Source organism: Micromonospora sp. CB01531 (assembly GCF_001905095.1).
Lineage (GTDB): Bacteria > Actinomycetota > Actinomycetes > Mycobacteriales > Micromonosporaceae > Micromonospora.
The window spans coordinates 1-57,671 of record NZ_LWLS01000086.1 but is presented as its reverse complement, the minus strand read 5'-3'; the positions used below and the strand labels follow the sequence as shown (position 1 = coordinate 57,671).

The 57,671-nt window shown below is 73.0% G+C and carries 46 protein-coding genes and 2 pseudogenes (1 of these 48 running past the window's edge); 34 read left to right on the top strand and 14 right to left on the bottom strand.

Going from position 1 to position 57,671, the window contains the following annotated elements; genetic code table 11:
- A protein-coding gene (locus A6A27_RS26070; RefSeq protein ID WP_073837290.1) for a sensor histidine kinase crosses the window boundary here: on the top strand, window positions 1-19 show its final stretch. Its footprint begins 1,274 nt before the window's first position; 19 of the gene's 1,293 nt are visible here — the last part of the coding sequence; its start codon lies off the left edge, out of view; it ends in the stop codon at window positions 17-19.
- The gene (locus A6A27_RS26065) at window positions 16-684 is read left to right on the top strand and encodes a response regulator transcription factor (RefSeq protein ID WP_443190002.1); all 669 of its coding nucleotides are present in this window, start codon (window positions 16-18) and stop codon (window positions 682-684) included. The genes A6A27_RS26070 and A6A27_RS26065 overlap by 4 nt, the downstream gene beginning before the upstream one ends.
- Window positions 685-759: 75 nt before the next feature.
- Here A6A27_RS26065 and A6A27_RS26060 read toward each other — a convergent pair whose 3' ends face one another.
- A complete protein-coding gene (locus tag A6A27_RS26060; protein ID WP_073837302.1) occupies window positions 760-1,140 on the bottom strand; it encodes a DoxX family protein in 381 nt (126 codons plus the stop codon).
- 118 nt (window positions 1,141-1,258) lie between these two features.
- Between A6A27_RS26060 and A6A27_RS26055 the strand changes: the two genes are divergently transcribed.
- On the top strand, window positions 1,259-1,741 hold the full coding sequence (locus A6A27_RS26055) for a MarR family winged helix-turn-helix transcriptional regulator (RefSeq protein WP_073837288.1): 483 nt from the start codon (window positions 1,259-1,261) through the stop codon (window positions 1,739-1,741).
- Between the two features lie 31 nt (window positions 1,742-1,772).
- Window positions 1,773-2,657 carry a dioxygenase family protein gene (locus tag A6A27_RS26050; RefSeq protein WP_073837287.1) on the top strand — a complete coding sequence of 295 codons (885 nt, stop codon included), beginning with the start codon at window positions 1,773-1,775 and terminating at the stop codon, window positions 2,655-2,657.
- 61 nt (window positions 2,658-2,718) lie between these two features.
- Here the strand turns inward: A6A27_RS26050 and A6A27_RS26045 are convergent, their stop codons facing one another.
- Window positions 2,719-3,669: an MBL fold metallo-hydrolase gene (locus A6A27_RS26045; RefSeq protein ID WP_241825466.1), complete on the bottom strand. Its 951-nt coding sequence runs from the start codon at window positions 3,667-3,669 to the stop codon at window positions 2,719-2,721.
- Between the two features lie 226 nt (window positions 3,670-3,895).
- Here A6A27_RS26045 and A6A27_RS26040 point away from each other — a divergent pair, with 226 nt between their 5' ends.
- Window positions 3,896-4,879, top strand: coding sequence for a helix-turn-helix domain-containing protein (locus A6A27_RS26040; protein ID WP_073837286.1), 984 nt, complete (start codon window positions 3,896-3,898; stop codon window positions 4,877-4,879).
- A gap of 83 nt (window positions 4,880-4,962) precedes the next feature.
- Here A6A27_RS26040 and A6A27_RS26035 read toward each other — a convergent pair whose 3' ends face one another.
- Window positions 4,963-5,610, bottom strand: a complete 648-nt coding sequence (locus A6A27_RS26035; RefSeq protein WP_073837285.1) for a response regulator — start codon at window positions 5,608-5,610, stop codon at window positions 4,963-4,965.
- Window positions 5,607-6,803: a sensor histidine kinase gene (locus A6A27_RS26030; protein WP_073837284.1), complete on the bottom strand. Its 1,197-nt coding sequence runs from the start codon at window positions 6,801-6,803 to the stop codon at window positions 5,607-5,609. The genes A6A27_RS26035 and A6A27_RS26030 overlap by 4 nt, the downstream gene beginning before the upstream one ends.
- Window positions 6,804-6,937: 134 nt before the next feature.
- On the opposite strand from A6A27_RS26030, the gene A6A27_RS26025 reads away from it, so the two are divergent.
- Window positions 6,938-7,990 carry an FtsX-like permease family protein gene (locus A6A27_RS26025; protein ID WP_073837283.1) on the top strand — a complete coding sequence of 351 codons (1,053 nt, stop codon included), beginning with the start codon at window positions 6,938-6,940 and terminating at the stop codon, window positions 7,988-7,990.
- A complete protein-coding gene (locus A6A27_RS26020; RefSeq protein ID WP_073837282.1) occupies window positions 7,987-8,700 on the top strand; it encodes an ABC transporter ATP-binding protein in 714 nt (237 codons plus the stop codon). Before A6A27_RS26025 ends, A6A27_RS26020 begins: the two co-directional genes overlap by 4 nt.
- Before the next feature lie 29 nt (window positions 8,701-8,729).
- On the opposite strand, the gene A6A27_RS26015 is transcribed toward A6A27_RS26020, so the two are convergent.
- Both A6A27_RS26015 and A6A27_RS26010 read right to left on the bottom strand, forming a co-directional pair.
- The gene (locus A6A27_RS26015; protein ID WP_083672864.1) at window positions 8,730-9,821 is read right to left on the bottom strand and encodes a prenyltransferase; all 1,092 of its coding nucleotides are present in this window, start codon (window positions 9,819-9,821) and stop codon (window positions 8,730-8,732) included.
- Window positions 9,822-10,084: 263 nt separating this feature from the next.
- Entirely contained in the window at window positions 10,085-11,269 is a 1,185-nt protein-coding gene (locus tag A6A27_RS26010; RefSeq protein ID WP_073837281.1) for a peptidoglycan DD-metalloendopeptidase family protein, read from the bottom strand.
- A 280-nt stretch (window positions 11,270-11,549) separates the two neighbouring features.
- On the opposite strand from A6A27_RS26010, the gene A6A27_RS26005 reads away from it, so the two are divergent.
- The 4 genes from A6A27_RS26005 (at window position 11,550) to A6A27_RS25990 (ending at window position 16,221) form a co-directional block, all read left to right on the top strand.
- Window positions 11,550-14,132: an SDR family oxidoreductase gene (locus A6A27_RS26005; RefSeq protein WP_073837280.1), complete on the top strand. Its 2,583-nt coding sequence runs from the start codon at window positions 11,550-11,552 to the stop codon at window positions 14,130-14,132.
- A gap of 123 nt (window positions 14,133-14,255) precedes the next feature.
- Window positions 14,256-14,666, top strand: coding sequence for a hypothetical protein (locus A6A27_RS26000; protein ID WP_073837279.1), 411 nt, complete (start codon window positions 14,256-14,258; stop codon window positions 14,664-14,666).
- Between the two features lie 16 nt (window positions 14,667-14,682).
- Window positions 14,683-15,279 (top strand): cell wall protein, encoded by a 597-nt coding sequence (locus tag A6A27_RS25995; RefSeq protein ID WP_073837278.1) that lies wholly within the window; start codon window positions 14,683-14,685, stop codon window positions 15,277-15,279.
- Between the two features lie 75 nt (window positions 15,280-15,354).
- Window positions 15,355-16,221, top strand: coding sequence for a MauE/DoxX family redox-associated membrane protein (locus tag A6A27_RS25990; RefSeq protein WP_073837277.1), 867 nt, complete (start codon window positions 15,355-15,357; stop codon window positions 16,219-16,221).
- An 81-nt stretch (window positions 16,222-16,302) separates the two neighbouring features.
- Here the strand turns inward: A6A27_RS25990 and A6A27_RS25985 are convergent, their stop codons facing one another.
- Window positions 16,303-17,322, bottom strand: coding sequence for an ornithine cyclodeaminase family protein (locus tag A6A27_RS25985; RefSeq protein ID WP_198940452.1), 1,020 nt, complete (start codon window positions 17,320-17,322; stop codon window positions 16,303-16,305).
- A 102-nt stretch (window positions 17,323-17,424) separates the two neighbouring features.
- Between A6A27_RS25985 and A6A27_RS25980 the strand changes: the two genes are divergently transcribed.
- Window positions 17,425-17,988: a histidine phosphatase family protein gene (locus A6A27_RS25980; protein ID WP_073837276.1), complete on the top strand. Its 564-nt coding sequence runs from the start codon at window positions 17,425-17,427 to the stop codon at window positions 17,986-17,988.
- An 8-nt stretch (window positions 17,989-17,996) separates the two neighbouring features.
- Here A6A27_RS25980 and A6A27_RS46240 read toward each other — a convergent pair whose 3' ends face one another.
- The gene (locus A6A27_RS46240; protein WP_241825465.1) at window positions 17,997-18,245 is read right to left on the bottom strand and encodes a barstar family protein; all 249 of its coding nucleotides are present in this window, start codon (window positions 18,243-18,245) and stop codon (window positions 17,997-17,999) included.
- A gap of 1,331 nt (window positions 18,246-19,576) precedes the next feature.
- Between A6A27_RS46240 and A6A27_RS25970 the strand changes: the two genes are divergently transcribed.
- Complete coding sequence (locus A6A27_RS25970; protein ID WP_241825464.1) at window positions 19,577-23,917, top strand: ExeM/NucH family extracellular endonuclease; 4,341 nt, start codon at window positions 19,577-19,579, stop codon at window positions 23,915-23,917.
- Window positions 23,918-24,077: 160 nt separating this feature from the next.
- Here A6A27_RS25970 and A6A27_RS25965 read toward each other — a convergent pair whose 3' ends face one another.
- On the bottom strand, window positions 24,078-24,344 hold the full coding sequence (locus A6A27_RS25965; protein ID WP_073837275.1) for a GlsB/YeaQ/YmgE family stress response membrane protein: 267 nt from the start codon (window positions 24,342-24,344) through the stop codon (window positions 24,078-24,080).
- Between the two features lie 132 nt (window positions 24,345-24,476).
- Window positions 24,477-25,550, bottom strand: a complete 1,074-nt coding sequence (locus A6A27_RS25960; RefSeq protein WP_073837274.1) for a sporulation protein — start codon at window positions 25,548-25,550, stop codon at window positions 24,477-24,479.
- An 811-nt stretch (window positions 25,551-26,361) separates the two neighbouring features.
- Here A6A27_RS25960 and A6A27_RS25955 point away from each other — a divergent pair.
- The 12 genes and pseudogenes from A6A27_RS25955 (at window position 26,362) to hpnH (ending at window position 42,138) form a co-directional block, all read left to right on the top strand.
- Window positions 26,362-28,803, top strand: coding sequence for a hypothetical protein (locus tag A6A27_RS25955; RefSeq protein WP_083672863.1), 2,442 nt, complete (start codon window positions 26,362-26,364; stop codon window positions 28,801-28,803).
- 158 nt (window positions 28,804-28,961) lie between these two features.
- Entirely contained in the window at window positions 28,962-29,708 is a 747-nt protein-coding gene (locus A6A27_RS25950; RefSeq protein ID WP_073837273.1) for a hypothetical protein, read from the top strand.
- A 182-nt stretch (window positions 29,709-29,890) separates the two neighbouring features.
- Window positions 29,891-31,354: an MFS transporter gene (locus A6A27_RS25945; RefSeq protein WP_083672862.1), complete on the top strand. Its 1,464-nt coding sequence runs from the start codon at window positions 29,891-29,893 to the stop codon at window positions 31,352-31,354.
- Window positions 31,355-31,628: 274 nt separating this feature from the next.
- The gene (locus A6A27_RS25940; RefSeq protein WP_083672866.1) at window positions 31,629-33,482 is read left to right on the top strand and encodes a 1-deoxy-D-xylulose-5-phosphate synthase; all 1,854 of its coding nucleotides are present in this window, start codon (window positions 31,629-31,631) and stop codon (window positions 33,480-33,482) included.
- A 40-nt stretch (window positions 33,483-33,522) separates the two neighbouring features.
- Window positions 33,523-34,380: a squalene synthase HpnC gene (gene hpnC / locus A6A27_RS25935; protein ID WP_073837272.1), complete on the top strand. Its 858-nt coding sequence runs from the start codon at window positions 33,523-33,525 to the stop codon at window positions 34,378-34,380.
- The gene (hpnD, locus tag A6A27_RS25930) at window positions 34,377-35,249 is read left to right on the top strand and encodes a presqualene diphosphate synthase HpnD (protein ID WP_073837271.1); all 873 of its coding nucleotides are present in this window, start codon (window positions 34,377-34,379) and stop codon (window positions 35,247-35,249) included. Before hpnC ends, hpnD begins: the two co-directional genes overlap by 4 nt.
- Complete coding sequence (gene hpnE, locus A6A27_RS25925; protein ID WP_073837270.1) at window positions 35,246-36,625, top strand: hydroxysqualene dehydroxylase HpnE; 1,380 nt, start codon at window positions 35,246-35,248, stop codon at window positions 36,623-36,625. Before hpnD ends, hpnE begins: the two co-directional genes overlap by 4 nt.
- Window positions 36,622-37,629 carry a polyprenyl synthetase family protein gene (locus A6A27_RS25920; RefSeq protein ID WP_143194155.1) on the top strand — a complete coding sequence of 336 codons (1,008 nt, stop codon included), beginning with the start codon at window positions 36,622-36,624 and terminating at the stop codon, window positions 37,627-37,629. The genes hpnE and A6A27_RS25920 overlap by 4 nt, the downstream gene beginning before the upstream one ends.
- The gene (gene shc, locus A6A27_RS25915; RefSeq protein WP_073837269.1) at window positions 37,629-39,578 is read left to right on the top strand and encodes a squalene--hopene cyclase; all 1,950 of its coding nucleotides are present in this window, start codon (window positions 37,629-37,631) and stop codon (window positions 39,576-39,578) included. The genes A6A27_RS25920 and shc overlap by 1 nt, the downstream gene beginning before the upstream one ends.
- Before the next feature lie 47 nt (window positions 39,579-39,625).
- Window positions 39,626-40,132 (top strand): annotated as a pseudogene (locus A6A27_RS46235) (phosphorylase family protein); the annotation flags it as partial.
- Between the two features lie 45 nt (window positions 40,133-40,177).
- Entirely contained in the window at window positions 40,178-41,137 is a 960-nt protein-coding gene (locus A6A27_RS46230; RefSeq protein WP_241825471.1) for a 4-hydroxy-3-methylbut-2-enyl diphosphate reductase, read from the top strand.
- A 2-nt stretch (window positions 41,138-41,139) separates the two neighbouring features.
- Window positions 41,140-42,138, top strand: a complete 999-nt coding sequence (gene hpnH, locus A6A27_RS25905) for an adenosyl-hopene transferase HpnH (RefSeq protein WP_241825470.1) — start codon at window positions 41,140-41,142, stop codon at window positions 42,136-42,138.
- 19 nt (window positions 42,139-42,157) lie between these two features.
- Here the strand turns inward: hpnH and A6A27_RS25900 are convergent, their stop codons facing one another.
- Complete coding sequence (locus tag A6A27_RS25900; protein WP_073837295.1) at window positions 42,158-42,907, bottom strand: SDR family NAD(P)-dependent oxidoreductase; 750 nt, start codon at window positions 42,905-42,907, stop codon at window positions 42,158-42,160.
- A complete protein-coding gene (locus tag A6A27_RS25895; RefSeq protein ID WP_073837266.1) occupies window positions 42,898-45,528 on the bottom strand; it encodes a wax ester/triacylglycerol synthase domain-containing protein in 2,631 nt (876 codons plus the stop codon). The genes A6A27_RS25900 and A6A27_RS25895 overlap by 10 nt, the downstream gene beginning before the upstream one ends.
- Before the next feature lie 110 nt (window positions 45,529-45,638).
- Here A6A27_RS25895 and A6A27_RS25890 point away from each other — a divergent pair, with 110 nt between their 5' ends.
- The 5 genes from A6A27_RS25890 (at window position 45,639) to A6A27_RS25870 (ending at window position 50,532) form a co-directional block, all read left to right on the top strand.
- Window positions 45,639-46,514, top strand: a complete 876-nt coding sequence (locus tag A6A27_RS25890) for a hypothetical protein (RefSeq protein WP_073837265.1) — start codon at window positions 45,639-45,641, stop codon at window positions 46,512-46,514.
- A gap of 156 nt (window positions 46,515-46,670) precedes the next feature.
- Window positions 46,671-47,486: a phosphatase PAP2 family protein gene (locus A6A27_RS25885; protein ID WP_073837264.1), complete on the top strand. Its 816-nt coding sequence runs from the start codon at window positions 46,671-46,673 to the stop codon at window positions 47,484-47,486.
- Window positions 47,480-48,355, top strand: coding sequence for a DMT family transporter (locus A6A27_RS25880; protein ID WP_073837263.1), 876 nt, complete (start codon window positions 47,480-47,482; stop codon window positions 48,353-48,355). The genes A6A27_RS25885 and A6A27_RS25880 overlap by 7 nt, the downstream gene beginning before the upstream one ends.
- Before the next feature lie 77 nt (window positions 48,356-48,432).
- Window positions 48,433-49,176, top strand: a complete 744-nt coding sequence (locus A6A27_RS25875) for an N-acetyltransferase (RefSeq protein WP_073837262.1) — start codon at window positions 48,433-48,435, stop codon at window positions 49,174-49,176.
- A 99-nt stretch (window positions 49,177-49,275) separates the two neighbouring features.
- The gene (locus A6A27_RS25870; protein WP_338013310.1) at window positions 49,276-50,532 is read left to right on the top strand and encodes a TIGR04013 family B12-binding domain/radical SAM domain-containing protein; all 1,257 of its coding nucleotides are present in this window, start codon (window positions 49,276-49,278) and stop codon (window positions 50,530-50,532) included.
- Window positions 50,533-50,542: 10 nt separating this feature from the next.
- On the opposite strand, the gene A6A27_RS25865 is transcribed toward A6A27_RS25870, so the two are convergent.
- Together A6A27_RS25865 and A6A27_RS25860 are read right to left on the bottom strand one after the other, a co-directional pair.
- Entirely contained in the window at window positions 50,543-50,875 is a 333-nt protein-coding gene (locus A6A27_RS25865; protein ID WP_073837261.1) for a nuclear transport factor 2 family protein, read from the bottom strand.
- Between the two features lie 39 nt (window positions 50,876-50,914).
- Complete coding sequence (locus A6A27_RS25860) at window positions 50,915-53,383, bottom strand: glycoside hydrolase family 65 protein (protein ID WP_198940451.1); 2,469 nt, start codon at window positions 53,381-53,383, stop codon at window positions 50,915-50,917.
- A 111-nt stretch (window positions 53,384-53,494) separates the two neighbouring features.
- On the opposite strand from A6A27_RS25860, the gene A6A27_RS25855 reads away from it, so the two are divergent.
- From A6A27_RS25855 to A6A27_RS25840, 4 genes and pseudogenes are all read left to right on the top strand, one after another.
- The gene (locus tag A6A27_RS25855; protein WP_073837260.1) at window positions 53,495-54,163 is read left to right on the top strand and encodes a hypothetical protein; all 669 of its coding nucleotides are present in this window, start codon (window positions 53,495-53,497) and stop codon (window positions 54,161-54,163) included.
- 124 nt (window positions 54,164-54,287) lie between these two features.
- A complete protein-coding gene (locus tag A6A27_RS25850) occupies window positions 54,288-54,794 on the top strand; it encodes a hypothetical protein (RefSeq protein WP_073837259.1) in 507 nt (168 codons plus the stop codon).
- On the top strand, window positions 54,794-56,200 hold the full coding sequence (locus A6A27_RS25845) for a hypothetical protein (protein WP_073837258.1): 1,407 nt from the start codon (window positions 54,794-54,796) through the stop codon (window positions 56,198-56,200). The genes A6A27_RS25850 and A6A27_RS25845 overlap by 1 nt, the downstream gene beginning before the upstream one ends.
- Window positions 56,197-57,552, top strand: a pseudogene (locus tag A6A27_RS25840) (VWA domain-containing protein). Before A6A27_RS25845 ends, A6A27_RS25840 begins: the two are co-directional and overlap by 4 nt.
- Window positions 57,553-57,671 lie beyond the last annotated feature (119 nt).

The following is a 57,671-nucleotide window of genomic DNA, read 5'->3' as shown; positions in this document are numbered from 1 at the left end:
GCTGCCGTGCCGCCGATGACCCGGGTCGTGCTCGCCGAGGACGAGGTCCTCCTGCGCGAGGGCCTCGTCGGCCTGCTGACCCGGTTCGACTTCGAGGTGGTCGCCGCCGTCGGGTCGGCGCCGGACCTGCTGGACGCGGTCCGCGCGCACGAGCCGGACCTGCTCGTGACCGACATCCGCATGCCGCCGCACCATCGCGACGACGGCCTGCGGGCGGCCGTCGCCCTCCGTGCGAAGCGGCCGCACCTGGCCGTCGTGGTGCTGAGCCAGTACGTGCAGACCGAGTACGCCTCCGCGCTGCTCGACAGCGGCGACGGCCGGCACGTCGGCTACCTGCTCAAGGACCGGGTGGCCGACGTCGCCGAGTTCGCCGACACCCTGCGCCGAGTCGTCGACGGCGGCACAGCCATCGACCCGGACGTCGTCCGGCAGCTGCTGCACCGCCCCCGCGATCCGCTCGCCGCCCTGTCCGCCCGCGAACGCGAGGTGCTCGCGCGGCTCGCCGAGGGCCATTCCAACGCGGCGATCGCGGCAAAACTCCACGTCACCGAGGCGGCGATCGGCAAGCACGTGGGAAACATCCTGACCAAGCTCGACCTGCCGCCCAGCGACGACACCAACCGGCGGGTGCTGGCGGTCCTCACCTACCTGCGTACCGATCCGTCCCTGCGCGACCGGCGGTGATCGCAGCCCGCTCCGGCGCCCTCGACGGGCGGTGCCGGCTCAGCACCTAACGGCGGGCTGAGCCGGCCGGCGCGGTCAGGAGGTGAACGACCAGGGTCCGAACCGGCTCCAGGCCACCACGGCGGCCAGCACCAGCAGCACCACGTTGACCACGATGCTCTGGGACTCCTTGCGGCGGGCGTGCACGACGATCGCGCCGAGCATGACGAGGACGAGCCCTAGCGCGGCCAGCGGCACCAGCACGGGGGCGATGTCGAGCGCGGCGGGCAGGATCAGCCCGACCGCGGCGAGCACCTCCAGCGCGCCGATGAGTTTGATCGTGCTGGCGCTGGCGTTCTCCGTCCAGCCCATGCCGGAGGCGGCCAGCTTCTCCTTCGACTGGACCAGCTTCATCGCCCCGGCGGCGAGGAACGCGATGGCCAGCAGACTGGCGATGATCCACAGAACGATGTTCACCACGGCCCTCCCGGACCTCTCATGACTTCAAGCGTTGAGCGAACCGTAGAGCGGATCACTTCAAGCTACAAGTGATAGGTGGCCTGGATCACTTCAGGCGTGAAGTTATGCTGGAGGTATGGAGACGCCGCAGGAGCCGCGCTGGCTGGACGCCGAGGAGAGGCAGACCTGGCTCGCCCTGGTCAGCGTGCTGATCAGGCTGCCGTCGTCGCTGGACGCCCAGTTGCAGCGAGATGCCGGGATCAGCCACTTCGAATACCAGGTGCTGGCCGGGCTGTCCGAAGCGCCCGACCGCACACTGCGCATGAGCGAGCTGGCCGTGCTGGCCGAAGGGTCCCTCTCACGCCTGTCACAGGTGGTCGGCCGGCTCGAGAAGCGCGGCTGGGTACGGCGTATCCCGGATCCCACCGACGGCCGCTACACCCTGGCGATCCTCACCGAGCAGGGCTGGGCCAAGGTCGTCGAGACCGCGCCCGGTCATGTCGACGCGGTACGCACCCTCGTCTTCGACCCGCTCACCAAAGCGCAGCAGCGACAGCTGCGCGACATCGGCCGCCGCATCATGCGTGTCGTCGACCCGGACGGCAACTGCCCCGGCTGACCACCCCCACACCCGCACGAGAGGCGCCGACATGACCTCCATCCTCAACCCGGCCGTGCCCGCCGGTGCGTACGACCAGTTCCTCACCGACGCCCTCCCCCGCGCCCGGGCCCAACGGGAGTGGACCCCCGCGGACGGGCCGCTGCCCGCCCTCTACCTCAGCCACGGCGCGCCGCCGCTGTTCGACGACGGACCCTGGATCCGGCAGCTGTTCGACTGGGCCCAGTCGCTGCCGAAGCCCCGCAGCATCCTGATCATCTCGGCGCACTGGGAGAGCGCCCCGCTGAGCCTGTCCGCGTCAGCCGCGCACACCCCGCTGGTCTACGACTTTGGCGGCTTCCACCCGCGCTACTACACGCTGCGCTACGACACACCCGACGCCGGCTCCCTCGCCAAGCGGGTGGCCGGGGCCATGCCGGCCGGCGAACCACTCCACCAGCACCCCAGCCGCGGCCTCGACCACGGGGCCTGGGTGCCGCTGATGGCCATGTACCCGCTGGCCGACGTCCCGGTGCTCCAGCTCAGCATGCCGACCCAGAACCCGGCCCGCCTGCTCCAGTTGGGTGCCCGCCTACGCCCGCTGCGCGAGGAAGGTGTCCTCGTCATCGGCTCCGGCTTCATGACACACGGCCTGCCGTTCGTCACCCGGGAGATGTTCACCCGGGGCGCCGTCCCCGCCTGGTCGTCCGACTTCGACGCCTGGGCCGCCGACGCCCTCGCCCGCGGCGACCTCGACGAACTCGCCGCCTACCAGACCCGCACCCCCGGCATGCCCTACGCGCATCCCACCGCCGACCACTACATCCCGCTGTTCATCACCCTCGGGGCTGCCGACCAACCCGACCGACCGGTCCTCACCGCCATCGACGGCTACATGATGGGCTTCTCCAAGCGCTCCTTCCAGACCGTCGGGTAGCACCCCAGCCCGTTGACGCCCGGGTCAGCACGGCGACCGTGACTCCTCAGCACTGGGTAACTCACGCCAGTTCGGTCCAGGGGTGGTTCAGGTGTGCGGTGGCCAGCACGGCGCGGCTGGCGCGCGCCTCGTCGAGGAGCCGCTGACGGGTCCGACGAGCGACGTCGAGGTCCGCCTCGTACCGGTAGGCCACCGCGGGGTCGACGATTTGGACGGCGTGGACCAGCACATCGCCGGTCACGATCACCTGCTTGCCGCCGGCGTCGACGACGACCGACTGGTGACCCGGAGTGTGTCCCGGGGTGGGTACGACGCGGATCGACCCGCCAGCCCGGCCAGGGGCAGACGCGAGTCGGGTGGCACCGCCCACCTCGTCCAGTTGGCCGGTCGTGCGCAGCGGATCGACGACGTATGACCGGGCGGCATCGCCGTCCGGCAGGGCAGCCACCTCACGCTGTTGCACGACGTACCGGGCGTTGGGGAACATCGGCGTCCCGTCCAGCCCGACGGACCAGCCGAAGTGGTCCTCGTGCAGGTGGGTCAGCACCACCGTGTCGACCTCCGCCGGGTCGATGCCGGCGCGCTCGAGCTCCGACGGAAGCCGGCCCGGTGTCGGCGCCCAGGCCGCTGCGGGACTGCCGTCGGGTCCCACTCCGGTGTCGACCAGCATCAGCCGGCCTCGCGGCCCGCGGATCGCGAAGCAGCGGAAGTCGAGCTGCCAGGATTCCCCGGGGCCGAACGCGGCCGGGTCGACGGCCCGGGCGAGGTCCCAGTCGTGGGGCGTCGCGTCGGGAAACGCGACCTGCCGGTCGAGGAAGAAGGGCCCGGCCGCGTCCAGCAGCGGGATCACCTCGAACGCACCGACCGACCGGGACGCCCCGGTCCCTCGCCCCGTCCTGCTGGCCGGGGCCGCGCTCGCCAGCTCGGCCACGCCCGTGGAGCCGGCGACCGTCACGGCCGTGGCGGCGAGCAGGAAGGTCCTTCGCCCGAACTGGGGGGAAGTCTCACTCACAGCAGTTGCCTCTCGTGTGGGCCGGGGCCCTCGACCCGCCCGGCGTCAGGGACGAACGCTAGGACCGGGATCGACCTGCCCGTAACAGCCTGGCCGGCGGCTGACCTGATCCTGTCGATACCTGACCGGACATCGCCGCCGCACCCACCCGCCGGGTTTCTAGGATGTGCCTCGATCCGCCTACAGCCGGTCGGGCGGAGGTGGTGTGAGTGGTGGGAGGCCGCCGATGCCGCTCGACGGACCCGGGGTGGCCCTGTTGGCCTACACCGGCGCGGGCAGCTTCGACTACGTGACTGTCAACGAGATCTTCGGCGTGGACTACTCCGGCCGGTTCGGATCGTGGTATCGGACCAGGACGTGCGGCGTGGCACCGGGCCCGGTCGAGCTCGACGGCGGGGTCACCGTCCAGGCCCCGTACGGACTCGACGAGGCGGAACGGGCCGACCTGCTGATCGTTCCCGGCTGGACGAAAGAACACGAGGTCCCACCGCAGGCGTTGCTGACGACCCTGCACCGCGCGTACCGGCGGGGCGCGCGCATCATGTCGATCTGCACCGGCGCGTTCGTGCTCGGCTACGCCGGTCTCCTCGATCAGCGGCGGGCCACCACGCACTGGGCGATGGCCCCGCTGCTCGCCTCGCTCTTCCCGTCCGCCACCGTGGACCCGCGCGCCCTGTTCGTCGACGATCGCCGGATCCTCACCGCCGCGCGCATGTCGGCGGGAATGGACCTCGCGCTGCACGTCGTACGCGGAGATTTCGGCGCGGATGCCGCCGCCACCCTGGCTCAGCGGCTAGTGCTGGCCGGTTACCGCAGCGGCGGCCAGTCCCAGTTCGTCGACTCGCCGCTGAGCCCCGACCCTGGCGATCCGCTGCCGGACCTGCTCGACTGGATGCGCCGGCATCTGGACCAGCGGTGGTCGCTGCGCGGCCTGGGCGCGCAGGTGCACATGAGCCCGCGCACGCTGACCCGGCGCTTTCAACGGCTCACGGGAATGAGCCCGCACCAGTGGCTCATGCGGGAGCGGATCCTCGCCGCGCAGCGGATGCTCGAGGCCAGCGACGAGTCGGTCGAGCAGATCGCCGCACGCACCGGCATCGGCTCGGCGGGCAACCTGCGGTACAGCTTCCGCCGGGAACTCGGGGTGCCGCCCCAGGTGTACCGCACGACGTTTCGCTCCCGCCGCACCGCCGGCCGACCGGACGATTAACCACGCCGGACCGAGGCCAATGCCCGGCCGGAGGTGCCTGACGGTTCACCACAGAAGCGGAACTGGAGCCGGCCACATGCCGACTAGGGAATGAGCCCGCGGCGGCGGCCTTCGGCGACCGCGGCGGTGCGGTTGTCGACATTGAGCTTGCTGAACACTTGGACGAGGTGGGACTTGACGGTGGCCTCGGTGATGAACGTGGCCCGGGCGATGGCGTGGTTGCTGTAGCCCTCGGCGACCATCTGCAGGATCTCGAGCTCGCGTGCGGTCAGCGCCCGCCCGGGAGCGCGTACCCGGGTGATCAGGCGGGTGGCGATGGCGGGGGCGAGCACGGTCTCGCCCGCGGCGGCGGAGCGGATGGCGGTCAGCAGGTCGTCAGGTTCGGTGTCCTTGAGCAGGTATCCGGTGGCGCCGGCGGTGATGGCGGGCAGGATGTCGGCGTCACTGTCGTAGGTGGTCAGGACCAGCACCCGTGGTGGTCGGGGGTGGGCCAGGATCCGCCGGGTGACTTCCGCGCCGTTGATGCCTGGCCCCAGGTGCAGGTCCATGAGGACTACGTCAGGAGCGCTGGCTTCGACCTGTGCGATCGCGTCGACGCCGGTGGCGGCCTCCCCGACGACCGTGATGCCCGGATCGGCATCCAGCGCCGCCCGCAGCCCGCGTCGGACGATGGGGTGATCGTCGACGATGAAGACGCGGATCGGTTCGGCAGGACGGGGCGCGCGGGTCACGAGTGGTCCCCTTCGGTAGGGATGGCAGCGCTGATCGCGGTGCCCTGTCCGGGAGCGGATTCGACGACGAGCGTGCCACCGACGGAGGCGAGTCGGCGGCGCATGGTGGCCAGGCCCAGACCGGTGCCGGTCGTGGGGCTGAACGGCTGGTCGGGGTCGAACCCCCGCCCGTTGTCGACGACGTCGAGGCTGACCGCCCCGGGCAGGAAGGTCAGGGTGAGGTCCACCCGGGAGGCCGCGGCGTGCGCGCGGACGTTGGCGGTGGCCTCCTGTCCGACCCGGAGCAGGGCGACCTCCACCAGGGTGGGCAGTGCGTAGGGAAGGCCGTCGACGGTGATCCGGGCGTCGAGGCCGAGGCGGCGGCTGTCGTCGACCAGGTGGCCGAGCGCCTCGGTGAGCGGGCGGCCGGCCAGCGGGGCGGGGGTGAGGGCGCGGAGGAGGCGCCGCGTGTCCTCCAACGCCGACTGCGCGGCCTCGACGGCGGCGTCCAGTTGGCGGTGGGCGGCCGCCGGAGCGTCCAGCCAGCGACCGGCGGCCGACTTCACCAGCAGGACGATCGTGGACAGGCTCTGGGCGACGGTGTCGTGGATCTCGCCGGCGAGCCGTTCGCGCTCGGCGAGCATGCCGGCGTGGCGCTGTGCGGCGGCGAGCTGGCCCTGCGCGGCGGTGAGGTCGGCCAGCAGCCGCGCGGTCAGCTCGTTCTGCTGTCGGAGATCCCGGTAGACGGTCATGATCACGACGGCCACACCAGCGCCGATGACCGGGCCGAGCACCGCCGGAAGACTCAGCCTGCCCTGATGTGCCGAGAACGCGGCGACCGCCACCGCCGCCAACCCCGCGACGACCAACGGCCCGAGCACCCGCGGGAGTAGCTGCATGGCCAGCAGGAACAGGGCGAACGCCAGCCACACGAAGTCCACCGACAACGCGGCCAGCCCGATCCAGCCGGCGGCGAGCCCGGCGAACCACAGCCCGGCTACCACCGGGCGGCGAGCGCGCCGGGCGAGTACGACGCCCAGCAGGTACCACAGGGCCACCAGCGCCACCGCGGTGATCAGCACGCCGACCGGTGGACGGCCGGACCCTGCGGCGCGCACGGCGCCAACCAGCAGCAGTGCGACGAACAGGACGTGCTCGGCCCGACGGAGCAGGGTCAGCGTGACCGCCGCGACACGCGGCTGCTGGTGATCCATGGCCCTGTCGACGGTAACGGCCGGCGCCCGGCCCGACCCCCAACTTTTGATGGGTTCACCCATGCCTCTTTCGTCGCCGCACGTCCAAGCCCCGGTCCGATGGCATCGTCGGTGCTGGCGGGAAGGCTCGTGGCATGTTCATCGCAGTACGTGACCTTCGATTCGCCCGGGGCCGGTTCGCCCTGTTGGGCACCGTCATCGCGTTGATGACGTTGATGGTGGTTCTGCTGACCGGGCTCACCGCGGGACTGGGGGCGGCCAGCGTGTCGGCGGTGGCGGCACTCCCCGTCGACCACGTCTCGTTCCAGCAGCCGACCGACAGCCAACAGGTGTCCTTCGCCACCAGCACCCTACCGGCGGACTCGGCAGCCACCGTGGCGGCGCAGCCAGGGGTCACCGCCGCATGGCCACTCGGTGTGTCGACCACCCGCCTCCAAGCCGACGGCGGGGCCACGACGGTGACCCTGATCGGCGGCGCTCCCGAGTTGTACCCGGCAGTGCGGCAGGGCCGGGCACCGAGCGGCGCCGAGGTGGCCCTCACCGCCGATCTGGCCGAGGCGCAGTCGTTGTCGGTCGGCGACCTCGTCGCCGTCGGCGGGCAGCGGGTCATGGTGGCCGCGGTCGTGGCCACCACCTCGTTCAACCATCTGCCCGTCGTGTACGCCCCGATCAGCACCTGGCAGGACCTGGCCCGGACGGACAGCATCACCGCCGTCGCCTCGACCGGCGGCGATGCGGCTGGCGCCGCCGGCGTCACGACCGTCAGCCGCGACGAGGCGTTCACCGCGGTCGGCGGCTATGCCTCCGAGCAGGGCTCGCTCAACCTGATGCGGGGCCTGCTGCTGGCGGTCTCCGCCCTGGTTGTCGGCGCCTTCTTCACCGTCTGGACCATGCAACGCGGCCCCGACCTGGCGGTGGTCCGCGCGCTCGGCGGTAGCCGCGGCTACCTGCTGCGCGACGCCCTCGCCCAGGCCGGGATCGTCCTGCTGGTGGGTGCCGCCGTCGGTGCCGGCGCCGCCACCGGCCTGGGTGTGGTGGCCGCCCGGGTGGTGCCGTTCGTCCTGGACGCCACCACGATCGCCGTCCCGCTCGCGGCGATGGTCGCCGTGGGCGCGCTCGGCGCCGCCTTCTCCGTCCGCCGGGTCAGCACCGTCGACCCGCTCACCGCCCTGGGGGCAGCCCGATGACTCTCACCCTGACCGATGTCCGCCTCACCTACCCCGACGGGGACCGCCGCCTGATCGCACTCGACGCGGTCGACCTGCGGATCGCCGCGGGTGAACTGGTGGCGGTGACCGGACCGTCCGGATCCGGCAAGTCCAGCCTGCTGGCGGTCGCCGGCGCGCTGACCAACCCGGAATCCGGCACGGTACGGATCGAGGACATCGACGTCACCTCGCTCGATCAGCAGGGCCGCGACCGGCTCCGGCGCGAACGCATCGGCTTCGTCTTCCAGCAGGCCAACCTGCTGGCCTCGCTCACCGCCCTCGACCAGCTCCTGCTCGTCGCGCACCTGTCCGGCGGATCCCGACGCTCGGCCGAGGCCCGCGCCCGTGCGTTGCTCGACCGGGTAGGTCTCGGCGGCAAGGCGCACAAGCGCCCACACCAGCTGTCCGGCGGGGAACGTCAGCGCGTCGGGTTCGCCCGCGCGTTGATGGGCAGCCCCGCCCTGCTGCTGGTCGACGAACCCACCTCCGCGCTCGATCACGACCGCGGCGCGGTCGTGGTGCGGCTGCTGCGCGACATCACCCACGAGCAGCAGGTGGCCACCGTCCTGGTCACCCACGACCTGCAGTACCTGCACCTGGCCGACCGGACCGTGGCGATGCGGGACGGTCGGGTGTGCTCGCCGGCTGAAGTCAGTCCGCACTCGCCCGCCGCCGTCCCGGGCCGCTGAAGTCAGCCGTAACCGGATCCTTTTCCAGCTCAGGCCGACGCGCGGCGCGCCAACCACAGGCGGTGGGCGAACAGGGCGACGTAGCCGGCGAGGACCGCGCCGAGCACGGCCAGTGCGCCGGTGTCGGCGGACCGCCGCGCCGCGTCCAGGATCACGCCGAGCATCGCCGCCGCAACGATCAGGGACACGTGGTTGGAGGCCCAGAAGACCACCGGCGTCATCCGCCTGGCGTCGAGGTCGCGCATCGCGCCACGGCGCAACTGCCGGACGAGCCAGACCGACAGTGGCGCGGTGGCGGCCATGACGGCCCAGACCAGCCACGGCACCCAACCGAGTAGCGCGAAGGCGGTGAGCATCGCGTACGCGATGGGCTGCGCGGCGACGATCAGGCGCACCGCCGGCTGGTAGCCGACGATGACCGGCAGGGTGCGCTTGCCGACCGCGGCGTCCGATCGGCGGTCACCCAGGTTCATCACCATCATTCGCGCCACCTGCAGCATCGCCGTGGGTGCCAGCACGGCCACCAGCAGCATCGGTACGGTGCCGGTCTGGAGCACCACGGCGACCGCGGGCCAGAGTCCGTTGAGGATCGCGGCGACCGTCAGCTCGCCGGCGCCTCGATAGTTCAGCCGCACCGGCGGTGCGGTGTAGAACCAGGCCAGCACCACGGCGGCGGTGGCGAGCAAGCGTGCCGGCCAGGACGGCATGACCGCCACCATCAGGGTGGCCACGCTGAACAGTACGAACGCGGCGCCGAGCGACACCACGGGCGCGACCGACCCGTCCACCAATGCCCGGCTGCCGCCGGTCCACGGGGTGAAGTAGACGTTCGCGCGGTCGGCCTCGAGGTCGAAGTACTCGTTGCAGTAGTGGGTCATCACGTGGACGGTCCACGCGAACAGTTGGGCGACCGCGTACCAGGTCACGTCGAGCGGGTGGCCCTGGTGCACCGAGACCGCCACGGCGAGGCCCACCGGCAGGAGGTTGTAGAGCAGGAAGCGGAGCCGGGCGAGTCGGAGGAAGCCCTTCCAGCTGGTCCGGTCCGGCCGGCGGTCAGGGCCGGTGACAGCGTGGTGATTGTCCGGCAGCAGGCTCGGCTCCAGCATCGCACCCATCGACATGCGCCTCCCCGTAGTCAGTCCGCTACTGAACCGTACGGGGCGGGTGTCGGGAAGGGACAGGGTGTGTCAGGAAGGTAACTGCCTCCTACGTGCACGGGCTGCGCGCCCACTCCCCCACAGCCAGGCCAGGGCGCCTTGCCCCGGCGACCCGACGGTGCGGGCGGGTGCCCCGCACCGTCGGGTCGGCTAGCGCCTGCGCCGGTCCGGCCTCTCGCGGAGCCGGCACGGTCGCCCAGGCGACGGCCGCGGCTGCGGAGCGACGGTCAGCAGTATCCGTTGACGGCGCCGCTGCTGCCGGTCCAGAGGTAGGCGTCGGTCACCCAGGTGCCGTCGGTGAGCTTGTTCCACAGCGAGGTGGTGCCCCAGCGGCCGGTGTGCGTGGTGCCGTTCGCCGAGCAGGCGATGCTCACCGTCGCGCCGTCGCCGACCGATCCGGCGATCGCGTAGCCGGTGCCAGGTCCGGTGCGCTTGTTGACCGAACCGCCTCCGTTGGCGTCCACCACACCCTGGGTGAAGCCGAGCGCGCCGTAGTTGTAGAGCGCCCCGCCGACGTTCACCTGGGCCGAGCCGTGCAGCGCGTACCCCTGGTAGGTGGCGCCGCCTGGGATGATCACCCACTTGCCGAGGTTGTGGCCGTGCATCGGCACGTAGGCGTTGTTCTGCCGCAGCGCGAAGTGCACGTGCCGGCCGCTCGCGGCGCCACCGCAGGTCACGTCCGTGCCGGTGTCACCGAGGTAGGCTCCCTCGCCGACTCCCGCGCCGTTGACGTTGATGCTGTTCCACAGGTGGTAGTAGTCGGTGGCGTAGCCGCGGTCGTGGATCACCCGTATCCAGCCCCGGCACATGGTGTACGCGGTTCCGCCGCGGGCCGCCAGCACGCGCTGGTCGCCGCCGGCCAGGTCGATCGCGCTCCACGGGCTCTCGCTGCCGCCCCAACCGTGGGGTCCACCGGTCAGGTACCAGGACTGGCCGACTCCGTACGGCAGTCGCATGCCGGTCCGGTAGTCGCCACCGGCGTACATCGGCGTCACCGCGGTGAACACCTGCTTCTCGCGATCGGAGACCACCGCCGCGGGCGCCGCCGCGGCCAGGTCGGCGAAGGCCGGCTCGCCGTCGAACGCGATCTGCCAGCCGCGGTCCTGCGCCCGGGCCACGAACAGCCACCCGGCCGGGTAGGCGCCCTCCTGCTTCGGCGCGACGACGACGGCGGTGCCGAAGGCCCAGCGCTGGCCGGCTCGCCGGGTGATGTTCACCCGGGTGTCGGACGCGTCGGCGGCACGCAGCGCCGGCTCCGCCTTCAGGCTGGCCTGCTGGAGCAGCTTCGCGGTGACGGCGGTGGTCACCTCGGTCGACGGTGCCGCCTGGGCGGCGGTGGGACTGGTGGTGAGAATGCTCGCGCCGAGCAGTGACGCGGCGGCGACACCGAGCGCGATCCGGAGACGGGGCATGGGTCCTCCTTCACCAAGGGGTGGGAGGGAGGCTAGCCATTCTATCGACGTCTGTCTACGCCTGTGGTCAACTCGGACCCGGCCCGCCCGGTGGTCGGCTCACCCGTTGGGGCCGACATCCGGCCGGCTCGGTCGAGCCGCCGAGCCCGTTCGGGGAGACCACGAGCGAGCCGTTCGGCCAGGACGACTGGCAGCTGTCCGACAAGAGCGCGACTCGCCCCGCGGCCGCACCTAGCTTCGCCGGTAATCACAGCCAGTTGCGGTGGGTGGGGGGATCATCATGAACAGAACACATATAGTCACCGGCGGCACGGGGTTCGTCGGGCTGGCGCTCGTCCTGGAGTTGCTGCGGCGTACCGACGACGACGTGGTGTGCCTGGTGCGGCCCGGCGCACAGGATCCGGACGTGCGGCTGCGCAGCCTGTTGACCGCGGCGGCGCACGCCTACGGCCAGCGCGTCGACCTCGACGGGCGGGTGCGTACCGTCGCCGGCGACATCGCCCGGCCGGACTGCGGCCTGGTCGAGCCGGTCCACGGCCCGATCGCGGACTTCTGGCACAGTGCCGCCTCGCTGCGCTACGAGGAGTCCGCCGCGGCGGAGATCTTCGCCACCAACGTCGACGGCACCCGGCATGCGCTCGCCCTCGCCGACCGGCTCGGCGCCGCCTCGTTCAACTACGTCAGCACGGCCTACGTCGCGGGCACCCGCGACGGGGTGATCACCGAGCGCCTCATCGCGCCCGACAGCAACAACAACGCATACGAGCGCAGCAAGGCCACCGCCGAGGCACTGGTCCACGGCCACGCCGGCACGGCGACCCGCATCCTGCGGCCCAGCATCGTGGTCGGCCACCGCGGCACGCGAGCGGTCGTCGGCAGCTACACCGGGATGTACGGCTTCCAGCGCCGGCTCGCCGTGTTCGCCCAGAGTCTGTCGACGCGCGCGCCGCAGCGCCTGCGCCGTCCCGTGCGGATGCTGGTGGACCCGGGCACGCCGCTGAACTTCATCCCCGTCGACGCGTTGGTCGAGCAGATGCTCGGCATCGCCGCCTCGGGCAGCCCGGAACGGATCTTCCACCTCACCAACTCGACCCCGCCGGCCGCCGGCGACGTGCTGCGGCGAATCTTCGCGCTGGCCGGGCTGCCCGAACCGGAGTACGTCACCGACCCGTCCGAGCTCGACGACACGGACCGGGCGCTCGCCAGGGGCATCGAGTTCTACCGCTCGTACCTGGTCGGCGAGAAGCTCTTCGACCGGGTCAACAGCGACCGGGCGCTGGGCCGGCCCGACGCGGGGACTATGCCGTTCCCCGACGACGAGATCACCGCCTACGCCCGCTGGTACCTGGACAACGTCCAGCGCCGCCGGCAGCCGGGGCGGCACCGGGCGGCGCCCGCCCGTGCCTCCCGACCCGCGCCGGCCGCCGCACCGCAGCCGGCTGATCCGACCCGGATCGTCCTGCTCGGCGCCGGTTACACCTCGGTGTGGGCGTACAAGTCGCTGCGCCGGCGGCTGGGCCGGCAGTTGCGCCGGGGCGCGGTGGAGATCGTCTTCGTGGACCCGCTCGGCTACCACTCGTACCACGGTTTCACCGCCGAGGTGCTCGGCGGCATCATCGCCGAGGGGCACGAACGGAGCCCGCTGCGGACGACATGCCCGCGGGCGCGGCTGGTGCGGGGCACCGCGCAGCACGTCGACCTGGACCGCCGCGAGGTCGCCGTGGCGCTGACCGGCACCGCCGCAGAGACGCTGACCCTGCGCTACGACCACCTGGTCGTCGGCTGCGGCAGCCACGACGACCTGGCCCGGGTGGCGGGGCTCGCCGAGCACGGCTGGTCGCTGAAGAACCCGGGCGGGTCCGCTGCCGTGCGGGAGCGGCTGCTGACGCAGGTGGAGCTGGCCGACGCGAGCCCGGACGAGCAGACCCAGCGGGCCCTGCTCAGCGTGGTCGTGGTCGGGGGCGGCTTCACCGGCGTGGAGATGTCGGCCACGGTCGCCGAGATCTTCCGCAGTCTGCGCCCTCGCTACCGGGTGCTGCGCGAGGTCGAGCCGCAGGTGCACCTGGTGCACGGCGGTCCCGATCTGCTGCCGCAGCTGCGTCCCCGGTTCGGCCGGCTGGCCGGCTACGCGCACCACCACCTGGTGCGGGCGGGCGTGCGGGTGCACCTGGGCACCCGGGTGGCGCGGGTCGACGAGGACAGCGCGTACCTCGATGACGGGTCGGTGCTCGTCAGCCGCCTGGTGGTGTCCACGTTAGGCCAGGCGGTGGCCCCGGTGCCGGGCACGGAGTCGCTGGAGTCGCGCGACGGCCGCCTGGTCACCGACGAATACCTCCGGGTACGCGGCGACGGCGGGCGGGTCTGGTCCGGTGGCGACCATGCCCACATGGTGCACCCGGTCAAGGGGGAGCCCTGCCCGGCCAACGCGTTGTGGGCGATCAAGCACGGCAGATGGATCGGCGGGAACATCGCGGCGACGCTGCGCGGCCGGACACCGCGCCGGTTCACCTACTGCGGGCTCGGGCAGGCGGCGAGCCTGGGCGTCGGCAAGGGCGCCGTCGAACTGTACGGGGTGCAGGTCACCGGGTGGCTCGGCTGGTTGATGCGGGCCGGGTTCTTCCTGTGGTTCATGCCCTCGCGGCGGCAGGCGGTGCGCAGCCTGCTGGACCTGCTCGGCGCGCCCGTTCTTGGCCGGCGCCTGACCGCGCTGGCGGCATCCGAGCAGTCGGTCCGGGCGGGCAGCCCGGAGCGGCTCGCGGTGCTTAGCCAGCCGCCCCGTCCGCCCCGGCAGCGTGATGAGCAACCGCCTCGGCAGCGGGACGGCAGCGAGCACGAGCAGCTTCCCCAGCCGGAGCCGCGGTAGGACGGTTGCCGCGCCCGTAGGAAATCTTCCCCTAGGCCGTTGACTTCGGTGGTTTTCAACACAACAATCGCCATCAATATCGATGGCTATCGCTGTCGATCGGTCACTTGGGAAGGAGGTTCCATGGCAGCTCTGGTAGGTGAGATGTCGTGGTTCTGCTGCGGCAGCGCCTGGGGTCCCTGCGGCACCGCGGGCGGCGGCGCCTGCGGCACCTGCAAATCCGGCAACTACCAGCACGCCTGGCCCAACGCCTCGGACGCGTGCTTTTCCATCACCCGCCCGGACACCTGCGGCGTCAGCATGTCCCGCCGCACCTGCGGCTTCCGGCACTACACCACCAACCCGTGCAGCGGTAAGCGGGTCGGCACCACGATCGCCGACTGCGGTCCGCAGACCGACCTGTGGTGCGGCGAGCGCACCTGCTGCGGCGCGTCCTGCGGCACCAACCGGATCATCGACCTGACGCCCGCGGCGTACAGCGCGATCGCCAGTCTCTCCACCGGGCTGCGGCCCTGCTCGGTCGACACGGTCTGAAGGGGAGGGCAGCACGATGAAGCAGACTCTGGACCGCCGCCGACTGCTCGCCACCGCCGCGCTCGGTGGCCTGGTCGGCGCCACCGGCCTCGGCTCGCTCGCCCCCGAGGCGGCCTTCGCCGCCGAGGCCGTGACCGTCGAACCCGGCGCTCCGGATCCGAACTTCGCCGAGGGCCGCATCAGCAAGATCAGCGGCAGCATGCTGCTGGTCACCGGCTCGGACGCCGTCCTGCACTCGATCCGGATCACCGACGGCACGAGCATCTGGAAGCTGCACCCGACCACGTTCGACCAGGTGGCCGTCGGCGACGGGCTCTACGCCCGCGGCCTCCGCCTGCCCGACGGTACCCTCGCCGCGGACTCCGTCTGGGTCAACATCGTCAACCTGCACGCACACATCGCGTCGGTCGGCCGCAACATGCTGCACCTCGACCACAAGGGACAACGGATCGTGGCGCACGTCGTACCGGGTCGCTCCGCCGCGGTCTACAACGGCACCCCCGCGATCAGCGACATGTCCCTGCTGCGGGTCGGCCGGCACGTCCAGGTGCTCGGCGCCTGGCACCCGGACACCAACGAGATCTCTGTCGCCACCGTCTACGCCGCCGCCTGACCGGCAAACCCCGGGCGGTGCGCCGCACGCGCACCGCCCGGGCACCGCCCGCCGGACAACCCGATGGAGGAACCCATGATCGAAGTGCTCGCGGCGCTGCAACCGCTGGTCATCGGTGCGGTGCTGATCTGGTCCGCGCGCATCAAGCTGTTCAGCCGGCACGCCGCCGCGATCGCCAACCGGTCGGCTCTCGTCCGCCTGATCGGGCAACGCCGGGCGCTGCCCGCGTACCGGGTGCTCGGCGGCATCGAACTGACCCTCGGCGCGCTGCTCCTACTGCCACCCGCGCTGCGGCTGGAAGCGATCGCCGCGACCGGACTGGCCGTCGGCTTCCTCGCCTACCTGACCTACGCCCGCCGCGTGGCACCGACCTCCTCCTGCGGCTGCCTGAGCGCGCAATCGACCCCCGTCTCCGGCCGCAGCCTGACCCGGGCCGGCCTCCTGGTGGCGGCGGGCGCCCTCGCCGTGCTGGCCACCGGCGGCTGGTGGACGGCGCTCGCCGCACGGCCGCTGACCGGCGCCGCCGTGCTGCTCGCCGAACTCGCGGTGGTGGTGGCGCTCTCGCCGGAGCTGGACGCGGCCTGGCTGCTACCGCTGCGCCGGCTGCGCGCCCAGCTCACCCACCCGCTGCGGGGCGGCTCCGGCGTACCGCTGCTCGCCACCGTGCAGCAGCTCCAGCTCAGCCAATCCTACCGGCGGGTAGCGCCGCTGCTCCGCTCCGACGTCCGGGAGCACTGGGACGACGGCGACTGGCGCTTCGTCGGGCACGCCGCGCTCTACCAGGGTCGTCCGGTGACCGCAGTGTTCGCCGTGCCAATGACCGACCCGGAGCCGGACGCCGTGCGGGTCGCCGTGGTGGACGACGCCACCGGGCAGACCCTCCTAAGCCTCGCCGGCACCCCGCAGCCCGCCGGCCCCCGGCTCGCCGTCGTCCCGGCGTAGGAGGCGGTCAGCGGCCAACTCGTGAGCCAGGCGGGATCACCGGGCCCCGGTGATCCCGCCTGGTTCGGACGGGCGATCAGGCTACGCCACGCCGGGGGCCCGATCGGCGGGTCGCATCGGGGATCGCCCGGCGAGGTGGGTGCGGTAGATCTCGACGGCGACGACGAGGTCCTGCCACGGCATGCCGGTCCCCTTGAACAGCCGCGGCCCGCCGGCGGGCACCCGCGCGCGGCCGGTCACCACGTCGCGTAGCGGATACAGGTCCTCCGCGCGGACCACGCCGGCGGAGAGCGGTATGACGATGTCACCCGCCTCGAGCCGGGTGCTGGCGAGCGACTCGACGACGATCCGGGAGCGGGCGACGAGCGTGTCGTCCACTTCCCGGCGGTGCGGCGAGTGCGAGCCGATCGCGACGACGACGGCGTCGCCCTTCACCAACGCGCCGTCGAAAAGGGGCGTCGCCGCACTGGTACAGCAGCAGATGACGTCCGCCCCCGTCACCGCCTCCGTGCTCGAGCCGGGATCGAAGGCGCGCACCGGAACCCCCCTGCCGTCCAACCGTGCCGTGAGCCGTTCGCGCCGCGGGCCGTCCCTGCCGACGATCGCGACCTCGCTGATCTCGAACAACGCGAGCATCGCTTCGATGTGGGCATGCGCCTGGGGACCGGTGCCGAAGACCGTCAGCCGCAGCGGCGCCCCGGGCGCGCCGGGCAGCAGGTGCCGCACTGCGAGCGCGGACACTGCGGGGGTACGCAGGTTCGTCAGCGCGGTGCCGTCGATGAGGGCCGCCGGCCGCTGTCCCGGGCCCTCGAAGAGGACGAACGCTGCCTGGATCAGCGGCAGGCTCCGGCGAGCGTTGTCCGGGGTGCTGGTGAGCAGCTTGCAGCCGGTGTACTCCCCTCGCGTGGCGGGCATGACCAGCAGCTCGCCGGCCTGCGTGGCCACCCGCGAGCGGGGCGTCTCCCGTTCCGGATCGAGCCCCGCGCGAAGCGCGGCCTCCAGGGCGTCCACCGCGACCCGGACCGAGGTCTCCGCAACAGCCTCCTCGGAAATCAACTGCAGGCCACCGAAGGAGCCGGGCGGGCGGGTTGACTCGGTCACGGTGGCCTCCGGTGGCGGACGGACGACGGGACCCCAGCAGGTTAAGGCCGCCAGCGGTTGCGGCTGCCCTCGCACGTCCCGTCCTGCCGGTAGCCTCGCCCCATGTCCACCGAGATCGTCTTCGAGACGCACTCCTGGAGTGAGGACAACGACCGTGGGCTCGCCACGGGCTGGCTGCCCGGCCGGCTGTCCGGCAAGGGACGAGCACTGGCGGCCGAACTCGGCAGGCGCAGGCGGGACGACGGCATCGACGCGGTCTTCGCCTCCGACCTGCATCGGGCTGCGGAGACGGCCGCCATCGCCTTCTCGGGCACCCCGATACCGGTGCTGCATGACTGGCGCCTGCGGGAATGCGACTACGGGGAGCGCAACGGCATGCCGGCCGCCAAGCTGCACGAGCACCGCGACCGGTACCTCGACGAGCCCTACCCCAGCGGGGAGAGCTGGCGGCAGGCCGTACACCGGGTTCGGCGTTTCCTCGATGACCTGCCCCTCCGGTGGGCCGGCCGGCGGGTCCTGGTGATCGGGCACGTCGCCACCCGGTGGGGCCTCGACCACTGGATCGACGGGGTCCGGCTGGAGGACCTGATCGACGCCGATTTCGCCTGGCGGGAGGGCTGGGAGTACCGGTTGGACGAGGCTCACGATCGGCTCGACCGGACGTAGGCCCTCCCTCAGCGCAGCTCCACCTCGACGCCGCCGGTGGCCAACAGCGCAAGCAGGTCGTCCAGGGTGACCGCCGGCGCCCAGCTGCGCCGGTCGTAGCCGGCGCCCAGGCGCGCGCGAGCCACTGCGGAGTCGTGCCAGACCAGGCGGAACGGCGGTGCGGCACCCCACCCGCCGCACAGGCAGTCGACCAGCGCATCGAGGTTCCAGCCGAAGTAGCCGCCCGGGCATCGTTGACCGCCTCCCCGATCGCGCAATAGAAGCCCTCGACGTCGGTGACGTGCCGGCCGTCGAGGTGGTACGTGGTCCCGGCGGAGCGGTCCGGTGCCGGCCGCCGATGGCACAGGGCCGCGCCCGCCCACTGGTGCCGCAATTCGCGGTCATGGCCGGCCCACTCGCCCCGCCGGCGTGGCGGGCCGGCGCGCCACCGCTCCCAGATCCGCCGCGCCCCCACCGGCATCGTCTGCACACCGGTGTCGAACGAGACATCGAGCAGTCCCTCGCCCAGCCCGGAGGAACGCACGTCGGTGACCGAGCCGTGTACGCCGCCACCGAGGGTCGACACGGCCACCCCGTCGGCGGCCACGCTGAAGATCGAGGCGGTGATCCGGCGGCGGTGCCGCGCCCCGCCGGGATTGCCCGCGCCCCGGCGCAACGCGTCCAACGCGGCGCGCAGCGGCGGTTCGGGTCGGCAGCCACGCAGCGTCACCGGGTGCATCGGCGGCTCCGGTCGCTGTCGGAACGCCCCTGCCACGTCGAGGCAGTTGCCCAACTCCTCGTCGACGTCGCCGGCGAGCCGGTAGCCGGCCCCGTCGGGCGACTCCGCCAGGGTCCTCGGCGAGTACCTCGGTTCGCGTCGGAGCCGACCCTCAAGGTCGACGTCGACCAGCCCCGGCCCGAGGGCCGACGGCCGGTGCCCGACCACGGCCAGGTCGAGCAACTCCTCGGTGCAGGCGCAGCAGCCGACCGGAACGGGGTCGCACCCGCCAGCCGGCGGCCGATCGGGGTGATGCACCGCGTCGAGCACCACATTGCCCAGCCACGTCTCACCGGTGCCGTCCACCGCCGTCCGGAGCCGTCCGACGGGTACGCAGCCGAGCAGCGTGTACCGCTCCGCCGGCGCCGGAGGCGGCGGGTCGACGAACAGCCCGTCGATGTCCGCACACACCGCCACGGCCGTGTCCGGCTGACCCATCGAGTACTCGTCGATCAGCAGCCACCGCAGCGGCACCGGCTGATCCCACCGCCAGCGCAACTCCCCCGGGGCCGGCGCTTCCTCGTTGCTCACCCCCGCGACGATAAGGGCCACCCCGAGGCGACCGGCCGACCCGGTCGCCGTTGCAGCGGCCGGTGAAGGCCGTGACCTGCATCGTCCGGGCGGGGCTGGCTCAGCCCGGCGCCCAGAGCGCCCGCTTTGGCGCTTAGCACACTCTTGTCCGATCTTCGTTGCATTCCGGCCGACAGGCTAGCCTGCTCCGTACATCTGGTGGCTCCTGCGCAGACACCGATTGCCGGTAGGTTGCACCAGTCCATCCCCCTATCGAAGGCCCCAGCTTTGAAGCTCCGTAGCCAACGCAGATCACTCAGTGTGCTCGGCGTAGTCGTCACAAGCGGTGCGCTGGCCCTGACCAGCAGCGCTCCAGTCCTCGCCGCCGAGGCGGCGACCCCCTTCATCAGCGAAATCCACTACGACAACGTCGGTACCGACACCGGCGAGGCCATCGAGATCGAGGCGCCGGCCGGCTTCGATCTGACCGGCTGGCAGATCGTGCTCTACAACGGAGCGAACAGTGCGGCGTACAACACCCGCACGCTGAGCGGGGCGGTGCCGGCGGCCGGTGTGGTCGTCGCCAACTACCCGACCGACGGCATCCAGAACGGCTCCCCCGACGGCGTCGCGCTGGTCTCCCCCACCGGCACGGTGGCGGAGTTCCTCACCTACGAGGGGACGTTCACCGCGGTCGGCGGCCCCGCCAACGGGATGACCGGGACCGACATCGGGGTCGCAGAGACCACGAACACCCCCGTCGGCCACTCGCTGCAGAAGATCAACGGAACCTGGAACGCCGAGGCGCCGAACACCTTCGGTGTCCGCAACGGCGGCGGCAACCCCGACCCGGGCCCCGACCCGGACCCGGGTATCGGCTGCACCGTCGCCGTCGACCACACCATCGCGGAGGTCCAGGGCACCGGCACCGCCACGCCGCTGGCGGGCACCCGGGTCACCGTCGAGGGCGTGGTGACCGCCGACCACCGCACCGGTGGCTACAACGGCATGTACGTGCAGACCGCCGGCAGCGGCGGAGACCGTGCGGTCGCCGCCGGCACCGCGTCCGACGGCATCTTCGTCTACCTCACCACGAGCACCGCGAACCACCCGTCGGTCGCGATCGGCGACCGGGTGCGGGTCAGCGGCACCCCGAGCGAGTTCAACGGCCTCACCCAGCTGAGCATCGCCGCCAAGAGCGACGTGCAGATCTGCGCGCACGGCGCGACCCTGCCCGCCCCGGTGCCGGTCAGCCTGCCGCTGGCCGACGACGCCCGCGAGTCGGTCGAGTCGATGCTGGTGGCGCCGGTCGGCCAGTACACCGTCTCCGAGGTGTACAACACCAACCGGTACGGCGAGGTCGTGCTCGCCGCCGGTGACCGCCCGGCCCGGAACGCGACCGATGTCGCCCGCCCGGGCTCGGACGCCGCCAAGCAGGTGATCGCCGACAACAAGCTCCGCCGGGTCCTGCTCGACGACGGCAAGACCACCAACCTGGCCACCGCCGGGCAGCTGCCGCCGTACCTGTCGAAGGAGAACCCGCTGCGGGTCGGCGACTCGGTCGAGGCGTTCGGGCCGTCGGTGCTGTCGTACGGCTTCAACGAGTGGCGGCTGCAGCCGACCACCCCGGTCAGCGCGGACACTCCGTCGGTCAGCCGGACCACCTTCAAGGCCACCAACCCGCGTACCACGGGCCCGGCGAACGTCGGCGGGGACGTGCGGGTGGCCAGCTTCAACGTCCTCAACTACTTCGTCCACTTCGGCGGGGACGCCCGTGGCGCGGCGAACGAGGCCGCGCTGGCCAAGCAGGAGGCGAAGATCGTTGCGGCGATCAGCGCCCTGGGTGCCGACGTGGTGGGGCTCGAGGAGATCGAGAACTCGGTCCGGTTCGACGCAGGCGACCCGCAGCAGGCGCTGAAGCGCCTGGTCAACGCGCTCAACGCCAAAGACGGCGCGGGCACCTGGGACTACGTCCGCAGCCCGGCCGAGCTGCCCGCCGCGGCCCAGCAGGACTTCATCACCACGGCGATCATCTTCAAGCCGGCGAAGGTCCAGCCGAAGGGGCCGTCGCGCTCGGTCAACGACGAGAGCGTGTGGTTCAACGCCCGCGAGCCGATCGCGCAGACGTTCACCGCGGGGAAGATCTCCCTCACCGTGATCGTCAACCACCTCAAGTCCAAGAGCGGCACCGGGACCGGCGACAACGCCGACTCCGGTGACGGCCAGGGCAGCTGGAACGGCGACCGGGTCCGGCAGGCCACGGCGCTGACCGCCTTCGTCGACCGGGTCAAGGCCGCCAGCGGCAGCGACGACGTGCTGCTGCTAGGTGACTTCAACGCCTACACCCAGGAGGACCCGATGCAGGTCCTCTACCAGGCCAAGTACAAGGACCTGAACGACACCGGCAAGGCCACCTACGTCTTCGGTGGCGAGTCCGGCTCGCTCGACCACGCCCTCGCCTCGCCGTCGCTGGCGTCGCGGGTCACCGGGGTCGACGTCTGGCAGATCAACGCCGTCGAGTCCTTCGCCTTCCAGTACGACGGGCTGGCCGCCTTCTACGAGGCGAACCCGTACCGGGCCAGCGACCACAACCCGGTCGTGGTGGGCATCAGCACCAGCGCGAAGCCGGTCAACCTGCAGCTGCTGAGCATCAACGACTTCCACGGCCGGCTGGAGTCCCCGGCCACCGTCGGTGGTCAGCCGGTCGGCGGCGCCGCTCAGCTCGCCGGCCTGGTGAGTCAGCTGCGGGCGCAGAACCCGAACACGGCGTTCGTCTCCGCGGGTGACAACATCGGCGCGTCCACGTTCATCTCGGCGATCGACGGGGACACCCCGACGATCGACGCCCTGAACGCCGCCGGGCTGGCCGCCTCCGCGGTCGGCAACCACGAGTTCGACAAGGGCATCGCCGACCTCACCGGCCGGGTGTCCGATCGGGCCGACTTCCCGTACCTCGGCGCCAACGTCTACCGCGGCGACACCCGGGCGCTGCCGGCCTACTCGGTCAGCACCGTGGGTGAGGTCCGGGTCGGCTTCGTCGGCGTCGTCACCGAGCAGACCGCGTCGCTGGTCAGCCCGGACGGCATCGCCGGCCTGACCTTCCGCGACCCCATCGCGGAGGCCAACCTGGTCGCCGGGCAGCTCAAGGACGGCAACCCGGACAACGGCGAGGCCGACGTGGTGGTGCTGCTCGCGCACGAGGGCGCGGCGACGGAGAACATCAACTCCGCCGACGCGCTGGCCAACGACCCGGTCTTCGGCAAGTTCACCCGGGTCAACGCCACCATCGACGCAATCTTCAGCGGCCACACCCACCAGCCGTACGCGTTCAAGGTCCCGGTGCCGGGGTCGGACAAGCTGCGCCCAGTGGTGCAGGCCGAGGACTACGGCAAGCGGCTGGGCAAGGTGACGCTCACCTTCGACCCGAACACGGGTTCGGTGACCGACGCCGCCGCGCAGCTGGTCGACGTGGTCGGCGCGCCGCAGGACGCGGCGGTGGCCGACATCGTGGCCGCCGCCAAGGCCAAGGCCACCGAGCTGGGCAAGCAGCAGCTCGGTTCGATCACCGCGGACGTCAAGCGGGCCTACACCAACGGCAACGAGGACCGGGGCAAGGAGTCGGCGCTGGGCAACCTCATCGCCGACGTGCAGCTCGCCGGCACCAAGGACGCCGGCCGGGGCGGGGCGCAGATCGCGTTCATGAACCCGGGCGGCCTGCGGGCCGACCTGCTGTACCGGACCGACGGCACGGTGACCTACGCCGACGCCTTCGCCGTCCAGCCGTTCGCCAACGACGTGGTCACCAAGAGCTACACCGGCGCCCAGATCAAGCAGGTGCTGGAGGAGCAGTGGCAGCCGGACGGCGCGTCCCGCCCGGTGCTGTGGCTGGGTGTCTCGAAGGGGTTCAGCTACACCTACAACCCCGAGGCGCCCAAGGGCTCGCGGATCACCTCGATCAAGCTCAACGGCACGCCGCTCGACCCGTCGGGCACGTACCGGGTCACGGTGAACTCGTTCCTCGCCGCCGGCGGTGACAACTTCACCACCCTCGGTCAGGGCACCAGCCCGGCGACCACCGGCGACAACGACCTCACCATGCTGGTGAGCTACTTCGCCGCCAACTCGCCGGTCACCGCGGACACCCAGCCGCGTTCGGCGATCGGGCAGGCCGGTCCGCAGTGCACCACGACGATCACCGGCAAGTACAGCAAGGCGCTGGTGGTCACCGCTGGCCTGACCTGCCTGGAGAACGCCGCGATCTCCGGCTCCGTCACGGTCAACCCGGGTGCCTCGCTGGTGGTCACCGGCAGCACCATCAGCGGACCGGTGTCCGCCACCCGCCCGGTGCTGTTCGACCTCTCCGGCGCCACCGTGTCCGGCTCGGTGACGGTGTCCGGCGCGACCGGCGGGCTGAGCATCAGCAAGGGCAAGGTGAGCGGCTCGGTGTCGATCACCGGCAGCACCGGTGGGGTACAGATCGACACGGTCACGGTCAGCGGTCCGGTCACGGTCAACAGCAACACCGGCAGCCAGCCGGTGGTGGTCGCCGCGAACACCATCAGCGGGTCGCTGGGCTGCTCGGGCAACACCCCGGCCCCGGTGAACGACAGCCGGCCGAACGTGATCAAGGGCTCGGCCACGGGCCAGTGCGCGCGACTGTAGTCCGGATGTGATCCCCGGTCAGCGGCCGGAGCCTGCCAGGCTCCGGCCGCTGACCCGTTTACCGGGGCCATCCCGGCCGCGGCCCGCTTCGGCGTGAGCGGCAGCCCGACAGCGCACCGCCGGCCCGCCGTGGGACGGCAGGCCGGCGGAGTGGGATGGTTCAGCGGCCGCGGCCGTAGGCGTTGGACGCGATCGAGACACCAATCGCCGCGAAGATGACCTGGAGGGCCAGCTCGATCCAGTCGATGCCCCGGGTCTCCGCCACGCCCAACACCGTGGCGACGAAGGTGCCGAGGACCGCGGCGACCACGCCGATGAGCACCGTGAGCCAGATCGGGATGCTCTGCCGGCCGGGTACGACCAGCCGACCCAGCGCGCCGATGATCAGACCGATGATGATCGCGGAGAGGATGCCGGTGACTTCCACGAGTGTCCTGCCTTCCGACGGATTGCCGCTTTCCTCGATCATCGCCGGGGCAGTCAAGTGGCCACCCCGGCGGCCGTCGGAGGACGCCGACGGGTGCCCCGACCCGGCGACCGGTTCGGGGCACCACCAGGGTCAGCCCTCGTCGCCGCCTTCCTCGTCGTCGCCGAACGAGTCGAAGACCTCCTCGGCGATCATGCCGCCAGCGAAGCCGAGCGCCGCGCCGCCGACCAGGCCGGCGGCGACGCCGCCCATGCCGGAGCCGCGCCGCTCGTGGTGGTACTCCTCCTTGTAGTGGCCGCCCGGGTGGCCATAGCCGGGCGCGCCGTAGGTGGGCTGCCCGTAGCCGGGCGGCGGCGGGGGCGGCGGGTAGCCGCCGGGCGTTCCGTACCCGGGGGTGGGCTGACCGTAGCCGTGGCCGGCGTGCAGGCTGCGGTACTGGTCCAGAGCCTGGCGGACCCATCCGTCGACCTGGGCGGTCCAGTCGACCCGGTCGGCGTCCGCGTGGGCGACCTGGTAGCGGCCGTAGGAGTCGTGTCCGCCGCTGAACAGGCCACCGCGCTTGTCGAACTCCAGCACGACGTCGACACCGTGTTCGTTGGTGACGAAGGTCAGCTCGACCTCGTTGACGCCCTGCGCGTACTGCGGGCCGGCGAAGTACTCGATCTCCTGGTAGAAGGGCAAGCTCTGGTGCAGGCCATAGATGTGGCCGCGTTCCAGGTCGGCTCCCTTGAACTGGAACCCGAGCCGACCGAATGCCTCGAGGATGCGCTCCTGGACCGGCAGCGGGTGTACGTACACCGGGTCGAGGTCGCCCTTGTCCACCGCGCCGCGGATGGCCACCTCGGTGCGAAGGCCCATGGTCATGCCGTGCAACTGCTGCCCGTACAGGCTGGTCACCGGCGTCTCCCAGGGCATCACCAGCTGGAACGGCAGCGACAGGTGCTGCCCCTCCCTCAGCAGCAGCCCGCCGGCGACACCGACCCGGTGGAACTCGACGAACGCGTCGTACTCCTCCCCCGCGCCCTGCATCTCCACCCGGGTGACCAACCCGACGGTGATCTGGTCGATCTGCACGTCGTGGCTGCCGCCGACGAGGTTCACCTGCCCGCCCAGCGTCAGTCCCGGGCGGGTGTTGGGATTGGACAGAACCGTGTCGACGCTGGGTCCGCCCACCCCGAACGCGCCCAGCATCTTCTTGAACACCACTACGTCTCCCTCATCAGGCAGCGGACGACACGACCCGGACGTGAAGGGCCCACATCCGAACCCTCGTGTCGCAACAAGATCACCGGCGTCCATAATGGATGCCGTTGGCCGAGGAAGGTAGCAGCACCACCTGAAAAGTAGCTGAGTGTGTTCACTCAGTTACTGCGAGGCGCTCTCTTGTTCCTGAATCCGCGCCAGCAACCGCGCTCCACCCGCGCGTCGTGCTGCAAGGCCGGACTGCCGGGGCGGGAGGTCGGGCGGGCCGCATCTCTGACCGACCACATGGTCTTAGACCTCCATCTATCTGTTCGATTGCCCGTTCTGCACGGAGCGCTGCTCGTCGCCCGACTGTCCTCACCTCCCGAAGGCCCGCATGAATGCGACGGGCGCCACGCCCGACTTTCCGTTCGGAAGGCCTATCGGCGACAGCTCTCTCGAATTGCGACCACGCATTTCCCGCCAATGCGAACGGCGTCGTCCGATGAGCGACACCGCCACGGCCGTCCGCACGGCTGCCGAGGTCGGGCCGACCTGCTATGAGTCGGCGCACCACTGTCCCCGACATGACAAACGACCCCGGACGTCCGGCGTACGCGCCACCGAATCAGACGTTCGGACGGAGCACGGCCACCGGTCGGTCGAATGCGTCGTGTTTGTAAACCAGCTCTGTCCATTGTCTTCCGTCACCGTGTCACCAACCGGTCAAAGGCTTTACCGAAAGGCACGGATATATCGATGCTCACTCGGGGCCAACCAATGGCCCGTCGACGCGGGGCCGGACAACGGCCCGGCATCAGGGAGAGGAACACAAATGTTGAGCACGAAGGCCACCAGGCCCGCACGAGCGGCGCTCGCCGTGATCGTGTCGGGCGCGATGGTGGCACTCGCGTCCGGCGGTGGTCCCGCGTACGCCGCGGACCCGAACGACGCCGCGAAGGCCCGTGCCACACCCGCCTACCAGCTGGCGCGAGGCGAGACGTGTGGGCTGCGCCCGTCGGCGAGCAAGAGCCTGAAGGACGAGACGCTGAGCTGCCTCGGCGTCGACGCCAAGCTGGACCGCACCCCCGCCGTGGGCGAGACGGCGATCCTGCGGGTCACCGTGCGCGGCCAGGGCAAGATCGGACCGAGCGAGATCAGCGTGACCCTTCCCGCCGAGCTGGAGTGGGTGCAGACGCCGGCCGAGCTGGGCGTCCAGGATCGCAAGAGCATCCTGCCCGAACGGTCCGGAACGGTCTCCGTCGCCCGGACCACCCGCACGCTACGAGCCGATGACCGCTTCGCGTTCAGCGGCGTGGTCCGCGCGGTCAAGGCGGGCCCGGTGCAGATCCAGGTGCGGGCCACCGCGCCGCACGGCAAGGACGTCCAGGCCGGTCAGGACGACGTCTTCCTGACCATCGGGGAGAAGCCCGGGTTGTCCCGGCTCGGCCACGCCACGCCGGCCGGCGACAACGCCACCAAGCCGGTGCCCACCACGGCACGCGCGCCCAGGCTGGCGGGGCAGAAGCCGCGCAGTGTCGGCGTGGACCGGGTGGCCGGCGAGGCGCGGGCGGAGGCCGCGGCCAAGGGCCTCACCTCGATCAGCCCGCTGGCGGCGTGCGACACCCGGGTGGCCGGGAACTGGAGCTACCAGGACCAGAACGGCAGCTGGCACAACCAGATGAACTTCCAGGTGCAGGTCTGGGACGACGACACCTTCGGCGACTCGCTGCTCGCCACCGGCGTGACCGACGCCAACGGCAACTACAACATCTGCTTCGACTCGCAGGTCGAGGGCTGGCCGGACAGCGGCACCGCGGACATCTACCTCCGCTTCATCAGCTCGAACTCGCTGTGGCGGGTGCAGCGTGGCGGCAACCCGCTGTCCTTCCAGACCGGCACGACCAACGACGTGCCCACCGGCAGCACGCTGAACCTCGGCTCGCTCACCGCCGGCGACGGCGCGCTGCAGCGCGGCCTGCACGCGTTCGACGCCGCGAACGACGCCTGGCTGTGGATCCCGAAGCCGAACAACCTCTGCTGGGACCAGGACGACACGAGCTGCCGGCAGGTGGTCATCAACTGGGCCCCGGACTCGACCGACGGCACCTACTACAACACCGGCGACAACCAGGTCCACCTGGCCGCGGACGACCCGAACGCGCCGGTAACGGTCGTGCACGAGATCGGCCACGCGGTGATGGACGACCTGTACAACGACAGCTTCCCGTCCGCGCCCAACTGCAGCCCGCACAGCATCACGGGCACCAGCTCCGCGGGCTGCGCCTGGACCGAGGGTTGGGCCGAGTGGTTCCCGGCCACGGTCTTCAACGACCCGTTTTACCGCTGGCCGAACGGTGCCTCGCTGAACCTGGAGAACCCGAGCTGGGGCAACGGCTGGGGCGAGGGTGACACGACCGAGGGCCGGATCGCCGGCGCCCTGATCGACATCACCGACTACGCCAACGAGGGGACCTGGGACCGGCACGGGGAGGGCCCGCTGAACATCTGGACCACCTCCCGGCGGCACAACTCCGTCAACTTCGCGGACTTCTGGGCCCAGCGCGCCGCCGACGGGTTCAACGTGGCCGACTCCGGCGCCCTCGCGTCCGTCTACCAGAACACGATCGACTACCAGTTCCGGGACCCGCTGGGCAACTACGCCCCGCTGACCCGCCCGACGCCGACTCCGCCGCACAACTTCGGCTACTCGACCTCGTCGCCCTACTGGTCGGTGGTCGCGCTCAAGCCCAACTCGGGCGACCTCGACCTGCAGCTCTGGGACGACCGGGGACAGGGCGCCTACCTGGCCGGCAGCGCCCAGGGCGGCACCAACGTCGACTTCGTCGCGGTGGACTCCAACCGCCGTGCGCTGGGTGACTACTACCCGCGGGTGGTCAACTACTCCGGCGGCGGTGGCTACCGGATCGAACTCGCCCAGGGCACCGTGGTCCTGAACGCCGGCAGCAGCACGATCACCATGGGCACGAACAACGTGGTCACGGTGCGGGACACCTACCTGACCGCCGGGGTGCCGGTCACCATCTCGGTGGCGACCACCAACACCGGCCAGGACGCGGAGCTGTTCGTGCTGGACAGCGACCCGGCCAACGCCGGCTCCTGGATCCGCTCGCGGTCGGCCGCGGTGGCGACCGCCACGAGCGGCGGGGCCGGCGCGACCGAGACGATCACCTTCACCCCTGCCCGCAGCGCCTGGTACGGGGTCGTCGTGATCAACAAGGCGGGCTCGGGGAACTACACCCTCACCCGGTCCTGACCGTCCAGACGACTGCCTGATGAACCGGTCCGGGGGCGCCGACCACGGCGTCCCCGGACCACCGTCCGTGCCGCGCCAAGGTCCGGCCCGGACGCCGCAGGGAACCGGCGGCGCCGCTGCGGCGTCCGACCGGCACCACCGCGACCCGGGAGGCCGCCATGCACCGAGGCAGAGCCCTGGCGCTGCTCGCCGTGCCGGCGCTGCTCGCCACAGCGGCGACAAGCACCGGCTGCGCCGGCCGGGGCGGCACCGACCCGGAGCCGCCAACCGGTGGCGGGGCGTTGGTGCTGCGGCTGAGCGAGCTGCCCGGCATGCTGCCACCCGGCGGCACCGCTGCCGTACCCCCGGGCTTCTCGCTGTTCGGTGACGGCCGGCTGATCAGCGTCCCGGCCCAACCCTCCGCCGGCTGGCCGCAACTACGCGTAGACCGGATCCCGCCGGACGAGGTACGCGAGCTGTTCCGTGACGCGGCCGCGCTGTCGGACCAGGCGGCCGGCGGACCGGACGAGCCGGTCGTCCGGGTCGTCGTCGGCGCGCCCGGCGGGTCGCGCACCGTCACCCTCCCCCGGACCAACCCGGCAGCCGCCCGACTGCGGGCGGCACTCGCCGGTCATGCCGCCGGCCCGCCGATGCCGTACCAGCCGGCGGCCGTGGCGATCGTCGCCATGCCCGCCGATCCCGCCGAGCGGGCCCGGCCCTGGCCGCTGCCGACGTTGGCCGGCGAACCCTTGGACGGCACGGCGGCCGGCGCCACCTGCCTGGTGCTGCGGGGCGCTGACCTGGACACCATCCGCCGGGAGGCGGCCACCGCCGGCGCCGACACCCGCTGGCGCAACGCCGGCCAGGTGTGGCAGGTGGCACCACGCCCGCTGCTGCCCGACGAGACCGGCTGCGCGGACCTTTAGCCGCCACGCGCTGCGCGGACGGACGGCACCACTCCGTCGCTGGGCCGGAAGATCAGGCGTGCGGCCGGCGGCACGCCAGGACGTGTCGCCTGTTCGTGTGATGCGGGCGCGGACCGCCCGCTCGTCGGCCAGAGTCGGAGTGGGTACCGACCGGGTGCCGGGCGGGGGCGGATCGGGCGACCATGGCGAGACCGGCTGAGGGCAGCCACGGCGGGCGCCGGCGCGGCGGGCCGGGGCAGGTGGTCGCGCGGGAGGCGGCCCGGCTGCTCGGCGGGCCCGGTCGGGCCCGGGTCGTGTTGTTGCTGGGCGGGGCGCTCGCGTTGAACAGTGCGGACACCGGCACCCTCGGCGCGGCCGCGAACCAGTTGGAGGCGGATCTCGGCATCAGCCACGCCCAGCTCGGGCTGCTGGCCACGGCGTCGTCGGGGGTCGGCGCCATCGCTTCCGTGCCGCTGGGCGTGCTCGCCGACCGGACCAACCGGGTGCGCCTGTTGGTGATCACGACCGCGTTGTGGGCCGCTGCCATGGCCGTCGGCGGCTTCGCGCCCAGCTACGGGTGGCTGCTCCTGTCCCGGCTGCTGCTCGGTGCCGCGCTGGCTGCGGCCGGTCCGGTGGTGGTGTCGCTGACCGGCGACTACATCCCACCCGCCGAGCGTGCGGGGGTGCTCGGCTGGATCCTCGCCGGCGAGCTCATCGGTGCTGGCGCCGGTCTGTTGGCCGGTGGGGAGATCGCGGCGGCGTACTCCTGGCGGTATGCGTTCTTTCTGCTCGCGGCGGCGAGTGCGGTTTTGTCGGTGGCGCTGTGGCGGCTGCTGCCCGAGCCTGCCCGGGGTGGCGCCGGCTGGGGCGCGTTCGAGCCCGGACCGGAGTCCGGGCGGCAGCCGGCCGGCCGGGCGCAGGCGGTGGTGGCCGCACGCGGGGTCGCGCCGGCGAGCGACCGGGTGCTGACCGCTGATCCGGCGGGGTGGTCGCTGGGCCGTGCGGCGGCCTACCTGCTCGCGATCCCCACGAACCGGTTGCTGATCGTGGCCTCGGCGATGGGCTACTTCTTCTTCGCCGGCATGCGCACGTTCATCGTCGTCTTCGCCGTGCGTCATTTCGGCATCTCGCAGGCGGCGCTGGGCGCTCTCGTGCCGGTCGTCGGGGTGGTGGCGCTGGCCGGCACGGTGCTCGCCGGCCGGCTCACCGACCGGGCGCTGAGCCGCGGACACACCAGCGTCCGCATCGTCGTGCCGGCCGTCGGTTTCGTCGCCGCCGCGCTGCTGTTCGTACCCGGAGTGTGGTTCACGTCGGTGACGTTGGCGCTCCCGTTGATCGCGCTCGGCGCGGGCGCGCTCGCGGTGGCGAACCCGCCGCTGGATGCCGCCCGGCTGGACATCGTTCCCGGCCGGCTGTGGGGGCGGGCGGAGAGCCTGCGGACGGTGCTGCGGCTTGCCGCCGAGGCGGTAGCTCCGGCCATTTTCGGCTGGCTGGCCGACCAGCTCGGCGGCGCGGGGGGACAGTCCAGCGGTGTCGGCCTGCGCAACGCTTTCCTGATCATGCTGGTCCCGTTGGCGGCCAACGGCCTGATCATGATCGCCGCTCGGCGTAGCTATCCGATCGATGTGGCCACCGCGGTGGAGTCGGACCGGGCGTCGAAGGGCTGACCGGAGGCTCGGCGGGCGGGGCCATCGCGCTCGGGGCGAGGCATTAGAAGCGATTTCAAGCGGTAGGGGTGATCAGCATGGTTATGCTCGTTTTGCACATGTTCCAGGTGACTCCATCGCCCACGGCGCTACCCGCACCACCCACGGCCGGATCACCGCATCCGCAGCAGGCTGTGCGACGCCCCGCTGCCGGGGGGCGATCGACGCCCGGCCCGCCGCGGCGGACGGGGTTGTGGCCGTTGGGTTCGCGCACGACCGGCCGGACGGAGAGATGATGTCCCTGCTCGACACCGTCAACCAGCCCGACGACGTCAGGCGGCTCACCCACGAGCAACTGCGGCTGCTCGCCGGGGAGATCCGGGCGTTCCTGGTCGAGGCGATCTGCCGGCGTGGTGGGCACCTCGGCCCGAACCTGGGCATGGTCGAGCTGACCATCGCGCTGCACCGGGTGTTCCGGTCCCCGCATGACCGGATCATCTTCGACACCGGGCACCAGGCGTACGTCCACAAGCTGCTCACCGGCCGCCGGGCCGGGTTCGCCCAGCTCCGCGGGTCGGGCGGCCTGTCCGGCTACCCCCGGCGAGCCGAGTCGCCGCACGACCTGGTGGAGAACTCGCACGCCTCCACCGCCCTGTCCTACGCCACCGGGCTGTGCCGGGCGTACGCCCTCGACGGCCCCGACCGCGCCGTGGTCGCGGTGATCGGCGACGGCGCCCTCACCGGCGGCCTGGCCTGGGAGGCCCTGAACAGTCTGGCCGGGTCCCCCGGCCGGGTGGTGGTCGTGCTCAACGACAACGGCCGCTCGTACGCGCCGACCGTGGGCGGCCTGGCCGCGCATCTCGCGTCGCTACGGGCCAAGGCCGGGTCACCCGGTGGGCGGTCCCGGGAGGCGACGGGCTCGGACTTCTTCCAGGCGCTGGGCCTGCGCTACCTCGGCCCCGTCGACGGGCACGACGTGGCCCAACTCGAAGCGGCGCTGCAGCAGGCCCGGGCGTCGGACCAGTCGGTCGTGGTGCACTGTGTCACCCACAAGGGCCACGGCCACCCGCCGGCCGAGGCCGACGACGCCGACCGGCTGCACACGGTGGGCGTGGTCGATCCGGGCACCGGGCAGCCGGTCGGGTCCCCCGGCCGGACCTGGACGGACGTCTTCGCCGAGGAGCTCGTCGCCATCGGCGGACACCGCCCGGACCTGGTGGCGGTCTCCGCCGCGATGCTGGGCCCGACCGGACTCGCCGACTTCGCGGCGCGCTACCCCGAGCGGACCGTCGACGTGGGCATCGCCGAACAGCACGCCGTCACCTCGGCGGCCGGGCTCGCGTTCGGCGGCAAACACCCGGTGGTGGCGGTCTACGCCACCTTCCTGAACCGGGCGTTCGATCAGGTCCTGCTCGACGTGGCGCTGCACCGGCTGCCGGTCACCCTGGTGCTCGACCGGGCCGGGATCACCGGCCCGGACGGGCCGAGCCATCACGGCATGTGGGACCTGGCCATGCTCGGCACGGTGCCCGGCCTGCGGGTGGCCGCCCCGCGCGACGCGGCCTCGCTCCGCGAGGAGCTGCGGGAGGCGGTCGACGAGCGGCGGGGACCCACGGTGCTGCGGTTTCCCAAGGCCCGCGTCGACAACGACGTCCCTGCGGTGGAACAGATCGCCGGGATCGACGTCCTGCGTCGGGCGGCAGCTGCGCAGGTGCTCCTGGTGGCGGTCGGGGCGATGGCCGGGCCCACCCTGCGGGCGGCGGAACTGCTGGCGGCGGGCGGTGTCGAGTGCACCGTGGTGGACCCCCGGTGGGTACGGCCGGTCAACCCGGAGCTCGCCGTGCTGGCCGCCGACCACGCCCTCGTCGTCACCGTCGAGGACGGGGTCCGCGACGGTGGCGTGGGCGCCGCCGTCGCTCAGAGCCTCGCCGACGCCGCCGTCGCCACGCCGGTCTGTGCCCTCGGCCTGCCGACGACGTTCGTACCGCACGGCGACCGGCCCGACCTGCTCGCCGAGTACGGCCTGGACGCCCACGGCATCTGCGCGGACGTGCTGCGCCGGTTGTCGTGGGTCGGCACCGGGAGCCGGGACGCGTCGCGGCGGGTACGGGCGAGCGTCCGCAGCCGGCTGACCCCGCTCGCCGGTTGAGCTGCCGCCGCCCGTGCCCAGAGAAAGGAGAGAGCCAGGGATGAGTCCACAAGCCATCGCCCCTGACATACGTCGGGTGGAGCAGGCCCGGGCGCAGGAGAACTTCCCGGTCGCCCTCCGAGTGCTGCCCGCGCGGTACCGCCGTCACCTCCTCGCGGTGTACGGCTACGCCCGCCACGTCGACGACCTGGGCGACGAACCGCTGGCCGACGGGCTCGACCGGCTCGCCGCCCTGGACGACGTCGAGGCCGAACTGCGCGCCCTCCACGCGGGCGCCGACGTGCCGAACCCGGTGCTGCGCGCCCTCGCGCCCACCGTGGCCGAGTGCCGGCTGCCCCTGGACGCGCTCGTCCGGCTGGTCGAGGCGAACCGGGTCGACCAGCACGTCACCCGCTACGCCACCTTCGAGCAGCTCGTCGGCTACTGCACCCTGTCCGCCAACCCGGTCGGCGAGCTCGTCCTGCACGTCTTCGGGCAGGCCGATCCGGCGACCGTCGCGTTGTCCGATCGGATCTGCACCGCCCTGCAACTCGTCGAGCACCTGCAGGACGTGGCCGAGGACCACCGCCGCGGCCGGGTCTACCTGCCAGCGGCCGACATGGAACGGTTCGAGGTCACGGAGGCGGACCTCGCCCGCAGCACCGCGAGCCGCCAGCTGCGGGAGCTGATCGGGTTCGAGGCGGAGCGGGCCCGTGCCTGGCTCGACGCGGGCGCCCCGCTGGTGTCGGCCCTGCACGGCTGGGGTCGGCTCGCGGTCGGCGGCTACCTGGCCGGCGGCCGGGCGACGCTCGACGCGCTGGCCGCCGCCGACCACGACCCGCTGGCGGTCACCGCCCGGCCCCGCCGCCGGCACATCCTCGGCAGCTGGCTGGCCGCCACCGTCCGGAGTGCCGGATGACCACGACCACCACCCGGACCGAGGCCGCCTACCGGCACTGCGAGCAGATCACCCGTAGCCAGGCGGCCAACTTCGCGTACGGCATCCGGTTGCTGCCGGCGCCGAAACGGCGGGCGCTGTCGGCCATCTACGCGGCCGCCCGCCGCATCGACGACATCGGGGACGGCACGCTGCCTCCCGACGAGAAGTTGGACGCGCTGGCCCGGACCCGGGCGGCCCTGCACCGGCTGCCCGGCGACAGCGGCGCCGACCCGGTGCTGGCCGCCCTCGGCGACGCCGCGACGCGGATGCCGATCCCGCTGGCCGCCTTCGACGAGCTCATCGACGGGTGCGCCGCCGACGTGACCGGCCGCCGGTACGACAGCTTCGACGACCTGCTCTGGTACTGCCGCTGCGTGGCCGGGTCGATCGGCCGGCTGTCCCTCGGCGTGTTCGGGGCCACCCAGCCGGGCCGGGCCGCGCCACTGGCCGACGCGCTGGGCGTAGCCCTGCAGCTGACCAACATCCTGCGCGACGTGGTCGAGGACCGCGTCGGCGGCCGCGTCTACCTGCCGGCCGAGGACCTGGACCGGTTCGGCTGCACCCTCCGCCTGGACGGGGCCGGTTTCGCCGATCCACCCGAGCGGCTGGTGGAGCTGGTGCGCTTCGAGGCCGCCCGCGCCGCGCGCTGGTACGACGTCGGCCTGCAGCTGCTGCCTCTGCTGGACCGGCGCAGCGCCGCCTGCACGGCCGCGATGGCCGGCATCTACCGCCGCCTGCTCACCCGGATCGCGGCCGATCCGCTGGCGGTCACCCGCAGTCGCGTGTCGTTGCCGGGCCGGGAGAAGGCCTGGGTCGCGGCGCGCGCTCTCGTCGGCCGTTCCGCATGACCGGGCCGGCCGCGCAGCCGGGAGGCGGATCCGGCACGGTGTGCGTGATCGGCGGCGGGCTGGCCGGGATCGCCGCGGCGGTCCGGCTCGCCGATCTCGGCCTGTCCGTGACGCTGCTGGAGACCCGGCCGGAGCTGGGTGGCGCGACGTACTCCTTCCGCCGCGACGGCCTCAGCGTGGACACCGGCCAGCACGTCTTCCTGCGCTGCTACCACACCTACCGGCGGCTGCTGGACCGGCTCGGCACGGCCGGCGGCACCGACCTGCAGCCGCGGTTCACGGTGCCGGTGCTGCTGCCGGGACAGCGGCCGCACGTGCTGGCCCGCCGCCGGCTGCCAGCCCCGGCGCACCTGCTACCGGCCCTGGCCGGCTACCGGCTGCTCAGCCCCGCCGAGCGGGTCGCCGCCGTCCGGGCCTGCGCCGCGCTGCGGCACGTCGACCCGGACCTGCCCGCCACCGACGGGCGCAGCTTCGGCGACTGGCTCGCCGCGCACGGCCAGAGCCGCCGGGCGATCCGGCGACTCTGGGACCTGATCACCGTGGCGGCCCTGAACCTGCCCAGCACCCACGCGTCGCTGGCGCTGGCGGCGCGGGTGTTCCGCACCGGGCTGCTGGAGGCCGCGGACGCCGGTGACATCGGCCGGCCCCTGGTCCCGCTGACCGACCTGCACGGCGTGCCCGCCCGTCGGCTGCTCGACCGGCTCGGCGCCAAGGTCCACACCCGGGCGAAGGTCCGGTGGATCCGACCGGAGCCGACCGGATTCCGGATCGGCGTGGGCGACAGCGAGCTGGACGCTGACGCCGTGGTGCTGGCCGTGCCGCACCAGGCCGCCGCGTCGCTGGTGCCGCCCGCCGCCGTGCCCGCCGCCGAGCAATGGCAACGGCTGGGCGCGGCGCCGATCGTCAACGTGCACCTGCGCTACGCCGCCCGGATCACCGACCTCGGCATGGCCGCCGCCGTGGAATCCCCGGCACAGTGGATCTTCGATCGGTCAGTGCCCGGCATGGCCGGCGAGCAGCATCTGGTGGTGTCGCTGTCGGCCGCCGACGCGGAACTCGAGCGGCCGGCGGCGGAGCTGGTGACGGCACAACGCCAGGCTCTCGCCGACCTGTTCCCGGCCGCGCGGCACACCCCGGTACGCGACGCGTTCGTGACCCGGGAGCCGAAAGCCACCTTCCGGCAGGCGCCCGGCACGCGGGCGTACCGGCCGGGTCCGGCCACCCGCCTACCGGGACTGGTACTGGCCGGCGCATGGACCGACACCGGCTGGCCGGACACGATGGAGGGCGCGGTGCGCAGCGGCGAGGACGCCGCCGACATCGTCGCCCGCCAACTCCTGTCCCGGCCCCGACATCACTCGGAGGCCGCATCATGACCGTCGCACGCAGCCGCAGCACGGACCAGATCCAGACCTACGTCGAGCCGGCGATCCGTGCCCTGCTGGACCGGTTGGACCCGGGCAACCGCCTGGTCGGGGGCTACCAGCTCGGCTACTGGGACGCCGACGGGTCACCCGCCGCCAGCCAGGGCAAGGGACTGCGCCCGGCGCTGGCGCTGCTGTCGGCCCGGGCCACCGGCGCCGAGCCGGCCGCCGGGGTGCCGGCCGCCGCCGCGGTGGAACTGGCGCACAACTTCTCCCTGCTGCACGACGACGTGATGGACGGCGACGCCGAACGCCGCCACCGGCCGACCGCGTGGACCGTGTTCGGTGTCGGCCCGGCCATCCTGGCCGGAGACGCCCTGGTCGGGTTGGCCTACGAGGCGCTCGTCGAGACGCCCGGGGGCTGCCCGGCCGCCCGCCGGCTCGCGGTGGACATCCGCGCGCTGGTCGCCGGGCAGGCAGCCGACCTGGACTTCGAGCGGCGCGACGACGTCACCCTCGACGAGTGCCTGCGGATGGCGGAGCAGAAGACGGCCGCGCTGCTGGCCGGCTCGTGCGCCCTCGGCGCGATCCTCTGCGGCGGCCCGCCGCGCCTGGTCGACGGGCTGTCCCGGTTCGGCCGCCACCTCGGACTGGCCTTCCAACTCGTCGACGACCTGCTGGGCATCTGGGGGGACCCGCGACGCACCGGCAAGCCGGTCGGGTCGGACCTGCGGGCCCGCAAGCGGAGCATCCCGGTCGTCCGGGCGGTGACCAGCGGTCAGGCGGCCGGCCGGGCGCTCGCCGAGCGGTACCGGTCGCCGCAGCCGCTGACCGACGAGGACGTGACCCGGGCGAGCGCGCTGATCGAGGCGACCGGCGCCCGGGACTGGACCGCGCAGCGGGCGTGGGAGGAGGCCGAGCGGGCGCGGGCGGAACTGGACACGCTCGACCTGCCCGACGACGTGCGCGATGAGTTCGCCGATATCGCCACCTTCACCACCGGACGGGACCACTGATGACTGAGCTGCTGTCTTCGAAGCCGAAGCCCACCACCAGCCCGACGACCACGGCGGGTGGGACCGCGAGCGACCCGGCCTGGGCGGCGCTACGCCGGGCCCGGGACCACCTGCTCGGGCTGCAGGACGACGCCGGCTGGTGGAAGGGAAACCTGGCAACGAACGTCACCATGGACGCCGAGGACCTGCTGTTGCGGCAGTTCCTCGGCATCCGGACCGCCGAGCAGACCGCCGAGTCGGCGCGGTGGATCCGCTCCCAGCAACGCCCGGACGGCTCGTGGGCGACCTTCCACGGCGGGCCGGGCGACCTCTCCACCACCATCGAGGCGTACCTGGCCCTGCGGCTGGCCGGCGACACGCCGGACGCCCCGCATCTCGCCGCCGCCGCCCGGTTCGTCCGCGCGCGCGGCGGGCTGGCGGCGAGCCGGGTGTTCACCCGGTTCTGGTTGGCCCTGTTCGGCCACTGGCCCTGGTCACAGCTGCCGGCGGTCCCGCCCGAGCTGGTGCTGCTGCCGCACTGGATGCCGTTCAACGTCTACGACTTCGCGTGCTGGGCCCGGCAGACCATCGTCCCGCTGTCCATCGTCCGGGCGCTGCGCCCGGTGCGGGAGCTCGGCTTCGGCGTCGACGAACTGTGCGTCCCGACGGCGGCGTCGCGGCCGCCGCGACTGCGGTCGCGGGCCGGAGTGCTGCACCGGCTGGACCGGGTCGCCAGCGGCTACGAGCGGATCGCCCGGGGTCCGGTGCGCCGGCACGCGCTACGCCGGGCCGCCGAGTGGATCGTGGCCCGCCAGGAGGCCGACGGTTCCTGGGGCGGGATCCAGCCGCCGTGGGTCTACTCGCTGATGGCGCTGCACCTGCTCGGCTACCCGCTGGACCACCCGGTGCTGCGCGCCGGGCTGGACGGGCTGGAACGGTTCACGGTGCGTGAGCAGACCGAAGACGGCCCGGTCCGCTGGCTGGAGGCGTGCCAGTCGCCGGTGTGGGACACCGCGCTCGCGGTCACCGCGCTGTCGGACGCCGGGCTGCCGGCCGGGCATGCCGCTCTGGAACGCGCCGGGAACTGGCTGCTCAAGGAAGAGATCCGGGTGCGCGGTGACTGGGCGATCCGCCGGCCCAAGACCCCGGTGGGCGGCTGGGCCTTCGAGTTCGAGAACGACGGGTACGCCGACACCGACGACACCGCCGAGGTGATCATGGCGTTGCGGCGGACCGGCGTACCGGCGGAGGCCGCCGTGCTGCGGGGCACCCGCTGGCTGCTCGGCATGCAGTGCCGCGACGGCGGCTGGGGCGCCTTCGACGCCGACAACACCCGGGCGATCGTCGGCGACCTGCCGTTCTGCGACTTCGGCGAGGTCACCGACCCGCCCAGCGCGGACGTGACCGCGCACATCGTCGAGGCGCTGGCGGCGGAGAACTTCGCCGGCACCGCGCCGGTCCGCCGGGGCGTGCACTGGCTGCTGCGGGCCCAGGAGCCGGACGGTTCCTGGTTCGGCCGCTGGGGCGCCAACCACGTCTACGGCACCGGGGCGGTGGTGCCCGCCCTCGTCGCCGCCGGGGTCAAGCCCGGCCACCCGGCGATCCGGGCGGCCGTCGACTGGCTGCACGCGCACCAGAACCCGGACGGCGGATGGGGCGAGGACATGCGCTCCTACCGGGACCCGTCCTGGATCGGGCGGGGCGAGTCCACCGCGTCGCAGACCGCCTGGGCGCTGCTCGCGCTGCACGCCGCCGGCCATGGCGCCGGTGAGCCGGCCCAACGCGGGGTGCGCTGGCTGGTCGACACCCAGCGGCCGGACGGCGGCTGGGACGAGCCGCACTACACCGGGACCGGCTTCCCCGGCGACTTCTACATCAACTACGGCATGTACCGGCTGGTCTTCCCGATCAGCGCGCTCGGCCGGATCCTGAACGCGCGGGGCGGCCTGACCGCCGAGGTGGTGCCGTGACCGAGCCAGCAGCGCCCGCCGTTACGGCGTGGACCCTGTGCGCGCCGATGCGGCCGGAGGCGGCGGCGCTGCGGCGGGGGCTGACCGGTCTCGATCCGGGCCGGTGGCCGGCGCTGCGGCGTACCGGCGCGGGATCCCGGCGCGCCCGGTCGGTGGCCGCCGGCCGACCGACCGGGACGACCCCGGTGGCGGTCGCCGGGATCGGCGGCGGGCTGGCTCCCGGGCTGGCCCCGGGCGACGTCGTGGTGGCCACCGAGGTACGCACCGACCCGCGAGCCGGGCACCCGGGGCCGGAAGTCGTGCCGATGCCGTCCGCCGCCCTGCTCGCCGCCGCACTGCGTCGCCGCGGGCTGCGGGTTCACCTCGGTCCGGTGGTGACCACGACCCGGCTGGTCGACGGCACGGCCCGGGCCCGGCTGGCCGCGACCGGAGCGCTGGTCGCCGACCTGGAGTCGGCGTGGCTGCTGGCCGGCTGCGCCGACCGTCCGACCGCCTGCGTCCGGGTGGTCGCCGACACCGCGACCGGACCGCTGTACCGACCGGCCACACTCCGCCGGATACGCGCCGCGCTGCGGGTGCTGCCCGCGGTGGCGGCGGCGCTGGCCGAGTGGGCGGCGGCCGCCGGCAGCGTCCAGCAGGTCCTGCTGGCCTCGCCCCGCTCGTTCTGCGCCGGGGTGGAACGGGCGATCGCGGTGGTGGAGCAGGCGCTGCGCCGGCACGGCCCGCCCGTCTACGTCCGCAAGCAGATCGTGCACAACGCCCGGGTCGTGGCCGACCTGCGCTCCCGCGGCGCGGTCTTCGTGGACGAACTCGACGAGGTCCCCGACGGCGCGCTCACCATCTTCTCCGCGCACGGGGTGTCGCCCGCGGTACGTCAGTCGGCCGCCGACCGGCAACTGCCGGTCATCGACGCCACCTGCCCCCTGGTGACCAAGGTGCACGCCGAGGCGCGCCGGTTCGCCGGCCGGGGCGACACGGTGCTGCTGATCGGGCACGCCGGCCACGAGGAGACCGAGGGCACCTTCGGCGAGGCGCCCGAGCGGATCCGGCTGGTGCCCGACGCGGCCGCCGCCGAGACGGTGCAGGTGACCGACCCGTCCCGGGTGTCCTACCTGGTACAGACCACGCTGGCGGTGGACGAGGCGGCGGGCGTCGTCGACGCGCTGCGCCGGCGCTTCCCGGCGCTGACCGGCCCCGGCTCCGACGACATCTGCTACGCCACCACCAACCGGCAGCAGGCGATCACGGTCGTCGCCGAACGGGCCGACGTCGTGCTGGTGGTCGGGTCGACCAACTCCTCCAACTCCCGCCGGCTGGTCGAGGTGGCCGAGCGGGCCGGCGCGCGGGCCCACCTGGTCGACGACGTGGGCGGCGTGGACCCGCGCTGGCTGGCCGGCGCCACGACGGTCGGGGTGACCGCCGGCGCGTCGGCGCCGCCCGGCCTGGTCGACGAACTCGTCGCGGCACTCACCGCGCTCGGTGCCAGGGAGGTGAGCGAGCACACCGCAGCCGTCGAGGACGTCAGCTTCACCCTTCCCAAGGAGGTACGCCAGCCGTGAGCATGCCGATGCGCCAGAGCCTGCGGATCGCCAGGTATCTGGTCGAACAGAAACTGCGCGGACGGCAGCGGTTCCCGCTGTTGCTGGAACTGGAGCCGTTGTTCGCCTGCAATCTCAAGTGCGCCGGGTGCGGCAAGATCCAACAGCCGGCGCACCTGCTGAAGCGCCGGATGCCGGTGGACCAGGCACTGGCCGCCGTGGAGGAGTGCGGCGCACCGATGATCTCCATCGCGGGCGGCGAGCCCCTGATGCACCCCGAGATCGACACCCTGGTCGCCGAACTGGTGCGCCGGAAGAAGTACGTCTTCCTCTGCACCAACGCGGTCCTGCTGCCCAAGAAGATCGACAAGTTCCGGCCGTCGCCGTACTTCGCCTTCACCGTGCACATCGACGGGCTGCGCGAGCGGCACGACGCGTCGGTGTGCAAGGACGGGGTCTTCGACGCCGCGGTGGCGGCTGTGCGGGACGCCCAGCAGCGCGGCTTCCGGGTCACCACCAACACCACGTTCTTCAACACCGACACCCCGCAGACCGTGATCGAGGTGCTCGACTACCTCAACGACGACCTGCGGGTGGACGAGATGATGCTCTCGCCCGCGTACGCCTACGAGAAGGCGCCGGATCAGGACCACTTCCTGGGCGTCACGGAGACCAGGGAGCTGTTCCGCAAGGCCTTCGCCGGAGGCCGGCGGGCCCGCTGGCGGCTCAACCACTCGCCGCTGTTCCTGGACTTCCTGGAAGGCCGGGTGGACTTCCCCTGCACCGCGTGGGCCATCCCGTCGTACTCGCTGCTCGGCTGGCAGCGGCCCTGTTACCTGATGGCCGACGGGTACGCCGCCAGCTACCGCGAGCTGCTCGACTCCACCGACTGGGACAGCTACGGCCGGGGACGCGACGACCGCTGCGCGAACTGCATGGCGCACTGCGGCCACGAACCGACCGCCGTGCTGGCCACGATGTCCTCGCTGCGGCAGTCGCTGCGCGCGGTACGCGGCCGCTGAGGTCCGGCGCCGGCCCGGTTCATCCGAACCGGGTGGCCAGCCGGCGGTACAGCGCGGGCAGCAGCCCGCGTACCGCCACCGGCAGGCGCAGCCAGCCCGGGACGTACACCTCGGCCCGGTTCCGGGCGATCGCGGCGGCCAGCGCGTCGGCCACCCGCTCCGGTGGCAGCGGGCGGGGACGGCGACGGTGGTACGGCTGGCCCCGACGGACGAAGAACGGGGTGTCCACCACCCCGGGCACGATCGTGCTGACGGTCACGCCGCGGCCGGCCAGCTCCAGGCGCAGACTCTCGGCGAAGGCGTCCAGCCCGGCCTTGCTGGCCGCGTAGACGGCTTCCCCGCCCACCCCGAGCCGCCCGGCGATCGAGCCGACGAAGACCAGGTGCCCGCCGTGGTGGCACATGCCGGGCAGCAGCGCCCGGGTCAGCTCGATCGGTGCGCGCAGGTTCACCGCGAGCAGCTCGTCGGCGACCGCGTCGGCCATCCCGGCGAACGGGCCGGCCCAGCCGGTGCCGGCGTTGTTGACCAGCACGTCCACCCGGGCGTGGCGGGCCAGCGCCCGCTCGGCCAGCTCCCGGCCGGCGCCGGGCCGGGTCAGGTCGGTCAGCAGTGTGGTGGCGCCGGTCTCGGCGGCGAGCCGGGCCAGCCGGTCGGCGTCCCGGCCGGCCGCGACGACCTGACTTCCGGCCTCGGCCAGCCGCCGGACGAGGGCGGCGCCGATGCCCGACGAGGCACCGGTGACCAGCACCACCGCGCCGGTCAGCCGCACCGCGGCAGCTCCGGCGGCGCCGAACCCCACCGGGGCGGGCCGGACGTCGCGGGCTCCTCGGCCGGCCGGTCTTCGGCGACCGGCGCGCGGTCGGCCTCGGCGAGCAGGTGGGCCAGTTCGGCGTGCAGGGCGGCGACGAAGGCCGGGCCGACGTCGGCCAGCGACCCGTCCAGCAGCGCACCGACCTCGAAGGTGTCGTCGCAGCGCAGCACGCCGATCCCGACGGGCACCCCCGCGGCGAGCGCGACCACCGGGGTGGCCGTCCTGAGCGGCGCGCCGGCCAGCACCTGCGGACGCAACGGCGCCGGAACGTAGGAGACGATCACGTTGAGGTGCCGGCTGCTGTAGACCCGCCGCGCCAGCGCGGCGTGCACCGGCGCGGGCAGCGTGCCCATCGCCCGCATGACCAGGCCGGCCGCTTCGGGTTCCCCGCTGCGCAGCGCGGTCCGCAGCGACCGCCGGACCAGGGCGACCCGGAATCGGGGCGGGATGCGCCGCACCGGGAGGTCGAGATTGACCGCACCGGTCCAGTTTCCCTGCGTCGGCGCCCGCCGGCGGGGGTCGCGGGAGACCGCGAACATGGCCCGCAACCGGGGCGGTGCCGGCGCGGGGTGGACCCGACCCAGCGCCCCGGCGGTCAACGCCAGCATGAGTTCGCTGGCGTGCGCCCCGCAGGCGCGTGCCGCGCGGAACACCTCGGCGGCGGGCAGGGTGGCGGTGACCAGGACCCGGCGCGGTGAGGCGAGCGGACGGTTGAGCACGGTGGCCGGCGCCGGCCCCTGGGCGGCCAGGCGGGCCAGCCCGCGTGCGGTGAGCGCGACCCGGCTGGCGGCGTCCCGGACCCGGCCGCCCAGCCCCACGGTGTCCCGCCCGGGCCGGGCCGGCGCCTGCCCTGCCGGCTTCGCCGGCCGGGTGGTGGCCGGGTCGAGCAGCCGTTGCAGGACGCCGATCGCCGACAGACCGTCACCGAGGCAGTGGTGCAGTTTGACCGCCACCCGGGTACGCCCGTCGGGGAGCCCGCCGAGCAGCAGGATCTGCCACGGTGGCCGGTCCAGGGACAGCGGCTGGGACCAGAACCTGTCCACCGCGGCGCTGCCGTCGTCGCCCGGCGCGAGCCGCACCTCGGTCAGGTGGGCGGCGGGGTCGACGTACCGGTCGACCACCCAGCCGGGCCGGCGCCCCGGCCCCCGGCTGACCAGCCGGCGACGAAGGGTGGTGATCGTGGGTAGCCGCCGCGCCAGCAGCGCGGCCAGATCCTCGCGGGTGAGGGCGGTGCCGTCGGGTCGGGGCCCGAGCTCCAGCACCACACCGATCTGTTGCGCCACCGTGGCCGACTGCACGTACCGGAAGAACGCGTCCTGTGGGCGTAGCGGCCAGCTGGCCGGCTGTTCGCCGGCCGGCCCGGCGGGAGACCCCCAGCGGGCCGGGTCGGCCGGGCGCCCCCCGTCCGGTGACGGTGCCTCCACCGGAGAGCGCGCACCGGCGACGGCCGGCAGCCCGAGGTCCGGCAGGTGCGGGTGGGCCGACGCCTGCACCGGGTGCGGCGGGTGCGGACCGACCAGCCGGGAGCGGACGAGCGCGACCAGCGCGGCCGGGTCGCGGACCGTCTCGGCCAGCCCCGCGGCGGTCATCAACGCCGCATTGGCCGCGCCGTGCGCGGCGATCGGCCGGTACATCACCACCGGCGTGCCGGTGGCCCACGCCTCGAGTGCGGTCGCTCCGCCGGCATTGGTGACCAGCAGGTGCGCGGCCCGTAGCAGCGTGGGCATGTCGTCGACCCAGGCGCGCACCAGCAGCCGCCCGTCGGGGGTGGCCAGGCGCGCCAGCCGGTCGGCCAACTGCTGGTTGCGTCCGCAGACCGCGACGACCTGCACCGCGTCGCCGATGCCGACCAGCGGGGCGATCGCCTCCTCGACCGAGCCCAGGCTGTAGGAGCCGCAGGCGACCACCACCGCCTGCCGGTCCGGGTCGAGACCGCAGCGCCGGGCGGCCTCGGCCCGGTCACCCGGCCGGAACCGCTCGAGCACCGGGGGCGCGCAGACCCCGAGCGCCGCGCCCGGGGCGGCGACCGCCGCCACCGGCAGCGCCGCCGGGTGCACCACCATCCCCAGATCCAGCTGGGAATACACCCAGAACGGGTGCGGGGCGAAATCGGACACCCAGGCCCCGACCGGTACGCCGAGACCGCGGTTCCGGCGTAGCCAGGCCAGCCCGGCACTGCCCAGCGGGTAGGTGGAAAGGATCACGTCCGGGTCGAACGCCTCGATGACCGGGCCGAGCCGCCGCCCGGCCCAGGAGCCGGTGAACCACTTCGAGGCGTCGGCGAACCACCGGTGCCGCCACAGCGAGGACCAGAAGAACTCGTACAACCAGGGCGTCGCCCCGACATTGGTCAGATAGGTGCGACGAAAGGTCGGGCCGACCCCCGGACCCATCGCGTCAAGGGTGTCCACCCAGCCCACCCGGCTGCCCGGCCAGAGCGCGTGGACGCGTTCCTCGAGCGCCCGGCCGGTGGCGTCGTGCCCGCCGCCGATGTCGGCGGAAACGATCAGCACGCGCCGCGCGATCGACTCGGCGGGCGGCCGGATCGGGTGACCCGGCCCGTTGTCGGGCGCGATCACCGGAGGCCCGCCGGATTCGGGCGGCATCGGGTGCGAGACCCGCGCGCTGGTGGGTATGCCAGGCGGGCCTCGACCGGCCGATCCGGCGCCGACGATCTCGGGACTTCTCCATGGCCTTCGGTTTTCTGCTGGCGCTCCTCGCCGCACTGTGCAGCGCCACCGCGGCGATCCTGCAGTCGATCGGAGCGCGCCGGGTGGCGGCCATGGCCCACCTCGACCCGAGGCTGCTGTGGCGGCTGGTGCGCACCGGGCCGTACGCGGCCGGCCTGGCCCTCGACGGCGCGTCCTCCGGGTTCACCTTCACCGCGCTGCGTACCGTGCCGCTTTTCGCGGTGCAGGCGGTCGGGGCGGCCAACCTCAGCCTGGTGGCGCTGATCGCCATGCTGGTGCTGCGCGTCCGGCTGGCCCCCAAGGACTGGGTGGCCATCGGTGGCGTGGTCGCCGGCCTGCTGCTGCTGGTTTTCTCGGCCGGCACCAGCCCGCCGGCCGAGGCCTCGCCCAACGACGGCTGGTGGCTGCTCGGCGCGGTGCTCGCGCTGGCCGTCGGGGCATACCTGGGCAGCCCCCGGATGCGGGGCCCCGCCCTGCCCGGCTTGCTGGCCGGGCTCTCCTTCGGCGCCGCGGCGGTCGGTGCCCGGCTGCTCGGCCGGGCCAGCAGTCCGGGCATGGTGCTGGCCAGCCCGGTCAGCTACACGCTGGTGCTGGCCGGGATGACCGGCGTGCTGCTCTACGCCACCGCCCTGCAGCGCGGCTCTGTCACGGTCGCTTCCGCCTCCACCATCCTCGGCCAGACCGTGGCCCCGGCGGTGGCCGGCTGGCTGGTGCTCGGTGACCGGGTGCGGCCCGGCGCCGAGCCGGTGGCGGTGCTGGGCTTCCTGCTCGCCGTCAGCGGCGCGGTCGCGCTCGCCCGGCACGCCCAGCCACACCGGGTGGGAACCGACAGACCGGCGGACCGTGGGCGCCGGGCACCGGGTCGCGGTCGTTGACATGTCGTACGCCTCCAGCGACGAAAGGCGGAGCGCGCCACCAGCCGCCGCCCCTCGGGATGAATAGCAGCTTACCGGCGGATTTCTCCCCATCTAAGGTACTTTCAGGCTCTCGGCAGCACCAGTGCCGGTTCGACCAGACGAGGGAGGAGGCGGATGGCAGCGGGAAGGCCCGCCCGGAAACCCGACGTTCGTCCGCCTCGCCCACTCGGTGAACCCGCCCTGGCTCCGGTACCGGCCGGCTGGTGGCTCGACGGCCTGCTGGTCGCCGCGCTCGCCGCGCTCACCGCCGCGCTGGTGTGGTGGTCCCCGCTGCTCGACGTCGACATCGCGGTACGGGACTGGTGCGACCAACACCGGCCACCGCCGGTCGCCAAGCTGATGCTGGCCTTCGACTACCTGGGCCAGGGCGGTCCGCTGACCACCCTGACCGTGGCGGTGTCGTTCTGGCTCGCCTGGCGGCACCGGACGATCCGGCCGATCATCCCAGCCGGACTGGCCCCGATCGTGAGCACCATCCTGATCGTGGGCCTGAAGAAGTGGACCTCGCGCGGCGCCCCGCACCACGGTTCGGTGCGGTTGTTCAGCCAGGGATGGGAGGAGTTCTACCCGTCCGGGCACGTGAGCAACGGCATCGTCTACTACGGGGTGCTGGCCATGCTGCTCGCGCCGTACCTGGCGGTGCCGGTCCGGCGCGTGCTGCAGTGGCTGCCCGGTGTGCTGGTGGCCATCGGCACCACCTACCTCGGCTACCACTGGCTCACCGACAGCATCGGCGGCTACCTGCTCGGGCTGCTGATCGTGCGGTTCCTGCTGCGGGTGCCGTGGCGGACCCTCCGCCTGCCCCGCCGGCTCGACCAGCCACCCCCCAGCGACCACCAGGTCTACTCGCACGCACAACGGGAAGGGCCGCCAGGCTCGCACCACCGGTGGGGGCAGGTCCGCATGATCGGGCCGCAACGCCCATGCTGACCGCCGACGTGCTGGCCGGAACCCCACTCGCCCTCGGTGCGGCCGCGGCGTTCGGGGCGTCCTCGGTGATGCAGTTCCGCGCCTCCCACCGCGCTCCCGAGAGTCCCGCCGGGCGACCCACCCTGCTGCTGCACCTGATCCGCCAACCCGAATGGCGCTGGTCAGTGGTGCTCGCCGCCGGCGCCTTCGGCCTCCAGGTCGGCGCGCTCAGCCTGATGCCGCTGATCCTGGTGCAGCCGCTGCTGATCACCGGACTGGTCTGGTACATCCTGCTGCACGCGCTCACCGAGCGCAGGCGCCCCGACCTCAGGATCATGCTGGAAGCGGTGCTCTGCCTGCTCGCGCTCTCGGCGTTCCTGCTGATCGCCCGGCCGTCCGCCGGACAGGGCAAGGGGCTGGGAACGCTCTCGTCGGCCCTGCTGTTGGGCGTCGCGGTGGTCGGGGCGGTCGCGTTGTGCCTGGCGGCCGCCGTCGGGCTGGGCCGCAAGTGGCGCCCGCTGCCGCTGGCCCTGGCCGCCGGCGTCTGCTACGGCGTCACCGCCGGCCTGATCAGCAGCCTCGCCTTCCACTACAACGGCAGCCCGCTGAGCGTGTTCGGGCACTGGCAGACGTACGGGCTCATGATCCTGGGTCCGTTCGGCGTGCTGCTGAGCCAGAACGCCTACCAGGCCGGCCCGCTGGGCGCGCCGGCCCTGGCCACGATCATCGTGGCCGACCCACTGGTGTCGCTCGCCGTCGGCCTGCTCTGGCTGGACGAGCGGATCCAGACGGGACCGGGGGACCTGATCGGCGAGATCCTTGCCCTGGCCGTGCTGGCCGGCGCCGTCTTCCTGCTCGCCCGGCGGGCCCCCCACGTGGACAAGGAGTAGCCGACGGCCGGTGGCGGGCCGAGCCGGGGCGCGAAAATGAGGTGCCCGGTCGCGGCCCGGCGCACTAGGTTTCCGCCGTGACCCTCGACATCGTGAGCCTCGCCGAGCGGCCCGACCTCGCCCCGCTGCTGGACGAGGACTTCGACGGGGCGTGGCCCCAGTTCATGCTCTGGGACCCGATGGCTTCCGTGTACTACGGCGTCGCCCACGACCTCTACCCGGAGTTCGTCTTCGCCGCCATCGACTCCGCCGAGCCGGGGCGCGCTGTCGCGCGGGCGTACGCCGCGCCGCTGCGCTGGACGGAGGCGGAGCTGCCCGACGGCGGCTGGGACCGGGTCATCCAGCGGGTCACCATCACCCGCCTCACCGGGGCCGTCCCGAACATCGTCTCGGCCCTGGAAATCTGCATCCGGCCGGACCAGCGCGGACGCGGCCTGTCCGCGCTGATGCTCACCGCCATGCGGGAGGCCGTCGCGAAGCTCGGCTACGACACGCTCGTCGCCCCGGTCCGCCCCAGCGGTAAACACACCCACCCCGACCTGCCGATGACCGAGTACGCGACACGGGTCCGCGCCGACGGCCTGCCGGTCGACCCGTGGCTGCGGGTGCACGTCCGCGCGGGCGGGCGCATCGAGCGGGTCGCCACCCGGTCCATGATGATCAGCGGGACGCTCGCCGACTGGCGCTCCTGGACGGGCCTGCCGTTCGACACCAGCGGCCCGGTGCACGTGCCGGGCGCGCTCGTGCCGGTGCACTGCGACGTGACGCACGACCACGCCGTCTACGTCGAGCCCAACGTCTGGGTCCGCCACCACCTGTAGGCGAGTGCCGAGCGGACCGGCACCGGCTGGCACAATCGCCGCCATGGATGGCCCCGAGCTGGTGCTGGTGCTGCGCTACCGCAAGGCGGTGACTACGGGCTGCACGTCCTGCTCGGCGCGCTGGAGCAGCACGAGACCGGTACCCGGTACGAGGTGCGGTTCGGGGAGACCCCGGAGGCGACTGCGGCGCACATCCGGGCGGCGTCCGCCACGGCGAGCCGGGTGCTGGTGCTGTGGTCGTTCTATTCCCCCGACGCCGAGGCGCTGGCCCGGGAACTGGCGCAGATCCGGGCCCTGGCTGACGCACCGAACGTGGCGCATCTCGCCGGCGGCGTCCACGCGACCGCCGAGCCGGTGCAGACCCTGGACGCCGGCTGGGACATCGCCGCGGTCGGGGAGGGTGAGACCACGCTGCTGAGCCTGGTGGACGCGGTCGGCGACCCGACCGGCATCCCCGGGCTCGCCTACCGCGACGCCACCGGCGCCGTGGTGCGCACCGGGCGCCCGCAGCGCCGCCCGCTCGACGAGTTTCGCGGCTTCTCGCTGAGGTGGGACCGGTTCAACGCGCTGGAGATCACCCGAGGCTGCGTCTTCTCGTGCCGCTTCTGCCAGACCCCGTTCATGTTCTCGGCGAAGTTCCGGCACCGCAGCGTCGCGAACGTCCGCTGGCACGTCGACGCCATGCGGCGGCGGGGGCTGCGCGACGTCCGGTTCATCACCCCGACCGCGCTGTCGTACGGCAGCCAGACCGACGAGCCGAACCTGGACGCGGTCGAGGAACTGCTGGCGTCCTGCCGGGAGGGGATCGGCCCGGACGGGCGGGTCTTCTTCGGCTCGTTTCCCAGCGAGATCCGGCCCGAGCACGTCTCGCGGGAGGCGCTGCGCCTGGTCCGGAAGTACTGCGCCAACAACAACATCATCGTGGGCGCGCAGTCCGGCTCCGACCGGGTGCTCGACGCGGCGAAGCGGGGACACGGCGTCGAGGAGGTGAAGCGGGCCGTCCGCCTCGGCGTCGAGGAGGGCTTCCGGATCAACGTCGACATGATCTTCGGAATGCCGGGTGAGGACCAGGCCGACGTCGACGCCTCCCTCGGTCTGGCCCGCGAGCTGGCCGACGTCGGCGCCCGGATCCACGCGCACACCTTCATGCCGCTGCCCGGCACGCCGTGGCGGGACGCGCCGCCCGGCGACGTGGCCCCGGAGACGATCCGGGAGGTGGACCGGCTCTCCCAGCACGGCGCCCTCTACGGCCACTGGCAGCGGCAACGCGACCACGCCGCCCGGCTGGCCGCGGCGGCCGAGGCCTACCCCCGCCCGGGAAAGAGCCGCACCATCCTGCCCCTGGCCGACCGCTGACCGGCGCTGCTCACGGCCGGATGTCCAGGGCGCCGATCAATCCGTCCCGCAGCGTGAAGCGGTGCCGCAGCCGGACCGGGCTGCCCGGGAACGTCCCCGAGACCAGGGTCCTGACCACCACGTTGCCACCGGCCTCCTCCTCGACTGCCTCCGGAATCGCCTTGTAGTCGAACTCGGCCGCGGTCCGCTCGCGCCAGGCCCGGATCGCCGCCGGGCCCTCGTAGGTCCGGTCCTCGTCGGCCACGATCGCGTCGTCGGTGAAGCAGGAGACGAAGGCGTCGATGTCGGGTTCGGCGCTCAGCTGGTAGTAGCGGACGATCACCTCGGGAACCGTGACGGTCATGCTGATCTCCTCGGGTCGGGACCGGTTCGTCGTGGCTGACTACCACGAACGCGCGTTGGTAGGCGTCGCGGCGTCGTGCAGCGCGACCTCGACAGTCGTCCCGGGCGGCAGCGGGAAGGACTCTCCCCGTACGGCCACCGGAACGGGCTGGCCCGCCCCGGGGGCGGCGGAGATCCGCAGCCCCTCGTCGTCCACGTGCAGGAAGATCAACTGGTTGCGGTACCGGATCACGCAGTCGAGTTCGTCGAGCCCGTCGGGCAGCAGCGGGTTGAGCCGCAGGACGTCGCCGCGGACCTCCAGGCCGGTGTAGCACCGTTGCAGGATGTCCAGCGTGCCGGCGGCGGCGCCGAGATGGATTCCGTTGCGGGTCGAGCTGTGCTGCGGATCCGTGAGGTCGGTGCCGAGGGCGGTGGTCAACATCTCGTACGAGCGGCGACGGTCCGTGCGGGCCAGCACCCACGCGTGGGCGACCCGGCTGAGCGTGGAACCGTGGGTGGTGCGGGACAGGTAGTAGTCGACGACGGCGGGGATCCGGGTCGGGTCGAACTCGTACCCCAGGCCGCGCACCAGCCCGGTGAGCTCCTCGGCGCTGAACAGGTACAGCAGCATCAGCACGTCGGCCTGCTTGGAGATCTTGTAGCGGTTCGCGTCGTCGCCCTCGGCCTGCAGCAGCGAACCCAACTGCCGCAGGTCGCCGTACCGCCGCCGGTACCGGTCCCAGTCCAGTTCCGCCAGGTCGCCGTAGCCCTCGAACTGGGCGAGGATGCCGTCGTCGAGGAAGGCCAGCCGTAGCCGGCCCCGGATGTGCGCCCACCGGCGCCGCTCGTCCTCCGCCGGGGCGACCTTCCGCCACGGCGCCACCCCCGGATGCCGGCTGAGGATCGCGCAGGCCTCCTCGGCGCGGCCGAGCACCCAGGCGACCATCACGTTGACGTACGCGGAGTTGTCCAGCCCCTGCCCCGGCCGACCCGGGTAGCCGTCGTGGAACTCGTCCGGACCCATCACCCCGCGGATGTCGTACCGGTCGTCGGCCGGGTCGTAGGTGGCCAGGCCGGCCCAGAACCGTGCCGTCTCGACCAGCATTTCCAGCCCGGAGTGGGCGAGGAACGGCAGGTCGCCCGTCGTCTCCCAGTACCGCCACACGCAGTAGGCCACCGCCAGGTTGACATGCTGCTGCCGGCCGCTGTGGTCCGCCACCCACTCCCCGGTCACCGGCGAACGCGACCGGGACGGACTGTCGTCCCGGCCGCTGTCGCCGCTCTGCCAGGGAAACAGCGCGCCGGCCATGCCCGCCGCGGCCGCCTGCCGCCGGGCCGCCGGCAACCGCCGATACCGGTAGGCCAGCAGCGCCCGGGTCAGCTCCGGCATCCGCAGATTCAGGTACGGGTAGACGAACAGCTCGTCCCAGAAGATGTGCCCGTGGTAGCCCTCGCCGTGCAGTCCCCGGGCCGGCACCCCGGCGTCCAGGTCGATCACGTGCGGCGACAGCGTCTGCAGCAGATGGAACGTCTGCACCCGGATCGGCACCTGCCAGGCATGGTCCTCTCCGACGTCCAGCCGGAACCGCTCCCACAGCTGGGTCCACGCCGTGGCGTGGTCGGCCAGCACCATGTCGAAGGTCCCCGCGTACCGCAGTTCCCGGCGGGCGGCCGTCAACGGCTCGGAGACCACCCGGTCGCGGTTGGAGAAGATCGTCACGGTCTTCTCCACGACCACCCGGTCTCCGGGAGTCACGTCGACGCCGATCACCTGGCTCACGTCGTTCGTTCCGTGGACCGCCGCCAGCCTGAGCTGGGCGACACCGGCACCGCTGACCCTGGTACGCGCCGCCACGGCCACCTGATGTCGGGACGTGGTCGTCACCGCCGTCAACCAGACGGTCTCGGCGTCGTCCCCGCCGGTGGCCACGTCCGTGAGGTGCCGACCGCAGCTACCCGCCTCCGCCGGCGCGTTCGCGTTGACCACCCCACCGTCGAGGCCCGACCTGACCTCCAACCGGCCAGACCAGTTCTCCGCGACGATGCTCGTCTCCAGCGCCGCCAGGTGGGGACTCGCCAGCGACACCAGCCGTCGCTGCCGGACCCGGGTACGCCGCTCGTCCCGGTCGACCACCAGCAACTCCCGCAGGTACACCCCGAGCCGCAGATCCAGCATCTGGTGCTCGTGCTCCCGCCGCCCCTGCCCCGGCGCGAACCAGTCCCCGCCGGCAGGACGGAACGTCAACGGGAGCCAGTTCGGCAGGTTGACGATGCCCTCGTCGCTGTCCGGCCGATCGGCCCCGTACAGCCGGTTGTGAAAACCGGCGAGGTAGGTGCCGGGATAGTGCACGCCGTCGGCGGAGGCCTCCGGGGCCGCCCCGCGGGTTGCCAGGTACCCGTTGCCGAGGGTCAGCATCGTCTCCCGGGTGCCTTCCTCGGCCGGTGCCGCACCGCCCTGGTACGCCAACACCCAGCCGGCCGGCGGAGGCCGGCTGCACAGCTCACACCCAGGGTCCACGTTCGCCGGCACCCCGCACTCCCCTTCCACGGCGCGGTGCCGTTTCCCCGTTTCCCGCGCAACAAACTCCCGGACGCCGATAAATCGGACGCAGAGCCACATCCGCCGGCATAGGTTGGCCGGGTGAACCAAGCGGCTGCGGTGGTTGATCGGGTGGTGACCGAGCGGGGCGAGCTCGTCCTGCGGCAGTGCGGCGGGCACTTCGAGATCGTCAGCAACGGGGTGTTCCTGATGGACACCCGCGCCGGCGCGTCGGAGCGGCTGCTCGTCCGCAAGGCACTCGAGCTGGTACGGCCGGGGGCGCGGGTGCTGATCGGCGGGCTCGGGGTGGGGTTCTCGCTGGCCGAGGCGGCGGCCTCGGCCGTGCCGGCGGAGATCGTGGTCCTGGAGATCGAGGAGACGCTCATCGGGTGGCACCGCGACCGGCTGGCCGCCCACAGCGGGCACGCCCTGCGCGACGCCCGGGTGCGGATCGTGAACCGGGACATGCTGGCGTGGCTGCGGAGCACCGACGAGACCTTCGACGCCATCTGCCTCGACATCGACAACGGCCCGGACTGGACCGTGTTCCCCGGCAACGCCACCCTGTACGACGCGGACGGCACGGCGCTGCTGCGCGACCGGCTCGCCGCCGACGGCGTACTGGCCGTCTGGAGCGCCTCGGCCGTTCCGGCGTACGCCGAACGGCTGGCGGAGGTGATCGGTCCGGTCACCACGCATCTGGTCGAGGTGCCGCGCGGCGAACCGGACGTGGTCTACCTGGCCCGCCGCACCGGCCCGGACCGCCGCTGACCGCCCCGCAGATCCTGTCGTACCCGTAGCCCATGATCCTTGTCGTCACGGCGGCGCTGGCTCGTTCCGGCGTCGACATCGTCATGGGCGACGCCGGGTCGCGGCGGGCGGGGAGGTCGGAAGGGTGGCGGACGTGGACGACGCCGGATGGGCGCGGCGAAGCAGCGTGCGGGTGGTGCCGCCCGCCCGGCCCCGGAAGCTGGCCAAGGTGCCTTTCGTGGAGTTGGCCGACGGACGGCTGCAGGGCGTGGTGTCCAGCGGGTCGGACATCGAGCGGGTGTACGTCTCGTCGCTCACCTCCGGCACCCACGCCTACCACTGCAGCACCAACAACAACCGGCCCTGCGGCGGCCTGCGCGGCACCCCGTGCAAGCACCTGGCGGCCCTGGCCGACGAGGCGGTCCTGCAGTACGGCCTCGACCGGGTCGCCCGCTACCTGCGGGCCGACGCCGGCGACGGGGTGACCACCGGCGCGGAGCTGCTGAGCCGCCTGGACGCGCGGCACGAGCCGACCCCGGCGGCGGTGGTCTTCAGCCGGTTCCTGCGCCACCTGTCCTACCTGGAGGCGCCGGGCAACAGCACGCCGCTGCCCGAGCTGCACTGGTTCCCCGCCACCGGGGCAGGTCGCTGATGCTCGGCACGCAGCTCACCGCCCTGACGAGCGGGCACCCGGCCGCGCTGACCGACGCCCTCGACCTGGTGGCGGGCGTCGACGCCGCCCTGACCCGCGGCCTGGCCCGGGTCGGCGAGGCGGACGCGACGGCGCTCGCCGGCCTGGCCGGTGCGCTGGCGGCCACCCCGCTGGCCGACCTGGTCGCAGAGGCGATCGACAAGATCTGCGCCGGCTCGGTGACGCCGGAGCATCTCGCCGCGCTCGCCGGTGCCCGGTCGGCGCTGCTCGGCGCCGCGCACGACGCGCTGCTCGGGCAGCTCGACGCCGCGCTGGGCCGCGGCCGCGACCCGTGGTCGGTGGCGCCGGCCCCACCCGCCGGGCCCTCGCCCGTGCTGGCCACCGTGCGGGCCTGGTTGCACGAGGTGGCCGTGACCGGGTGGCACGGCGTCGACCACGAGCTCGTGGCCGCGGCCGGGACGCCGGTCGAGGCCGCGCTGGCCGCACCGGAGTCACGCCGGCTCGCCGTGCTGCTCGACGGCCTCGCCGCCGAGCTGCGGGCCTGTGTGCCGGTCGCCACGATGCCGCAGGTGCCGGCGCGCCGCTGGGCCGACCTGTGGGCCCGTGGGGTGCTGCTCGCCCAGGACGCCGCCGCCGTCGACCCCCCGGCCGACGTCGTCGACCGGGTCGACGGGCGGCTGCTGCCACTCGGGGTGGACGTGCACGAACACGACACCGCGATGCAGATCCAGGTGCACGGGCTCCTCGAGCCGGCCGCCGGCGGGCCGCCCCGGCTGGTACGCACCGCGGTGGGCGCCGCGAAGGTGGACACCATCGTCGGTCCGGCGTTGTGGCGCCTGCTGCAGGCCCATCCCACCCTGCTGACCGCGCTGGCACAGCGGCGCGGCGTGACGGTCACCGACCTGCCGGCGCGAGGTGCGGACCTGCACTGGCACGACGACCGGGCGCAGCTCGACGAGCCGGTCGATCCGTTCGCCGCAGCGCGGGTCCTGCTGCCCGGCGCCCAGGCGGCGGCCATCGCGCCGCTGAACCGGCACCCGGCCGCGATCGCCGAACCCGTCCTGCTCGAGGGGTACGCCGTCCGCGACCACGACGGCGGCCTCGCCGCGGACCTGGACGGGCGCCCGCTCGCCGTGGCGGTCGACCGGCTGCCCTCCTGCGGCCCGCTCACCCCGGAAGTGGTCGCCGCGTCGTCGGCCTGCCTCGGCCTGCTGCGCTGGGACGACGGGCGCTGGCTGCTGCAACCGTTGGCGGTGCGGGCCGACGTCAAGCGCAAGGTGGTCGACGTCCACACCGGGGACTGGGCGTGCGGCGTCAGCGACGCGAAGGTAGCGAAGGCCGAGGCGAAGACGGGCGACGCCGTGGCGGTGCTGCGCGAACGCGCAGGACGGTTGCTGCGCCGATGACCGAGCAGATCCACGACCGCGCTGACGAGAACCGGCGGCAGGTGCTCTACTGGCGGCTGCTGGCCCGGCTCTTCGACCCCACCGAGCAGCCCACCCTCGAATCGGCGAGCATGGCCGTCGTCGAGGACCTGGGCCTGCCGGCCGCGCTGCTCGACCCGGCGGTCTCGGTCGACACCGTGGTGCAGCGTTTCCCGGCCCTCGCCGCCGAGTTGCGTGGCCTGCTGACCACTGGCGAAGACGCGGCGACGTCCCACGACACCACGGGCGGCCGGGGCCGGCCGAGGTACGCCGCGCCGCACTGGTGTCGAAGGTGCTGCTCAACGTGTTCGCGACCGGCGCCGGACCGGTCAGCGCCGGCCAGTTGGCCCGGTGGCAGTCCGACGCGGGCTGGTTCGAGCAGGCACTCGGCGCCGAGGCGGGCGAACTGCGCCGGCAGGGCGGCACCGGGCTCGGCGGCACGCTCGCCGCGCTGGAGGGCGACCTGGTGCGCCGGATGCACCTGCGCGAGGTGCTCGCCGACCCGGCGCTGGCCAGCCGACTCACGCCGAGCATGTCGCTGATCGAGCAGCTGCTACGGGACAAAGCCAACCTGTCCGGGGTGGCCCTGGCCAACGCCAAGGCGCTGATCCGCCGTTTCGTCCACGAGGTCGCCGAGGTGCTGCGTACGCAGGTGGAACAGACCAGCGTCGGGACCATCGACCGGTCGGTGCCGCCGAAGCGGGTGTTCCGCAACCTCGACCTCGACCGCACCATCTGGCAGAACCTGACCAACTGGAGCCCGGAGGACCAGCGGCTCTACGTGGACCGGCTCTACTACCGGCAGACCGCCCGACGGACCACTCCGGCGCGGCTGATCGTAGTGGTGGACCAGTCCGGGTCGATGGTCGACTCGATGGTCAACTGCACCATCCTGGCGTCGATCTTCGCCGGCCTGCCCAAGGTGGACGTGCACCTGATCGCGTACGACACCCGGGCGCTTGACCTGACGCCGTGGGTGCACGACCCGTTCGAGGTGCTGCTGCGCACCAACCTGGGCGGCGGCAACGACGGACCGGTCGCCATGGCGATGGCCCGGCCCAAGATCACCGAACCGCGCAACACGGTGCTGGTCTGGATCTCGGACTTCTACGAGTTCGACCGCTCGCAGCCGTTGTTCGACGGCATCGAGGCCGTGCACTCGCTCCGGCGGGCGGTTCATCCCGGTCGGCTCGGTCAACAGCTCCGGCCAGCAGAGCGTCAACCCCTGGTTCCGACAACGGTTCAAGGACCTGGGCACACCGGTGATCTCCGGTCACATCCGCAAACTCGTCTTCGAGCTCAAGAGCTTCCTCACCTACAGCGTGTCTCAGTAGTCTGTTGGGTCATGAGACACCGCCCTTCTCGGGCGTCCCTGCCGTCGCGGGTGTTCGTGGCGGCAGGGTTCCTCCGTCATCGAGGATGGTTTCACCGGCGCGTGGGCGCCGGCCAGAGC

What these genes read in the sequence shown, in the direction of transcription:
- A6A27_RS26065 (WP_443190002.1), top strand. Translation starts at nt 16, where the DNA reads ATGACCCGGGTCGTGCTCGCCGAGGACGAGGTCCTCCTGCGCGAGGGC.
- A6A27_RS26055 (WP_073837288.1), top strand. Translation starts at nt 1,259, where the DNA reads ATGGAGACGCCGCAGGAGCCGCGCTGGCTGGACGCCGAGGAGAGGCAG.
- A6A27_RS26050 (WP_073837287.1), top strand. Translation starts at nt 1,773, where the DNA reads ATGACCTCCATCCTCAACCCGGCCGTGCCCGCCGGTGCGTACGACCAG.
- A6A27_RS26040 (WP_073837286.1), top strand. Translation starts at nt 3,896, where the DNA reads ATGCCGCTCGACGGACCCGGGGTGGCCCTGTTGGCCTACACCGGCGCG.
- A6A27_RS26030 (WP_073837284.1), bottom strand. Translation starts at nt 6,803, where the DNA reads ATGGATCACCAGCAGCCGCGTGTCGCGGCGGTCACGCTGACCCTGCTC.
- A6A27_RS26025 (WP_073837283.1), top strand. Translation starts at nt 6,938, where the DNA reads ATGTTCATCGCAGTACGTGACCTTCGATTCGCCCGGGGCCGGTTCGCC.
- A6A27_RS26020 (WP_073837282.1), top strand. Translation starts at nt 7,987, where the DNA reads ATGACTCTCACCCTGACCGATGTCCGCCTCACCTACCCCGACGGGGAC.
- A6A27_RS26015 (WP_083672864.1), bottom strand. Translation starts at nt 9,821, where the DNA reads ATGTCGATGGGTGCGATGCTGGAGCCGAGCCTGCTGCCGGACAATCAC.
- A6A27_RS26010 (WP_073837281.1), bottom strand. Translation starts at nt 11,269, where the DNA reads ATGCCCCGTCTCCGGATCGCGCTCGGTGTCGCCGCCGCGTCACTGCTC.
- A6A27_RS26005 (WP_073837280.1), top strand. Translation starts at nt 11,550, where the DNA reads ATGAACAGAACACATATAGTCACCGGCGGCACGGGGTTCGTCGGGCTG.
- A6A27_RS26000 (WP_073837279.1), top strand. Translation starts at nt 14,256, where the DNA reads ATGGCAGCTCTGGTAGGTGAGATGTCGTGGTTCTGCTGCGGCAGCGCC.
- A6A27_RS25995 (WP_073837278.1), top strand. Translation starts at nt 14,683, where the DNA reads ATGAAGCAGACTCTGGACCGCCGCCGACTGCTCGCCACCGCCGCGCTC.
- A6A27_RS25990 (WP_073837277.1), top strand. Translation starts at nt 15,355, where the DNA reads ATGATCGAAGTGCTCGCGGCGCTGCAACCGCTGGTCATCGGTGCGGTG.
- A6A27_RS25980 (WP_073837276.1), top strand. Translation starts at nt 17,425, where the DNA reads ATGTCCACCGAGATCGTCTTCGAGACGCACTCCTGGAGTGAGGACAAC.
- A6A27_RS25955 (WP_083672863.1), top strand. Translation starts at nt 26,362, where the DNA reads ATGTTGAGCACGAAGGCCACCAGGCCCGCACGAGCGGCGCTCGCCGTG.
- A6A27_RS25950 (WP_073837273.1), top strand. Translation starts at nt 28,962, where the DNA reads ATGCACCGAGGCAGAGCCCTGGCGCTGCTCGCCGTGCCGGCGCTGCTC.
- A6A27_RS25945 (WP_083672862.1), top strand. Translation starts at nt 29,891, where the DNA reads ATGGCGAGACCGGCTGAGGGCAGCCACGGCGGGCGCCGGCGCGGCGGG.
- A6A27_RS25940 (WP_083672866.1), top strand. Translation starts at nt 31,629, where the DNA reads ATGTCCCTGCTCGACACCGTCAACCAGCCCGACGACGTCAGGCGGCTC.
- hpnC (WP_073837272.1), top strand. Translation starts at nt 33,523, where the DNA reads ATGAGTCCACAAGCCATCGCCCCTGACATACGTCGGGTGGAGCAGGCC.
- hpnD (WP_073837271.1), top strand. Translation starts at nt 34,377, where the DNA reads ATGACCACGACCACCACCCGGACCGAGGCCGCCTACCGGCACTGCGAG.
- hpnE (WP_073837270.1), top strand. Translation starts at nt 35,246, where the DNA reads ATGACCGGGCCGGCCGCGCAGCCGGGAGGCGGATCCGGCACGGTGTGC.
- A6A27_RS25920 (WP_143194155.1), top strand. Translation starts at nt 36,622, where the DNA reads ATGACCGTCGCACGCAGCCGCAGCACGGACCAGATCCAGACCTACGTC.
- shc (WP_073837269.1), top strand. Translation starts at nt 37,629, where the DNA reads ATGACTGAGCTGCTGTCTTCGAAGCCGAAGCCCACCACCAGCCCGACG.
- hpnH (WP_241825470.1), top strand. Translation starts at nt 41,140, where the DNA reads ATGCCGATGCGCCAGAGCCTGCGGATCGCCAGGTATCTGGTCGAACAG.
- A6A27_RS25890 (WP_073837265.1), top strand. Translation starts at nt 45,639, where the DNA reads ATGGCCTTCGGTTTTCTGCTGGCGCTCCTCGCCGCACTGTGCAGCGCC.
- A6A27_RS25885 (WP_073837264.1), top strand. Translation starts at nt 46,671, where the DNA reads ATGGCAGCGGGAAGGCCCGCCCGGAAACCCGACGTTCGTCCGCCTCGC.
- A6A27_RS25880 (WP_073837263.1), top strand. Translation starts at nt 47,480, where the DNA reads ATGCTGACCGCCGACGTGCTGGCCGGAACCCCACTCGCCCTCGGTGCG.
- A6A27_RS25865 (WP_073837261.1), bottom strand. Translation starts at nt 50,875, where the DNA reads ATGACCGTCACGGTTCCCGAGGTGATCGTCCGCTACTACCAGCTGAGC.
- A6A27_RS25845 (WP_073837258.1), top strand. Translation starts at nt 54,794, where the DNA reads ATGCTCGGCACGCAGCTCACCGCCCTGACGAGCGGGCACCCGGCCGCG.